The organism is Actibacterium sp. MT2.3-13A (assembly GCF_018139985.1).
Lineage (GTDB): Bacteria > Pseudomonadota > Alphaproteobacteria > Rhodobacterales > Rhodobacteraceae > JAGSOU01.
On record NZ_JAGSOU010000010.1, the window covers coordinates 56,546 to 111,198 of the forward strand.

The window sequence follows — 54,653 nt, forward strand, 5'->3', positions numbered from 1 at the left end:
GTCTCGTAGAGCTTCTCGGGCAGGGCTTCGCGCACCAGGCCGAAGAGGGCGTCGAGGCCGTCCTCCTCCTCCAGCAGGTCGAAGACGGTCTGCGCGATCACGCTGATGCGGTCGATGTCGTAATCGTGGAACACCGGCAAGTGGTTCACGATGCGCTGGATGGTCATCAGCTCGGACGTGCGGATGTTCTCGTCCGAGGCGGACACGGCCATCATCACCGCGACCAGGCTGTCCTGGGGGGTGAGCAGTTTCGACTGGGACAAATCGGCCTCCTGGGGCTGGGGACGGGGGCACAATATTGACGCGGAGGCGGGGGGGCAATAGGTAGCGGCGGTGCCGTGGCATGGGGCCGCGGTCTCAGTTTGAAAGCGTTTCAGTCATGTCCGATCTGCGCGATGCCGCGATGTCTTCGAAAGCCTGGCCCTTTGAAGAGGCGCGCAAGCTGCTGAAACGCTACGAAAAGGCGCCGCCGGAAAAGGGCTATGTCCTGTTCGAGACCGGCTACGGCCCGAGCGGTCTGCCGCATATCGGCACCTTCGGCGAGGTCGCCCGCACCACGATGATCCGCCGCGCCTTCGAGGCGATCAGCGACATCCCGACCCGTCTGATCTGTTTCTCGGACGACATGGACGGCATGCGCAAGGTGCCCGACAACGTGCCCAACACAGGGATGCTGCACGAGCATCTGCAAAAGCCGCTGACCTCGGTCCCCGACCCGTTCGGGGAATTCGACAGCTTCGGCGGGCACAACAACGCGATGCTGCGCCGGTTCCTCGACACCTTCGGGTTCGAATACGAGTTCTACTCGGCCACCGAATTCTACAAGTCGGGCCAGTTCGACGAGGTGTTGCTGCGCGCCGTCGAATGCTACGACGAGATCATGGCGGTGATGCTGAAGAGCCTGCGCGAGGAGCGCCGCCAGACCTATTCGATCTTCCTGCCGATCCACCCCGAGACCGGCCGGGTGCTTTATGTGCCGATGAAGGAGGTCAACGCCAAGGACGGCACCGTGACCTTCGACGACGAGGACGGGCGGGAATGGACGTTGCCGGTCACCGGCGGCAACGTGAAATTCCAGTGGAAGCCCGATTTCGGCGCGCGCTGGGCGGCGCTGGACGTCGATTTCGAGATGTATGGCAAGGACCATTCCACCAACACCCCGATCTACGATCGGATCTGCGAGATCCTCAGCGGCAGGAAGCCCGAGCATTTCGTCTATGAGCTGTTCCTCGATGAGAACGGCGAGAAGATCTCGAAATCCAAGGGCAACGGCATCTCGATCGACGAATGGCTGACCTATGCCTCGTCGGAAAGCCTGTCCTATTTCATGTTCCAGAAGCCGAAGACCGCCAAGCGGCTGTATTTCGACGTGATCCCCAAGGCGGTGGACGAATACCACCAGCAGCTGCGGGCCTATCGCGATCAGGACGTGGCGGCGCGGATCAACAACCCGGTCTGGCACATCCACAACGGCAACCCGCCGGAATCGAAGATGGTGGTGCCGTTTGCGATGCTGCTGAACCTGGCCTCGGTGGCCGGCGCGTCGGACAAGAGCGGGCTGTGGGGCTTCATCCAGCGCTACGCGCCTGAGGCGAGCCCCGAGACGCATCCCGATCTCGACCAGGCGGCGGAATTTGCGGTGCGCTATTTCCGCGATTTCGTGGCTCCCGAGCGCCAGTTCCGTCTGCCCACCGACCAGGAGCGCGCGGCGATGGAGGACCTCGTGGCGCGGCTGAAGGCCTGGGAGGGCGGGCTCGACGCCGAGGAGTTGCAGAGCCTCGTCTTCGCCGTCGGCAAGGAGCACGGGTTCGAACCGCTGCGCGACTGGTTCAAGGCACTTTACGAGGTGCTGCTGGGCGCGAGCCAGGGGCCGCGCTTCGGCGGGTTCATCGCGCTTTACGGCATCGACGAGAGCGTGACGCTGATCGAGAAGGGCCTCGCGGGCGAACTGGCGGGCTGAGCCGCAGGCGCCACTCCTTCCTTCCCATCCTGAATGCCGGGCGGGCGGTCCTCACGGGCGGCGCGCCCGGCCCTGTTGCGGTCTGAGGGTTAAGCCGCGCTTCACCTTTGCCTGTTAGCCCTGATGACCGGCCGGGCCCTTGCCCCGGTCTCTCCATGCAGAGTGGCTGACAATCGAGCGGAGCCGTGGCGCCCGCCCCACCGGGCTGCGCGCGGCGGCCCGGGCGCCGGGCGCGCATCAGGAAAGGGGTTTCGATGAACAAGGCAATTACCGACGGGATCGTCTTCATGCCGCCGGCATTCGGCGACGGGCTGAATCTGTGGTCGAGCGAGAACGGGACGCCGGGCTCGGCGACCTATGCGGGCGCGGCCAATGCCGCGATCGTGCCGGCGGACCCGGATTTCGGCGGCTGCCTTGAGCTTCTGAAAACGGATGCCACGCAGAAGCTGCGCGCGATGGGAGAGACGCCGATCCTGCCCGGATGCTACCTGCGGGTCACCGCCCGGGTGAAGGCGGTCAGCGGCAACCTGCCCGGCGTGCGCATCGCGGCCTACCCGGTGGACGGCAGCGGCGCACATGTGTCCGGGCTGGCCGAGACCGGGCCCGAGGTCACGCTGAGCGCCTATGGCGAGGTGGTGACGGTGAGCGCGATCCTCGGCACCGGGCTGCGCGGCGGCGTGGACATGGCCTGGAGCCCGGCGGTGGCCGGCGCCCATGTCGGCCTCAACCTGACCGGTGCGACCGGCGGCGTGGTGCGGATCGACGACATCGTGGTCGAGGACGCGACCGAGGTTTTCCACCGCAAGCTGATGGATTGGGTCGATGTGCGCGACTACGGCGCCAGGGGCGATGGCGTGACCGATGACAGCGCCGCCTTCGAGGCGGCCGACGCGGCGGCGAACGGGCGCGCGGTGCTGGTCTCTGCCGGCAGCTATCACCTGGCCGATCACGTCACCTTCGAGAGCCCGGTGCGCTTCGAGGGCACGGTCAGCATGCCGGCGGGCAGGCGGCTGACGCTGACCCGGAATTTCGACCTGCCGGCCTATATCGACGCCTTCGGCGACGAGCTGGAGGGGTTCAAGCGCGCGCTGGCGGCGCTGTTCAACTATTCCGACCATGACAGCCTGGACATGAAGGGCCGCCGCATCGACCTCGGCGCGCCGATCGACGTGCAGGCGGTGGTCGGCAACAAGACCACCCACGCCATCCGCCAGGTGATCCGCAACGGCCAGTTCAACGCGCTGGACAGCACCGGCTGGAACACCGACACGGTGAGTTCTCAGGCCAGCTATTCGACCGCCAACCCGACGCAGCTGACGGGGGTGGCGAATGTGGCCAACATCCCCGTGGGCGCGCTGGTCGAGGGGCTGGGGGTGGGCCGCGAGGTCTATGTCACCTCGAAGAACGTGGGCGCGGGGACGCTGACGCTGAGCCGCCCGCTGTTCGACGCGGTGGGCACCCAGACCTATACCTTCAAGCGGTTCAAATACATCCTCGATTTCAGCGGCTTCGCATCGCTCAGCAAATTCGTGCTGGCGGATGTGGAGTTCCAGTGCAACGGCCGCGCCAGCGGCGTGATGCTGGCCCCGGACGGCCTGATCTTTCACGCCCGCGACTGTTTCTTCACCAGCCCCAAGGATCGCGGGCTGAGCTCGCCCGGGCGCGGCTGCCAGGGGATGATGGTGGACCGCTGCCAGTTCCTGTCGAACGAGCAGGCGATGCGTTCGCAGGACCGCAGCACGATCGCGCTGAACTGCAACGCCAACGACGTCAAGCTGCGCGACAACCGGGTGGTGATGTTCGCGCATTTCGCGGTGCTGGGCGGCAGCGGCCATATCATCTCGTCCAACCACTGGTTCCAGGGCGACAGCGAAAGCAATGCGGTGCGCCAGGCGGGGCTGGTGCTGACCTCGACCAATGTCAAGACGACGGTCACCGGCAACTACATCGACAACAATTTCATCGAGTGGAGCAACGAGCACGACCCGGTCCCCGACCACGGCAACGAGCTGAGCTTCGGCGGGCTGACGATCACGTCGAACATCTTCATGGCCAGCGACGTGGCGAACTGGTTCCGCTGGATCGTGGTCAAGCCGGTGGGCGCGGGCCATTACATCCAGGGGATGAACATCTCGGGCAATGTGTTCAAATCCACGATCAGCAACATCCAGCGGGTGGATCGGGTGGACAGCACCTATGCCGGGCTCGACATGAGCCGGGCGCGCAATGTCGTCGTCGAGGGCAACAGCTTCAACGGGGTGGATCAGGTGATCAGCAACCCGGTGACGCGGCAGTTCGACATCAACACTGACAGCTCGGTTTGGAACTGTGATTTCGCGGGGTTCCTGCCCTTCGGCGGACAGGCCCGGATCGCCGCCGCCGTGGTGCCCGAGAACGGCATCCGCAACGGTGCGAACGCGCTGGTTCATGCCGCGCCCTACGCGGTGACCGGGCAGGGCGCGTCGAATACGGTAATCGCGCTGCACTGGCCCGAGGCGGTGCGCGGGCGGGTGCAGGTCACGGCGCGGATGGACAACCCGGTCTGAGGGGTTTTTCTTGCCCGTCCCGCCCTGCGGGGCGGGCCCGTTGCGGTCCCGTTACGCCAGCAGCTCCTCCGGGGTCAGCCGGAAGGCCCGGCCGAAGCCGCCGTTCAGATGGCCCGCCGTGACCGCGAAGCGCAGGAAGTGGAAATCCGCGAAATCGGCGTAGAGCTTCGCCTTGGGGTGCCCGGCCAGGTAATGCGCGCGCAGGGCGGCATGGCCGGGCGTGCCGCGCGCAACGAACGCAGCCCGGGCCTGAAGCGTCAGCCGCGGGTGGGTCAGCGGGTCGCCCTTCGGACCGGGGTCGCCGACCAGCAGCGAACAGGCCGGGTTCGCGCGCAGCGCGGCGGTATGCGCGGCGAGGTCGGAGACCAGGCTCACCGGCGCGCCGTCGGGCGCCAGCCCCAGCGCGATGCGGGTGACGAAGGGGGCGCCGGTGGCGGGCTCGATCACCGCCAGCGCGGCACTCTGCGCCCGCGTCAGCAGGGCGCGGGCCAGCGCGCGCGCGTCGTCATCGGTGGGGAGGATCGGTGATCGGCTTGGCATGGCGGGGCCCGGTCTTTGGGCCCATGATGGCGCGCGGGGCGGGATTTGCCCAGAGCGCCCTGCCGTCGAGGACATCTTCATGAGGACAAGGGCCAAGCGCGTTCCGCTCGCGGTGCGGGCGATTGCGTTTGTGTCCGGCACGGCCGGCGCCGATGAATTGGAGCTGAAGATCCCCAGGGGGCGGCCCACGGTCACGGTGCAGACCGGCGCTGGCCCGGCCGCGATCCGCCGCATCCTCGCCACCGGGGCGCCGGCAAATGGGCCCGCAGGCGCGCCCGGGCCCGCCCTTTTGTTTCCAGCCGATGCGCGCCGCGCCGGGTCTGACGACCATCGGCGAGCTGGAGCCGCCGGAAATGCTTGAGGTCCCGCGGGCCATCGTGCCGGACAGCCGCACCGCGGGCTGGTTCGTGAAGGGCGCGATCCCGGGGCGGTGAACAAGCCCCACTCCGAAGCCGCCGACGGGCCGGTCGAGCCGGGCTGCACGCCGGATTTCGACGGGTCTCTCCGCGGGGACGTGCCGCGGGTGGTGCCGTTCCGCAACGGCGCGCGGCGCGGCCATCCGCCCTCAGCCACCGGCCGGATGATCGAGACGGGCTTTCCGGCCGATTGCCTCTTTTGCCGCCGCCGCGGCAGGCAGGCGTGGCGCCCTAGCGGCGGAAGCGTTCCGCGATGCCGCAGTCGTAGGGCCGGCCCGAGGGCAGGTGGCAGAGCTGCGCGAAAAAGCCCTGGGGCAGTGTCTCATAGCCCGGCAGGCGCTTCTCCGCCTCCAGCCGGTCGAGGTGATCGGAGCAGCTGGAGATGTAATAGGCCTCGACGCGCCAGTCGTTCTGATACCATTGGTCGAAGGCCAGCGCCGTGGCGATGCCGATGTCGCCCTGCTCGGCCATGGCGTCGGCGAAGCGCCCGGTGATGTCCTCGTAATGCTCGATCCGGGTCAGCGCGTCCCAGGCCGAAGGGTCGCCCCGCTCGCGCAGCTGCCAGGCATAGAGCGTGGCAATCGCCTGGGCGTCGGCCTCCATGCCGAAGACCAGTCGCGCGGCCTCCTGCATGTCGAGGGCGGGCGTGGGGCAGAACCCGCGCGAGAGCTGTTCTACATGGCGCAGCTCGTGGATGAGGATGGCGAAGCGCGCGCCCTCGGGCAGATCCCGGCGCAGGACGATCCGGTTGCTCAGCGGCTCGAAGTAGCCGCGCGCCTCCATCGGCTCGTCGGACAGGCACAGCGCGGCGCCCGAGCCATGCCAGGCGGCGATCAGCAGGTCGGGCTGCGGCGCCAGATCCTCGATCCGGCCGAGCAGGGCCGCGAGGGCGGCGGCGTCGGGACTGGTGGCCGGCGCGCCGGGGCGCAGGCAGGAGGCGTCGGCGGGCGCCTCGTGCACGGTCGCGGCGTTCGGGGACAGCGTGGCGTGAAAGGGCGACGAGGCCCGGGCGAGGGGGGCCGGCAGGCACAGCAGCAGAAGGGCAACGGCGCGCGCGATCATGGCGCCAGCCTAGCCGAGGCGCCGCGCGCCGCCTAGGAAAAAAGCCCTGCCGCCGCGCTCAGAAACTGCGCCAGAGGCCGAGTTTCAGGCCCAGCGTCTCCTCCCCGGCCAGCCCGGCCTTCAGCCCGATTTCCAGGAACGGCCCGTCCCGTCCGAGGCGGCGCACATAGGCGGGCGAGAGGCGCAGATAGGGCGCCGCGCCGGGATAGTGGCCGGACTGGAGCTGCAGGATGAACAGGCGGTCCGCGCCGGGTTTCAGCCCCAGCGTCAGATCGGCCTTGAGCGCGGCCTCTCCCGCGCCCGGCACCCATACGATGAAACCGTCCAGATTGGCCCAGCCGGGCCCCCAGACGGTCTCCAGACCGCGGCCCCAGCTCAGGCCGGGGCGCAGCAGCGGCTGCGGCTCCTTGCCGGCGCCGCCCATGCCGCCGAGGCCCAGTTCGGCGGCGAAGCGGTGCCGGCCATGGCCGGCGTCCAGCGCGCGGCGCAGGAACAGCACCGCGGTCCAGTCGCCGCGGCCGTCGCCCCGCCCGGCATCGAGCCCCAGCGTCAACCCCGCGCCCAGCCCGTATTCTGCATAGAGCGTGCTGTAGCCCGAGACCGGGCGGCCGGGCTGGCCGCGATCCTCGGTCAGGCTGTGCGAAAGCGACAGGAATTCCGTGCCCGCCTCGCGCGGCCAGGGACCGGGCTGGGCGGGTCCCGCAGCCAGCGCCAGCGCGAGGCTCAGGGCCAGCGCCAGGCTCAGGGCCAGCGCCAGGCTCAGGGCCAGCGCCAGGCTCAGGGCCAGCGCCAGGCTCAGGGCAGGGGAGTGGTTTCGCATCCGGTCCCTCCTTTGCGCCCAGTTTTTCGGCAACAGGCTTAACAGGATGTTAACGCTGGCCGCGGGACGGATATCCGGCTGCATCGCCGGCGAATTTCGGCTATGCTGCATTGCAGCGAAACGAGACACGGGCGGAGGCGGCCATGACCGGAACCATCATCACCATTGCTCAGCAGAAGGGCGGCTCGGGCAAGACCACGCTGGCCGCCAACCTGGCCGTGGCCTTCGCGCGGGCGGGGCTGTCGGTGGCGCTGCTGGACACCGATCCGCAGGGCAGCCTCGGGCGCTGGTTCATGGCGCGGGCCGGGCGGCTGGGCGATCCCGGGCTGGAATTCTCCACCGCCTCGGCCTGGGGCGTGGGCTACGAGACGGGCAAGCTGGCGCGCGCCCATGACATCGTCCTGATCGACACCCCGCCCAAGGCCGACAGCGACCTGCGCCCGGCGCTGCGCGCGGCGCAGCTGGTGCTGGTGCCGGTGGCAAGCTCGCATGTCGATCTCTGGGCGACCGAGGGCGTGCTCGACCTCGCCCGCCGCGAAAGCCGCCCGGCGGCGCTGGTCCTCAACCGGACCCGCCCCGGCACGCGGCTGGGCATGGAGGTGGCCGAGGCCGCGGCCGGGATGGAGGCCCACCTCGCCGCCGCGACGCTGGCCAACCGGGTGACCTATGCCGAGACGCTGGGCCAGGGGCTGGGCGTGCTGGAAGCGGCGCGCAAGGGCCCGGCCTGCGCCGAGATCGAGGCCCTGGCGGCGGAGCTGCGGGGGCTGATCGCTTCCTGACCTGTGTCAAAGTCGCGCATCGCGGGCCGTGCCATCATCGCCCCGACAACAAGGAGGTTTGCCATGTACAAGAACATTCTCGTCCCCATCGCGCTGGACCACGGCCCCAAGAGTGGCGCGGCGCTGGCGGTGGCGCGCGCATTGCTGGACGAGGGGGGCAGGATCACCGCGATCACGGTGATGGAGGCCATCCCCCCCTATGTCTCGCAATACCTTCCCGCCGACCAGGAGGCCCGCGCCCGCGAAGAGGTGCACGCCGCGCTGCTGGCCGAGCTGGGCGGGGCCGGGGACGTGAAGGCCGACGTGGTGACCGGCCATGCCGGGCGCACCATCCTCGAATATGCCGAGGAAAAGGGGATGGACCTGATCGTCATCGCCTCGCACCGCCCCGGCCTGCAGGATTATTTCCTCGGCTCCACCGCCGCGCGCGTCGTCCGCCACGCGCCCTGCGCGGTGCATGTCGTCCGCTAGGCCCGGGGGCGCCCCGGCACGCGGGGCGCGCGCGACGGGCGCGGCCGGATTTCCGCCGCGCCCCACGGCCAGGCTGAAACCCAAGGAGGCCGCGATGCCGACCATCACCCAAGACGCCCAGCTTCAGACCGTCATCACCACCTTCGAGACCACGCCGGGCACCTGCCAGGACCTGCTGGAGGCGCTGCAGGACGCCTATGAGCAGTTCATCTCGAAACAGCCCGGATTCCTCGGCGCGGGGCTGCATGTCAACGACGCCCAGACCCGCATCGCCAACTACTCGCAATGGCGCCGGCGCGAGGATTTCCAGGCCATGCTGCGCAGCGACGAGATGCGCGCCCGCAACCGCCGGATCAATGACCTGTGCAAAAGCTTCGAGCCCGTCATGTATGACGTGGTCGCCAGTTTCGATTGAGGGCGCGGTCGTGGCGCTGGTCGATCCGCTGAGCGAAGAGCAGATGGAGCCTGAGCTGCGCGCGGCGGTTCAGTTCTTCAAGGGGCCCTTGGGGGTGATCCCCAACTCGGTGCGCACCATGGCCCACCGCCCCGACATCGCGCGCGCCTTCACCGATCTCAACATCGCGGTGATGGCCGATACCGGCACGGTGACGCCCGAGTTCAAGCGCCTGATCGGCTATGTCTCCAGCTTCGCTTCGCGCTGTCTCTATTGCCAGGCGCACATGATTCTCGCCTCCGAACGCTTCGGCGCCTCGCAGGCGCGGCTGAACGATGTCTTCGATTTCGAGGCCAGCGCGCATTTCACCGAGGCCGAGAAGGCCGCCCTGGCCTTCGCCCGCGCCGCGACCGAGGTGCCCAACGCCGTGACCCCCGAGATCGGCGCGCGGCTGCGCGACCACTGGCCGCCGGAAGCGATCGTCGAGATCATGGGGGTGGTGGCGCTGTTCGGCTATCTCAACCGCTGGAACGATTCCATGGGCTCGGCGCTGGAGGACCTGCCGCGCTCGAAGGGCGAGGAACGGCTAGCCGGCACGACCGGCTGGCATGTGGGAAAGCACGGCGCCGGCTGAGCCGCGCCAGGGCCCGGAGGGGGCGCATGAGAACGACAATAGCCGCTGCCGCCCTCTGTGTGCTGGGTCTGGGGCCGGGGCTGAGCACGGGCGCCTCGGCGCAGGAGTTGCTGGGCAGCTACATCGCCGATATCGGGCCGGCGGACCTGCGCAACTCGCAGGGCGTGCGCCTGTGGGCGCCGTGGCAGATCCTGCGCCAGGACCGCGCGAATTTCCACCGCTTCGGCCTGCGCGACGCGGGCGATGAATGGGACCCTTTCTTCGCCGATCCGGGCCGCCGCGCGACGATGGAGCGGATGATCCAGCGCGGCTGGATCGACCCCGAGGCCGCGCGCGCGATCGTGCGGGGCGGGGTGAGGGTCTATGTCGCGGTCTACAGCTACGGCGCGCAGGGCGAGATGGTGACGGTGGACGTCTGGCGCTGATGCGCGGTGCCCGCCCCTGGCGGGGCAGGCGCGGGGGGCTTTCAGAACAGGATGACGTTGCGTCGGGCGGCGCCGGATTTGGTGTCGGCGATGGCCTCGTTGATCTGGTCAAGCCGCCAGCGGCCCGAGATCAGCTCGTCGAGCTTCAGCCGGCCCTGTTGATAAAGGTCCACCATCCAGGGGATATCGCGCGCCAGCACCGTGTCGCCCATGAACGAGCCCAGGAAGGATTGACCGCTGATGGCGGTGATCACGGGCTCATAGCTGGATTTCTGCCCTGAATGTGGCATCCCCACCATTACCAGCCGGCCGCCCTTCGTCAGATAGCGCGCGGCGGTGTCATAGGCCGGGATCGCGCCCACGGTGACGAAGACCGCATCGGCGCCGCGCCCGGCGGTGATCTTGCGGGCGACCGACCAGGGCTTGGCCTCGGTGGCGAGGATGCCGTCGGTCGCGCCGAACTCGCGCGCCGCGGCCAGCTTCTCCTCGGTCATGTCCACGGCGATGATGCGCGCCGCACCCGCCAGCCGCGCGCCCTGGATCGCGTTCAGCCCGACGCCGCCGGCGCCGATCACCACCACGTTGTGGCCGGGCCGCACGCCGCCGGTGTTGACCGCCGCGCCGACGCCGGTGACGACGCCGCAGGACAGCAGGCAGGCGGCCTCCATCGGCATGTCGGCCGGGATGGGGGCGATCTGGCTGCGGTCGACCACGACCCTCTCGGCGAAGGCGCCGCAGTCCAGCCCCTGCGCCAGCGCGCCGCCGCCGGGCAGGCTGAGCGGGCCTTCTGCCGGGTCGTGCGAGGTGGCGCAAATCGCCGGGTGGCCGGTTGCGCAGGGCAGGCACTGGCCGCAGGCGCGCAGCAGCGTCACCAGCACCGTGTCGCCGACCGCGTAGCCGGCGACCCCCGCGCCGAGCGCGCTGATCCGCCCCGCCGCCTCGTGGCCGTAGACCGCCGGAAGGGGGCCGCCCCAGCCGCCCTCGGCATAGGAGATGTCGGAATGGCAGATCGCGCAGGCCTCCAGCGTGACCTCGACCTCGCCGTGCAGCGGTGCGCGCAGTTCCACCTCTTCGATCACCAGGGGTGCGTTGAATTCATGGGCCACGGCGGCGCGGATTCGTGTCATCTGTTCCTCCCTGTTCTGCGGCCAGTCTGGGCATGGCCGGAGGGCGGGGCAAGCCCCCTTGTGCTGCGGGCACAGGGCTCAGCGCGCGTCCTGCGCGGCGGGTTCGGCGGCGAAGACCACGGCGCAGACCAGCATCAGAAGGGCGGCCAGCAGGAACGGCGCGCCGGGCAGCTGCAGCGGCGCGCCCGGGGCGGTGAAGGCGCTGAAGGTGGCGGTCATCACCAGCGGCGACAGGATCGCCGCCAGCGCCTTGGTCGAGGTCACCGCGCCCTGCAGCGCGCCCTGCGCGTCGTCGCCCACCCGCTGCGACATCATCCCCTGCAGCGCCGGCGTCGCCATGAAGCCCAGCGCCGCCAGCGGGATCAGGCCGAGCGCCAGCGCGCCGTCCCCGATGCCGGAAAGGATGGCGAAGGCCAGCAGGCTGAAACCGAGTCCGGCCAGCACCGTCCGCCGCTCGCCGAAGGATGCGAGCACCGGGCGGATCAGCCAGCCCTGCACCGCCGCGCTGGACAGGCCGAAGGCGGCCAGAGACAGCCCCACCATCGCCGGCGCCCAGCCGAACCGCGCCTGGGTGAAGAATGCCCATGTCGCGGGATAGACGATGAAGGCGAAGTCGTAGAGGAAGACCAGCACGAACAGCCGCCCCAGTCCGGGCAGCGCGCGCATCTGGCGCAACGCGCCCAGCGGGTTGGCGCGGGACAGGCGGAAGCGGCGGCGGGTGCGGTCGTTCACCGTCTCCGGCAGAACGGCGAGGCCGAGCGCGAAATTCGCCCCCGCCAGCAAGGCCGCGGCGTAAAAGGGCGCGCGCGGGCCCAGTTGTCCCAGCAGCCCGCCCAGCGCCGGCCCCAGGACGAAGCCCAGGCCGAAGGCCGCGCCGACGAGGCCGAAACGCGCGGATTTCTCCGCGGGCGCCGAGATGTCGGCGACGAAGGCCGTGGCGGTGGATTGCGTGGCCGCGCTGATGCCGCCCACCACGCGCCCGGCCAGCAGCCACCAGATGGACCCGGCCAGTGCCATCACCAGGTAATCGGCCGCCATGACCGCCATCGAGATCAGCAGGACCGGCCGCCGCCCGTAGCGGTCCGACAGGTTGCCGGTCAGCGGCCCGAACAGGAACTGCATCACGGCGAAGGCGGTCGAAAGAACCCCGCCCCACAGCGCGGCATCGGCCAGCGTGCCGCCGGTGACGTCGCGGATCAGGCCGGGCAGGACCGGCACGATCAGTCCGATCCCCATCGCGTCGATCACCAGCGTCAGCAGGATGAATCCCATCGCGCCGGGGCCGGGCCCCGGTCTCACAGCTTGTCCAGTATCTCGGCCAGGGCCGCGGGCGCGGTGATCTGCGGCAGGTGCCCGCCGGGCAGGCTGAGCATCTGGTCGCAGGGCGTCTCGCTGGCCATCGTCCGTTGCAACTCGGGTGTGATGGTGCGGTCGTCCTCGCAGAGGATGTAGACGCGGGGGACCGTGCCGAAGCGCGCCGCGGTCAGCTGCACGGGGTCGGTCTGGGCCTTGTTCGATTGCGGCCCCAACCCCTGCTGGACCTGCCGCCTGGCCGCGCCGCTGGCGTTCTGACAGAGGTATTCCACCGCCAGTTCGGGGTCGAGAACGGTCGTCCCCTTCTCCGGGCCGGGGCGCACGGCCGCGCCGATGGTGGGCGCCTCGCGCTTTTTCAGCGACAGCAGGCTGTCGCCGTCGCGCGGCAGGAAGGCGCAGAGATAGACCAGCTTGCGGATGCGCTCGGGTGCCAGTTCGGCCGCGGCGGAGATCGCCATGCCGCCCATGGAATGGCCGACCAGCAGCGCGGGCGGGCCCTTTTCCAGCTCCGCGACGATGCGGGCGGCGTAATCGGCCAGCCGGACCGTCCCGGGCGGGGTGGGGTCGTCGCCGTGGCCGGGCAGGTCGATCGCCGCGACCTCATGGCCCCTGCGTTCGAGCAGGCGCGCGACGCCGCGCCAGCTGTCGGCCCGGCCCCAGGCGCCGTGGATCAGGAGGATGCGCGAAGGCTCAGACATGGCCGGTCTCCGTCAGGAAGGTGGTCAGCGCCGCGGCGAAGTCCCGCGGCCTGTCCACGCAGGGCAGGTGGCCCGCGCCGCGGATCAGGCAAAAGCGCGAGCCAGGGATTAGCCCGGCGGTTTCGCGCACCATGTCGGGCGGCGTCGAGCCGTCCTCGCTGCCCGCGATTGCCAGCGTCGGCAGGCGCAGCCGGGCGGTGCTTTCGTAAAGGTCGGTCTCGGCGATGGCGGCGCAACAGCCCAGATAGCCCTCGACCGGGGTGGACAGCAGCCGCGCCCGCGTCGCGGCAAAGGCCGGGTCGTCGTGGAAGCGCCTCGGGAACCAGCGCGCCAGCGTCGCCGCGCCGAGCGCCGCCATGCCGCCCGCCCGCAGCTGTTCCATACGGTCGCGCCAGATCTGCGAGGTGCCGATCTTGGTCGCGGTGTTCGACAGCACCAGCGCGCGCACCTGATCGAGACGTTCGGCCGCCAGCCCCTGTGCGATCATCCCGCCGAGAGAGACGCCCACCACCATCGCCTCGCGCACCTTCAGCCGGTCGAGCAAGGCGGCGACATCGCCCACCAGGTCGCCCATGTAATACTCGCCCGCCGGGCAGGGCGACCGCCCGTGCCCGCGCAGATCGACCCGGATCACCCGCAGGCCGGGCGGCAGCAGCGGCAGCACCGCGTCCCACAGGTGCAGATCGGTGCCGAGCGCATGCAGGAACAGCAGCGGCGCCCCCCCGGGATCGCCCTCGTCGAGGTAATGCAGCACGATGCCGCCGATGTCGCCGGGCATCCGCATGGCTCAGTCCCGCATCCGGATATGCGCCATCACCTGTCCGTGGTCCGAGGCCAGCTTGTTGTAGGGCGCCTCGGGGTGGGCGCCGTCGGTCAGGTGGTCGTTGAAGGCGCTGAAATATTCCATGTCCCCGATCCGCTTGTCGTAATCGGGGTGGAAATGCCGCGACAGCAGGATCTGGTCGAAGCTCTCGTAAGCCCCGCCATAGGCGGTGGTGTAGACCATGTCGCGCAGGCTCTTGCGGACGAAGAGTTGCTCGGCCGAATGCAGGCGCACGCGCTCGACGCTGTCGCGGATCTGCGCGGCCTCCTCCGCGGTGTAGCGGTCGTCGGGGGCGGTGGCGTTGTGGCGCTCCATCCAGGCGTAGTTGATGAAGGGCGCCTCGCCGGTGACGATCTCGGTCGAGACGGCGTTCTCGCCGTCGTTGATGTCGCCCAGAACGATGACGGGGCGGCCCTTGTCCAGTTCCTCGAGCACCAGCTTGCGCAGCACCCAGGCCTCTGCCATGCGCCGCAGCGCCGCGCGCAGGGCGCCCAGCATCCGGCCGGCGGAATCGTAGCGCAGCAGGTCGATCTCGCGCGCGAACGGCTCCCCCTCGGGGCGGATGAACTCGCCCATCTTCGATTTCAGGTGGCAGTTGAACACGGTGATCAGCCGCTTGCCCGCCGGCACCCGCACCTTGAGGATGGGGCGCGACAGGCGGGTGAGGGTGAAATGCCCCGCGTCGCCGCCGCCGAATTCGGCGAAGGGGATCCGCAGCGGCGCGTCCAGCACCTGCACCACTTCGGGGTCCTCGGCAAAGCCCCGGCGCGACAGGATGGCGAGGCCGGGGCGGCGCTGCCCCGGCGGCCCGTCGGCGATGTTGGGGGCGAAGGCGAGATCGGCCTCGGAATAGGGCTCATAGGCGAGTTTGCGGAAGATCACCTTGCGGCGGTAGGGCTTGCCCCTGCCGGGCTGGGTGGCGGAGTTCGACGCCAGGCCGCGCGCGTCGGCCTCCTTGATCACCTCCAAGAGCGGCTTTTCCTCGAACACCTCCTGAAAGCCCACGATATCGGCGTCCATCGTCACCAGCTGGTCGGCCAGCCAGTCCTGCTTCCAGGCGTATTCCTCGGGGGTGTATTGCTCAAAGCGGTAGAATTCCTGATCCGGGCCGATCAGGTTCTTGGCGTTGAAGGTGGCGATGGTGAAGGCCGTCATGCCGTCTCCCCGAACCGTTCCAGCGCGGCGCGGTAGACGCCGGCATCGACATTGCCGCCCGAGGCGATAACCACCACCGCGTCGCCGCTGACCGCCTCGGGGCGGAACAGCGCCGCGGCCAGCGCCACCGCGCCGCCCGGCTCCAGCACGATCTTGAGCCGGTTGAAGGCCGCCGCCATGGCGCGCTGCGCCTCCTCGTCGGTGACGACGAGGCCGGGGCCGCAGAGGCGCGACATGATCGGAAAAGTGATATTTCCGGGTTGCGGCGTCAGGATTGCATCGCAGAGGGAGCCCGATGTCCGTTCGTTTCGTGCTATCCGTCCCTGGGCCAGCGACCGCGCGGTGTCGTCGAAACCCTCCGGCTCGACGGTGCGCGGGCGCAGCCCCGGGGCGCGTGCCTCCAGCGCCAGCGCTATGCCCGAGGTCAGCCCGCCGCCGCCGCAGCAGATCAGCACGTCGCCCCCGGTCACGCCTTCCGCGGCGGCCTGTTCGGCGATCTCCAGCCCGATCGTGCCCTGGCCGGCGATCACCAGCGGCTCGTCATAGGGCTTGATCAGGGTCAGGCCGCGCTCTTGCGCCAGTTTTGTGCCGATCGCCTCGCGGTCCTCGCCGGCCACGCGATCGTAAAGCACCACCTCGGCGCCCATGGCGCGGGTGTTGGCGATCTTCAGCTTGGGTGCGTCGGCGGGCATGACGATGACGGCGGGGATGCCGTGGCGCTGGGCGGCGCGGGCCACGCCCTGCGCGTGGTTGCCGGTGGAAAAGGCGATCACGCCGCGCGCGCGACGATCCTCGGGCAGGGCCGAGACCGCCGACCACGCGCCGCGAAACTTGAACGAGCCGGTGTGCTGCAGGCATTCGGGCTTCACCAGGACCCGCCGCCCGGCGATCTCGTCGAGGAAGGGCGAGGACAGCAGCGGCGTGCGACGCGCGTTCCCCGCAAGCCGTTCGGCGGCGGCCTCGATCATCTCGATATTCACGGCTTCGGTCATGGCAGTCTCTCCAGGAAGGCGCGGATGGCGGCGAGGCTTTCCACCTCGTCGAGGAAGGGGATATGCGCGCGGCCGGGCACCTCGGCAAAGATCATGTCGGGGCGGCGGCGGCGCATCTCGGCGGCGGTCTCGGGCGACAGCAGGTCGGAATTGGCGCCGCGGATCAGCGCCACGGGCTTGCCCGCCAGCGCGTCGAAACACGGCCACATGTCGGGCGCCTCGGCGTCATAGGCGGCGAGGAAGGCGTCGCGCAGCGCCGGGTCGTAGGTGATTTCCAACCCCTCGGCGGTCTGGACGTAATGCTTCGCGGCCTCTTCGCGCCAGCGGTTGGCGGGCACGTTGGCGAAGCCCTCCATGACTTGGGGCATGGCCGCGGCGGCCTGCTCCAGCGTCCGGGCGCGCGGGTTGCGGCCGACATAGTCGGCGATGCGCTCCAGCCCCGCGCGCTCCACCACCGGGCCGACATCGTTCAGGCAGAGCCCGGTCAGCCGCTCCGGGGCCGTGGCCGCGATCAGCATCCCGATCAGCCCCCCGCGCGAGGTGCCCAGGATCGGCGCCGCCCCGATCCCGAGGTGATCGAGCAGTTCCAGCGCGTCCCGAGCCTCGCGCGGCACGGTATAGGTTTCGGCCCCCGTCCACTGGCTCGCCCCCCGGCCGCGGCTGTCGAGGCAGATCATCCGCGCCTCCTCCAGATGCGGCGCGAGATAGTCGAAATCGGCCATGGTCCGGGTCAGGCCAGACAGGCAGAGCAGCGCCGGTCCCTCGCCACGGATGCGATAGGCCAGCCGCGCGCCGTCGGAGGCGGTGAAAAACCGCATCACAGCCCCTCTGCCAGCGCGGGGATGCCGGTGAGGTCGCTCAGCACATGGGCCGGCCGCCAGGGCAGCCGGTCTACAGGCTGTCCCGCGCGGTTGACCCAGGCGGTGGTGAAGCCGTAGCCCGCCGCGCAGCCCGCATCCCAGCCGTTCGACGACACGAACAGGACCTCTGCCTTGTCGCAGCCGAAGCGCGCCCTCACCAGGTCGTAGACCGACGGGTGCGGCTTGAATACGCCCACGCTTTCCACCGACAGCACGTCGTCCAGCAGATCGCCGATCCCGGCGGAGCTGACCGCGCCCTCCAGCATCTCGGGTGAGCCGTTGGACAGGATCGCGGTGTTCATCCCCGCCGCCTTCAGCCGGGTCAGCATGGCGGGCACCTCGGGATAGGCGGCCAGTTCCCAGTAAAGCGCCAGCAGCCGCGCGCGCAGCCCCGCGTCGTTCAGACCCGCGGCCTCCATCGCCCAGTCGAGCCCGTCCTGCGTGACGGTCCAGAAATCGGCATGCGCGCCCGTCACCGCCCGCATCCAGCTGTATTCCAGCTGTTTCGCCCGCCAGTCGGCGGCAAGCCTCGGCCAGGCCTCGGCCAAGGCCTCGGAGCCGGGCTCCTGCGCGGCTTGGCGCGCCGCGGCGCTGACGTCGAAAAGCGTGCCATAGGCGTCGAAAACGCAGGTTGTGATGGTCATCCTGTCCTCCCCTTTTGGGGCAGAGTGGCACAGCCCCCGCCGCCGCGAAAGGGGTGAGATCGGCCCGGTTGTGCATCCGGCGCGGGGCCGGTAGACTAGCCCCACGCCAAGAGCACCTGCGCCACGCGCGCGGCCTCTGCAAACCCATCCCCCGCACATGAAAGAGAGACACGCGATGGCGCAAGTCAAATCGGGCGACACGGTCCGCATCCATTACACCGGCACGCTGACGGACGGCACGGTTTTCGACAGCTCCGAAGGGCGCGAGCCGCTGGAATTCACCGTCGGTTCCGGCCAGATCATTCCCGGCCTCGACAAGGCCCTGCCGGGCATGGCCGTCGGCGAGAAGAAAACCGTGGTCGCCGTCGCCGACGAGGCCTATGGCCAGCCTGACCCGAACGCGCGCCAGGCGATCCCGCGCGACCAGATCCCGGCGGACATCCCGCTTGAGGTCGGCCTGATGCTGGAGATGCGCACGCCGCAGGGCCAGTCGATGCCTGTCACCGTGGCCGAGCTGACCGATGACAGCGTGACGCTGGACGCCAACCACCGGCTGGCCGGCCACGACCTGACCTTCGCGATAGAGCTGGTCGAGATCGTCTGACCCTTCGGCATGGCCCTTTGCCGCGGCATGTGCTGAAATGCGCCGATGCCGGGGAGGGCCATGCCATGCCGCCAGCGATGGAACGCCTGCTGGGCCGCATCCGCGAGTTGCAGGAGGCGGTTCAGGAGGAGATCGAGGAACGCCGCGCCGAGTTCCGCTATCGCGTCGAACGCGGGCGCGTGGTGTTCGAGGACGACATGCGGCGGCGCCACCGCGAACTGCGCGAGGGCTGGCTGAGCTTTCTCAAGCGCACGCGGCCGATGGTGGTGCTGACCGCGCCGGTGATCTATTCGCTGATCCTGCCGCTGGCTCTGCTCGACCTGTTCGTGAGCCTCTACCAAGCCATCTGTTTCCCGGTTCACGGCATCGAGAAGGTCCGGCGCGGCGACTACATCGCCATCGACCGCCACCAGCTGGGCTATCTCAACGGGCTGCAAAAGCTGAACTGCGTCTATTGCGGTTATGCCAACGGGCTGATCGGCTATGCCCGCGAGATCGCCTCGCGCACCGAGGAATACTGGTGCCCGATCAAGCATGCCCGCCGCATCGAGGAGCCGCATGCCCGCTATGGCAGCTTTGTCGAGTTCGGCGATGGCGAGGGGTTCCGCGAGAACCTGTCGCGCCGCCTGCGCGAACAGGCGGACCGGCGGCGGGGCGGGGGCTGAGCCTCCGCATGCCAGAGGTGCCACGGCCCGGCGCGGCCTCTCGCCGGGCGGGCCCGCTTGTCCGAAGCCCCGCCCACCGCGGGCGGACGCTGCCCGCCTTGCGCCGCCGCCGTCCCCGGAAAAGAAGACGGCGCGCCGACTGGGTGGCGCGCCGTCTGCAGCATTCCCGACAGCTGGCCTGCGGGGGCTGAGCCGCCCCGGCCTTACAGGTTCTCCGGCTGCGGCATGCCTAGGACGTGGTAGCCGCCATCGACCCGGATGATCTCGCCGGTGGTGCAGTTGCCGTGGTCCGAGGCCAGGTAGACCGCGGTGCCGCCGATCGCCTCGAGCGTCGCGTTGTGGCGCAGCGGCGCGTTGGCCTCGGTCTGGCGGAAGGTCTTGCGCGCGCCACCGATGGCCGCGCCGGCCAGTGTCTTCATCGGGCCGGGCGAGATCGCGTTCACGCGGATGCCCTGCGGCCCGAGGTCGTTGGCCAGATAGCGCACCGCCGATTCCAGCGCCGCCTTGGCCACGCCCATCACGTTGTAGAAGGGCGTCACCCGGTTGGAGCCCTGGTAGGTCAGGGTGATGATCGAGCCGCCCTGCGGCATCAAGGGCACGGCCCGCTTGGCCACGTCGATCAGCGAGTAGCAGGAGATCGTCAGCGAGTTGCGGAAATTCTCGCGGGTGGTGTCGACGAAGCGGCCGGTGAGCTCGTTCTTGTCGGAATAGGCGATGGCGTGGACCACGAAGTCGATCGTGCCCCATTCCGCCTTCAGCCGGTCGAACGCGGCGTCCAGCGAGGCGTCGTCCGTGACGTCCACATCGACCAGGATGTTCGAGCCCAGCGACTGGGCCAGCGGCAGGACGCGCTTGCCGAAAGCCTCCCCCTGGTAGCTGAAGGCCAGCTCGGCCCCCTCGGCATGCAGTGCCTTTGCAATCCCCCATGCGATGGACCGGTCGTTGGCGACGCCCATGACCAGGCCGCGCTTCCCCTTCATGAGATCAGGCATCATGTCCTATCCGTGATATTTGCTCAGAGCGATCGAGCCGTTGGTGCCGCCGAAGCCGAAGGAGTTGGACATCACCGTGTCCAGACCGGCGTTTTCGACCAGCGTCGTGGCGACCTCGCCCGGCTGGATCGCCGGGTCCAGCGTTTCGACATTGATCGAGGGGGCGATGAAATCATGTTCCAGCATCAGCAGGCTGAACACCGCCTCCAGCGCGCCGGCGGCGCCCTGGGCGTGGCCGGTCAGCGACTTGGTGGAGCTGATCGGCGGGGTGTTGCACTCGCCGAAGACCCGGCGCACGGCCAGCACCTCGCCCACGTCGCCCACTGGCGTCGAGGTGCCATGCGCGTTGATATAGCCGACCTTGCGGTCCGCGGGCAGGGTCTGCAGCGCCAGCCGCATCGCGCGCTCGCCGCCCTCGCCCGAGGGGGCCACCATGTCGTGCCCGTCCGAGGTTGCGGCGAAGCCGGTAACCTCGGCGTAGATCCTGGCGCCGCGGGCGCGGGCGTGCTCCAGCTCCTCCAGAACGAGGATGCCGCCGCCGCCCGAGATGACGAAACCGTCGCGGTCGGCGTCGAAGGCGCGCGAGGCTTGCTGCGGCGTGTCGTTGAACTTGCTCGACATCGCGCCCATCGCGTCGAACAGGCACGACAGGGTCCAGTCCAGTTCCTCGCCGCCGCCGGCGAACATCACGTCCTGCTTGCCCATCATGATCTGCTCGGCGGCATTGCCGATGCAATGCAGCGAGGTCGAGCAGGCCGAGGTGATGGAATAGTTGATGCCCTTGATGCGGAAGGCCGTCGCCAGGTTGGCCGAGATCGTCGAGCTCATGCATTTGGGCACCGCGAAGGGGCCTATCCGCTTGGTCGCGCCGGTCTGGAGCACGGTCTGATGCGCGGCGAACATGGCGCTGGTCGAGGGCCCGCCGGAACCGGCCACAAGCCCGGTGCGCGGGTTCACGATGTCGCTTTCCTCAAGCCCGGAATCCGCGATCGCCTGTTGCATCGCGATATGGGCATAGGCCGCGCCCGGCCCCATGAAGCGCAGCGCGCGCTTGTCGATATGTTCGGCCGGGTCGATGTCGATCGCCCCCGCGACCCGGCTGCGGAAGCCGTGTTCGGCCATCGCCTCGTTGGCGGTGATGCCTGACCGGCCGGCCTTCAGCGCGGCGGTCACCTCCTCGGCATTGTTCCCGATGGACGAGACAATCCCCAGCCCTGTTACGACCACGCGACGCATGGCGCACTCCTCTCGTTTTGGATCAGTTCTCGGACAGAGCGACCTTCATGTCCTTGACCTGATAGATCACTTCGCCATCGGCCTCGACCCGGCCATCGGCCACGCCCATGGTCAGGCGGCGGGTCTGAATGGCCTTGGTGAAATCGACGTAATAGGTCAGCATCTTGCGGTCGGGGCGGACCATGCCGGTGAGCTTCACCTCGCCCACGCCCAGCGCGTAGCCGCGCCCCTGCCAGCCGCGCCAGCCCAGGTTGAAGCCGGTCAGCTGCCACAGCCCGTCCAGTCCGAGGCAGCCGGGCATGATCGGGTTGCCGGGGAAATGGCATTCGAAGAACCACAGGTCGGGGTGGATGTCGAACTCGGCCACCACATGGCCCTTGCCATGCGCGCCGCCATCGGCGCTGATCTCGGTGATCCGGTCCATCATCAGCATGGGCGGCGCGGGCAGCTGCGCGTTGCCGGGGCCGAACAGCTCACCCCGCGCGCATTTCAGTAGATCGTCCTTGTCGAAACTCGTCGGATAGTCGGCCATCCAGCCCCGCCCCTTCACGCTGTGCTTGTATGTCAGCCCCCCGTGTAGCACCGGGCCGGAAGGGCATGCAATAGCGCCTCGGCCCGGCGGGGGGGGATGTCCCGGCGCGAAAATGAATTGAAACGGGCCCGAGTTGCCCTGTATATGCAGCCTTATGGACAAGAAAAACGCCATCCCCACGGGCCCCGAGGCGGCCGAACGCGGCGCGGCCTGGCTGGCCGGCGCCGGTCTGCGGCCGACGCGCCAGCGCGTGGCGCTGGCGGCGCTGCTGGTCGGGGACGGGCAGGATTGCCATGTGACCGCCGAGAGTCTTTTTTCCGCGGTGAGCGCGGCCGGCGAGAAAGTGTCGCTGGCCACCGTCTACAACACGCTGCGCGCCTTCTGCGACGCCGGGCTGATGCAGGAGGTGATGGTCGACGGCACCAAGTGCTATTTCGACACCCGCACCGACGATCACCCGCATTTCTTCTGGGAAGACGAGGGGCGGCTCAGCGATGCGCCGGTCGAGCAGCTCGAGATCACCCGCCTTCCGCAGGCCCCCGACGGCGCGAGGATCTCAAAGGTCGACGTCGTGATCCGGCTGCGCCGCAGCTGAGCCGGCGCGGGCGCGCCGCGGCCCGGCCTCTCCCGATTTCAGCAGCGCCAGGCGGGTCAGCACCGGCCCGGCCAGTTCGAACACCACGGTGGTGGCCACGGTGACGGTGAGCAGCGGCGCCGCATATGCCGGCATTGCATGCGCGGCGACCAGCGCCATGCCCAGCGCCACGCCCGCCTGCGGCGTCAGCGCCAGCCCTACCAGCCGCGCCTCGCGCCGCGCCATGCCGCCCAGCCGGGCCCCGATCCAGCCGCCCGCCATCCGGCCCAGCACCCGCAGCGCCACGAAGGCCAGCGCCAGCCAGCCCGCGCCGCCCAGCCCCGACAGGTCCACCGTCGCCCCGGCCAGCACGAAGAACACGATCACGAAGGGCCAGCTGGCCTGTTCGATGGCGCGGAAGGGGCGTTCGTGGTGCCGGGCGAGGTTCACGATCACGGCGCCGGCGGTCATGCCCACCAGCAGGAGCGACACCTCCAGCCACAGCGAGACCCCGGCGCAGAGCAGCACCAGCCCCAGCGCCTCGGCGAGCGTCGGCTCGCCGGGGCGGATGCGCCCGGTCAGATAGGCCGCGGGCAGGCCGATGGCCAGGCCCGCCAGCGCGGCCCGGCCGACCTCGGCCAGCCCCTGCGCCAGCCCGCCGGCCGCGCCGCCCGCGCTGGTGGCGACCAGCCCCAGCAGCACCGAGAACACGATCACCCCCCAGGCGTCGTCGATCGCGACCACGCCCAGCAGCGTCTTGCTCAGTGGGCCGTCGGCGCGCATCTCGGTGATTACCTCGCGGGTGGCGGCCGGGTCGGTGGCGAGCCCCACGCCGCCCAGCAGCAGCGCCAGCGCCAGCGGCGCGCCCAGCAGCCACAGCCCGCCCGCGATCAGCGCCAGCGAGACCACCGTCACGGCGATCGACACGCTCAGGATCGCCCGCCCGCGCGCCGCCAGCGCTGCCCGGGACAGCTCTCCGCCCAGCAGGAAGGCGATCATGGTCAGGGTCAGCTGCGCGGTGATCGCCTGCCACTCCGCGGCATCGATCGGCAGCAGGTCCACCCCCGACGGCCCGATCCCCAGTCCGAACAGCACCAGCAGGGTGATATGCGGCAGCCGCGTCAGCCGCCCCAGCGCGTCCAGCCCCAGGCTGATCAGCAGCAGCAGGCCGAGGGTGATCAGCAGCAGGCTCAGGTCCATGCCGCGCTCACACCCATTGCCCCGGTTCCATCAGCCCGAGATCCAGCAATTGCCGCGAGGTCCAGTCGAACTCGACCGAATTGTGCCACCTGAAGCTGGGGATGTCGAAGGTCGAGCCGGGGTTCAGCTTCAGCGCCTTGGCGGTGCGGAACGAGCACACCGCCGCCGTCAGGTTGTGGTGCCAGGGGCAGGCGTAGGTGTTGTATTCCTCGTCGTTGAAGGTGTGGTTGGGGCGCAGCCGGAGCCCCGGCCTGGCGCGGAACAGGGAGATCCGGTCGATCTTGCGCCGGTCCTCGGGGACGTGCTCCTCAAAGCGCCAGCGCAGGCCGCCGAAGAAGTCCAGCTGCCGCTCCTTCGGGTGGTCGTGGTTGTCGGGGTCGGGCCGGGCCAGCGCGTAATAGCCCGACCTGTCCAGAAGGGCGGTTTCCAGCGACACCGCATTGGGAAAGGTGCCGAGGTCGCTGGCATAGAGGTCGATGACATAGGTCAGCATCGCGTCGCGCCGTTCCTCGGCATGAAAGGCCAGCATCTCGCCCACGGTGCGGCTCTCGCAGAACGGGTAGAACAGGTATTCGGCGTTGTAGCAGTAATAGAGCCACTGGCCCGGCGCGGCGTCGATCACCCGGTTGACCGCCTGCACCAGCACGCCCTCGCGGTGCACGTCCATGTTCACCCGCTCCACCCGCGCGGCCAGGTCGTCGGTCAGCTCCAGCTCGGCCGGGGCGAGCAGCACCAAAGTCCTGAACCCGATATTGAGGTGATGGCGGATCGTGGTGTCGACCTCGACCAGATCCTCGGCCATGATGACGGCGACCGGGCCGTTGGCCAGGGCCGCCTTGCCCCTGTCCAGAAATGCCTCCAGCCCTTCATAGGTCATGTTCTGCCCCGCCGCTCTGGCCGTTTTGCGGCAAAACTCCGCCAAATCGGGGGGCATTGCAAGCGTTGCGGGCGGGGCGCGCTTTGTGTAGAGGGGCGGCTTGAGACCGGGAAGGCATGTCATGACCCAAGCGAAGAAGCTCTACATCAAGACCTATGGCTGTCAGATGAACGTCTACGACAGCGAACGCATGGCCGAGGCGCTGGGCGGGCAGGGCTATGTGGAGACCTCCTCGCCGGAGGATGCGGACATGATCCTGCTCAACACCTGCCACATCCGCGAGAAGGCCGCCGAGAAGGTGTATTCCGAACTGGGGCGGTTCAAGGGGCTGAAGGCCGCGAAACCCGAACTGAAGATCGGCGTGGCGGGCTGCGTCGCCCAGGCCGAGGGCGAAGAGATCATGCGCCGCCAGCCGATGGTCGATCTCGTGGTCGGCCCGCAGAGCTATCACCGCCTGCCCGAGCTGGAGGCCAGGGCCGGGGCCGGGCAAAAGGCGCTCGACACCGATTTCCCCGTCGAGGACAAGTTCGACCACCTCAGCGACCGGCCCAAGGCCAAACGCGGCCCCACGGCCTTTCTCACCGTGCAGGAGGGCTGCGACAAGTTCTGCGCCTTCTGCGTGGTGCCCTACACCCGCGGCGCGGAGGTCAGCCGCCCCGCCGCGCGCGTGCTGGCGGAGGCGCGCGACCTGGTGGAGCGCGGGGTGCGCGAGATCACGCTGCTGGGCCAGAACGTCAACGCCTATCACGGCGCGGGACCGGACGGCGACTGGGGCCTCGCCCGGCTGATCCGCGAGCTGGCGAAGATCGACGGCCTGGAACGCATCCGCTACACCACCTCGCACCCGAACGACATGGGCGACGACCTGATCGCGGCGCATGGCGAGGTGGCGGAGCTGATGCCCTATCTGCACCTGCCGGTGCAGTCGGGCAGCGACCGCATCCTCAAGCGGATGAACCGCAGCCACACCGCCGAACAATACCTGCGCCTGATCGAGCGCATCCGCGCCGCCCGCCCCGACATCCTGCTGTCCGGCGATTTCATCGTCGGCTTCCCCGAGGAAACGGAGGCGGATTTCCAGGCCACCCTCGCCCTGGTCGAGGCGGTGCGCTACGGCCAGTGCTATTCCTTCAAATACTCGCCGCGCCCCGGCACCCCCGCGGCCGAGCGCGCGCTGGTGGACGAGGCCGAGGCCTCGGAGCGGCTGCAGCGGCTGCAGGCGCTGCTGAGCCGCCAGCAGGCCGAGATCCAGGCCGCCATGGTGGGCCGCGAGGTGGGGGTGCTGTTCGAGAAGCCCGGCCGCCTCGACGGGCAGCTGGTGGGCAAGTCCGACCACCTGCACGCGGTCCATGCCCAGGCGCCCGAGGCCCTGCTGGGCCGCATCGCGCGGGTCAAGATCGTGGACAGCGCGCCGAACTCGCTGGCCGGGGTCGTGCTGGACGCCTGAGGTCGCCGCAAAATTGCCGATATTGCCGGTGAAAACGGGCGATTGTTCTGGCAATCGCCCGACAATACCGTCGTTTCTTTGTGAATGTTGCGAAAACAGCCACAATATGTGGTAAAACTTTCTTCACATGAATACGAAATTTGCTACTCTCCCGCGCATTATGCGGTGGGGTCTTCAGGAGCGGATGTTCCCGTCCTTCCGCTGCACAACAGGCAGAGGATGGAAGCTGTGGGTAAGGGTATTTTCACGACATTTCACGTGGCGCTCGCCGCGGGGGCGCTGGCCCTGGCCGCGACCTCCGCGCAGGCCGGGCAGGCGGGCGAACGCTACGTTCCCACCATCTGGGTCGATCCCGACGGGTGCGAGCACTGGGTGATGGATGACGGGGCGGAGGGCTTCATGTCGCCGCATGTCAACCGCCAGGGCATCCCGGTCTGCCGCCGCGGCAATGTCTGCGGGGTGATGAACTCCGACCAGCTGTTCGCCACCGACAAGTCCTATATCAGCCCCGCCGGGCAAGAGCGCCTGCGCAAGTTCTTCAAGGAGGCCACGGCGAGCGCATTCGTGATCGCCGGTCATACCGACAGCCGCGCCTCGGACGAATACAACATGGCCCTGTCCATGCGCCGCGCCAATGCCGTGGCCCAGGTGGCCAATGGCGTGGGCGCGAATGTCGTCGATGTGCGCGGCTACGGCGAGCGGATGCCGCGCGCCACGAACTCCACCGCCGCCGGGATGCAGCAGAACCGCCGCGTCGAGATCATTTGCATCAAGTGAGGAGAGCAGACCGATGAACATCACCAAGGGACTCGCCCTGCTCGCCGCCGCCGCGACGCTGGCCGCCTGCGACATCACCCCCGCCGACAAGTCGGTCGACCGCCACCTCGGCGGCAGCCAGGATCTGAGCCATCTCAAGGCCGGGATCTGGGTCGATCCCAACGGCTGCGACCACTGGATCATCGACGACGGGGTCGAGGGCTACCTGTCGCAGCGGCTCGACAAATACGGCAAGCCGGTCTGTTCGGGCGTGGCCGAGCCGAACACCGCCGTCGGCCCCTTCAAGGAGGGCGGCGAGATCGCCGACACGCTGTAGCCGCGCGGAACCGATGCGCCACGGGCCGCCCCGGCAGAGGGGGGCGGCCCTTTTTCTTGCCGAAAACGCCCCTCCGGGCAGCGCGCGCTTGCGGAGAGGCGCCGGGGTTGGCACCATGAGCGTGCAAGCTCTAGCCAACGGAGTCGTATTTGGGCATCAGCGCTCTGACCCCCCCGACCAACGCCGGAGACGTTCACGAAACGCTTCTGGAATTCCCTGACAACCGCCTTCTCATCGACCTGTGCGGCGAATTCGACCGCAACCTCGCACAGATCGAGCACAAGCTGGACGTGCATATCCTGCGCCGGGGCAACCAGCTGGCCGTGGTGGGCGAGGGCGACGCGCGCGGCCGCGCCGTGGTCGTCCTGCAGGAGCTTTACGGCAAGCTGGAGGCGGGCCGGGGCATCGACGCCGGCGATATCGACGGCACGATTCGGCTGGGCGATTCCGGCAAGGGCACCGGCATCCGCGATGGCGACCAGATGGAGCTGTTCAAGGGCGGCCGGGTCGAGATCAACACCCGCAAGAAACTGGTTGAGCCGCGCACCGAGGCGCAGAAGACCTATGTCCAGGCGCTCTACCGCAACGAACTGGCCTTCGGTATCGGCCCCGCGGGCACCGGCAAGACCTATCTCGCGGTGGCGGTGGCGGTGAACATGTTCATCGGTGGCCATGTCGACAAGATCATCCTCTCCCGCCCCGCGGTCGAGGCCGGCGAGCGGCTGGGCTTCCTGCCCGGCGACATGAAGGAAAAGGTCGATCCCTACATGCAGCCGCTCTACGACGCGCTGCACGATTTCCTGCCGGGCAAGCAATTGGCCCGGCTGATCGAGGAAAAGCAGATCGAGATCGCGCCGCTGGCCTTCATGCGGGGGCGGACGCTGGCCAATGCCTTCGTGGTGCTGGACGAGGCGCAGAACGCCACCACCATGCAGATGAAGATGTTCCTGACCCGGCTGGGCGAGGGCTCGCGCATGGTGATCACCGGCGACCGTTCCCAGGTGGACCTGCCGCGCGGCGTGGCCTCGGGGCTGGCCGACGCCGAGGCGCTGTTGAAGGGGATCGACAACATCGCCTTCAACTATTTCACGTCCAAGGACGTGGTGCGTCACCCGCTTGTGGCCAGGATCATCGAGGCCTATGACAAGGCCGATGCAAAGGCGTGAACGGCCCCCGCCGGACGCTAGGAATCTTCGGAAGATTTTTGGCGCAGTATTTTCGGAAAATCCTGCGCGCGGCCTGCGGTCGCAGGGCGGGTCTCCGTCGCGGGCGGGATAGGGCAGCAGGACATGCATGTTGAGACCATCATCGAAGACGACCGCTGGACCGGCGCGGCCTTGTCCGAGGCCGCGCAGTCGGCCTGCGCGGCGACCCTGTCCCATCTCGGGCTGGAGGGCGATTACGAGATCAGCCTGCTGGGCTGCGACGACGCGCGCATCGCCGTTCTGAACGCCGATTTCCGCGACAAGCCGACCCCCACCAACGTGCTGAGCTGGCCCTCGGAGGAGCGCGGCGCCGAGGGCGACGGCGACATGCCCGAGCCGCCGGGCGCAGGCCTGACCGGCATGCCCGAGGAGCTGGGCGACATCGCCGTCGCCTACGAGACCTGCGCGCGCGAGGCCGAGGAGCTGGGCAAGCCGCTGGCCGATCATGTCACGCATCTGCTGGTGCATGGCTGCCTGCACCTGTTGGGTTTTGATCACATCCGCCCGGGCGACGCTGCGCTGATGGAGCGGCTTGAGGTGGAAATACTTGCAACCCTTGGGGTCGCTGACCCATATGAATGATACGGGCGCAGCCCGGTCAGTGATTTGGAAAGGAAAGATGGGCGAAGACGACGGGTCTTCTATGGCGGCGCAACGCGCGCCGGACACAGAAACAGAAGAGACTCCCGGCCTCCTGGGCCGCTTGTTCGGGGCGCTGCGCGCGCCCTCGGAAAATGAAACGGCCTATTCCCCCGAGGCCGCGCCCGCCTATGGCGCGGCCGTGTCGTTGGGCATGGGCAACCTGCGCCGGCTGCGGGTCGAGGACGTGGCCATCCCCAAGGTGGAAATCGTGGCGGTGCCCGTCGAGATCGGTCTCGACGAGCTGGTCCAGCAATTCCGTGAATCCGGCCTGACCCGGCTGCCCGTCTATGACGGCACGCTGGATACGCCGGTGGGGCTGGTGCATCTCAAGGACGTGGCGCTGCGGCACGGGTTCAACGGCGTCTCCGCGCCCTTCGATCTGCGCGAGATGGTGCGCCCGCTGCTTTTCGTGCCGCCCTCGATGCCGATCGGGGTGCTGCTGCAGAAGATGCAGAGCGAGCGGATGCACATGGCACTGGTGATCGACGAATATGGCGGTGTCGACGGGCTGGTCACGATCGAGGACCTGATCGAGCAGGTCGTGGGCGAGATCGAGGACGAGCACGACATCGACGAAGGCGAGATGTGGCTGCTGGAAAAGCCCGGCTGCTATCTGGTGCAGGCCCGTGCGCCGCTGGACGAGTTCGAGGCCGAGATCGGGCTCAAGCTGGTCGATGCGGAGGACGAAGAGGAAATCGACACCCTTGGCGGACTGGTCTTCATGATGACCGGCCGCGTGCCCGCGCGCGGCGAGGTGCTGCCGCATGACAGCGGCGCGCAGTTCGAGGTGGTCGACGCCGATCCGCGTCGGATCAAGCGGCTGCGCGTGCGCCTGCCGCAGGCGGTCGAGGCCTAGGCGCCTTGCCCCCGGCGCTGCTCGAACGGGCCGCGCGCCGGCCGGGGCTGCTCGCCTTCGGCGCCGGCGCGGTCGCGGCGGCGGGGCAGGCGCCGCTGGGCCTGTGGCCGCTGGCGCTGGCGGGCTTTGCCGGGCTGTTCGCTCTGGTCCTGCGCGCGCCCGGCCCGCTTCAGGGCGCGAAGCGCGCCTGGCTGTTCGGCGGCGGATATTTCGCCGCCGCGCTGTCCTGGATCGTCGAGCCGTTCCTGGTGGATGTCGCCCGGCATGGCTGGATGGCGCCCTTCGCGCTGCTGTTCATGAGTTTCGGGTTGGCGCTGTTCTGGGCCGCCGCCGGATGGGCGGCGGCGCGGGCGGGGACGGGGGCGCGCCGGGCGTTCGCGCTGGCCGTGGCGCTGGGCCTGGCGGAACTGGCGCGCGCCCATGTTCTCACCGGATTTCCCTGGGCGCTGATCGGGCATCTTTGGATCGGCACGCCGGTGATGCAGATGGCGGCCTTCGCCGGCGCGCATGGCCTGACGGCGCTGGCGCTGCTGGCGCTGGCGCTACCCTTCGCCTGGGGCGCGCGCGGCGCGGCGCTGGCGCTGGCGCTGGTCGGCGCGGGCTGGGGCGGGGGCGTCTGGCGCCTGGCCCGGCCGGAGCCGCAGGTCGCCGATCCGGTGCATGTGCGCCTGATCCAGCCCAATGCCGCGCAGCGCCTGAAATGGCGCCCGGACATGGTGCCGGTGTTTTTCGAGCGTCAGCTCGACTACACCGCCGCGCCCTCCGAAACGGCGCCCGACCTGATCGTCTGGCCGGAAACCGCGGTGCCCTACTTGCTGGAACGCGCCGGCGGCGCGCTGGAGCGGATCGCCGACGCCGCGGCCGGGACGCCCGTCGTCTTCGGCGTGCAGCGCCGCGATTCGGGCGGGGTCTACAACAGCCTCGCCGTTCTGGGCGGGCAGGGGGCGTTGACCCATGTCTACGACAAGCACCACCTCGTGCCCTTCGGTGAATACATCCCGCTGCGCGCGGTCGCCGCGCGGCTGGGTCTCAGCGGGCTGGCGGCGGAGTTCCTCTATGGCTACACCCCCGGGCCCGGGCCGCAGGTGCTGGACCTTGGCGCCGCGGGACGGGCGCTGCCGCTGATCTGCTACGAGGCGATCTTTCCGCAGGACCTGCGCGCCGCCACCCGGCCCGGCTGGATCCTGCAGATCACCAATGACGCCTGGTTCGGCGCGGTCTCCGGCCCATACCAGCATCTGGCGCAGGCGCGGCTCAGAGCGGTGGAGCAGGGCCTGCCGGTGCTGCGTTCGGCCAACACGGGCGTCACGGCGGTGATCGACGCCAGGGGCCGCGTGCTCGACAGCCTGCCGCTGAACACCGCCGGGCAGCTGACCGCGCCGCTGCCGCGCGCGCTGACCGCGACGCCCTATGCGCGCACCGGCGACTGGCCGTGGCTGGCGCTGTACCTCCTCGTGGCGGCGATCGCCCTCGTTCCCGCCCTGCGCAAAAGGCGTTGACGCGCGCGCGCAGGCAGCGTAAGCGGGCTTTTTGCACGAACCGCCACAACGGCTTCCTGGCGTGGCGGGGATCATCATAATGGAGCACTTCCCATGAGCCGGCAGAACTACATCTTCACCTCGGAATCCGTGTCCGAAGGTCATCCCGACAAGGTTTGCGACCGCATCTCGGACGCCATTCTCGACGCCTTCCTCGCCGAGGAGCCGCTGGCGCGCGTCGCCTGTGAGACCTTCGTGACCAGCGGCATGGTCGTGATCGGCGGCGAGGTGGGCCTGTCGGATCAGGATCGGCTGAAACGCATGATGGGCAGCATCGGCCAGATCGCCCGCGACTGCATCCGCGATATCGGCTACGAGCAGGAGAAGTTCCACTGGAACACCTGCCATGTGCTGAACTTCCTGCACGAGCAATCCGCCCATATCGCCCAGGGCGTGGACCGCGACGGCGCGGGCGACCAGGGCATCATGTTCGGCTATGCCGTGAACGAGACGCCCGAGCTGATGCCGGCGCCGATCCAGTATGCCCACGCCATCCTGCGCCGGCTGGCCGAGGCGCGCAAATCGGGGGCCGAGCCGACGCTGCGTCCGGACGCCAAATCGCAGCTTTCGGTGCGCTACGAGAACGGCAAGCCGGTGGGGGTGAGCTCGATCGTGCTCTCGACCCAGCACGCCAGCGAGGACCAGACCTCGGACGACATCCGCGCCATCGTTGAGCCCTATATCCGCGAGGTCCTGCCCGAGGGCTGGATCACCGACGAGACCGAGTGGTGGGTCAACCCCACGGGCACCTTCGTGATCGGCGGGCCCGACGGCGACGCGGGCCTCACCGGGCGCAAGATCATCGTCGACACCTACGGCGGCGCGGCCCCGCATGGCGGCGGCGCGTTCTCGGGCAAGGACCCGACCAAGGTCGACCGCTCGGCCGCCTATGCCGCGCGCTATCTCGCCAAGAACGTGGTCGCCGCGGGGCTGGCCGACCGCTGCACGCTGCAGCTGAGCTACGCCATCGGCGTGGCCAAGCCGTTGTCGATCTATATCGACACCCACGGCACCGGCATCGTGCCCGAGGCCGAGATCGAGCGCGCCGTGGGCCAAGTCATGGACCTCAGCCCGCGCGGCATCCGGGACCATCTGGACCTGTGCAAGCCGATTTACCAGCGCACCGCCGCCTACGGTCATTTCGGCCGTGAACCCGACGCCGACGGCGGCTTCAGCTGGGAGCGCACCGATCTGGTCGAGGCGCTGAAAAAGGCGATCTGAGCCTCCCGGGCTTGACCCCGCGCGCCTGCAACGCGAAAAAGCGGCCCCGGAGGCGATCCGGGGCCCTTCTCTTGATGGACGACGCATGACCGACGGCAAACACCCCTCTGGCGCGCCCTGGCGCAATTTCTACGGCCGGCTCAAGGGCAAGGGGCTGCGCAAGTCGCAGGAGGCCTTTCTCGACGAGGATCTGGCCAGGCTCTCGCCCGGGGCGGTGGACTGGGAGGCGAACCCCGAGCGCAGGCCGCTCGATCTCCAGGCGCTGTTCGGCGGGCGCGAGGTGTGGCTCGAGGTCGGTTTCGGCGGCGGCGAGCACATGGTGCATCAGGCCGCGCGGCACCCCGAGGCCGGGATCATCGGCTGCGAGCCCTTCATCAACGGTGTCGCGATGCTGTTGGGCAAGATCCGCGAGGCCGGGGTGGAGAACGTGGCGGTGCATCCCGGCGATGTGCGTGACCTCTTCGATGTGCTGCCCGATGCCTCGATCTCGCGCGCCTTCCTGCTCTATCCCGACCCCTGGCCGAAGAAGAAGCATCACCGCCGCCGCTTCGTCATGCCGGAATACCTGGAGCCGCTGGCCCGGGTGCTGAAACCCGGCGCGGCGTTCCGCGTGGCGACCGACATCCCGGACTATGTGCGCCAGACGCTGGAGCAGGTGCCGCGCCAGGGCTTCGAGTGGCTGGCCGAGCGCCCCGCAGACTGGCGCGAGCCCTGGGACGATTGGATTTCCACCCGCTACGAGCAGAAGGCGCTGCGCGAGGGCCGGGTGCCGCATTACCTGACGTTTCGCAGGCGGTGAGGGCGGGACGCCTCCGGCGGGAGTATTTTTGCCAAGAAGAAAGGGGCGCGGCGCATGGACGGGTGGGCCGCGCTGCGCTATCAGACGGCTGAGCCACAGGAGAGGTAGACATGTCCGGCCACGGTGACCCCATTCCCATGACCTCGCGCAGATCCGGCCCGCTGACCGGCGAGGCGCATGTGCCGGGCGACAAGTCGATCAGCCACCGCTCGCTGATCCTGGGCGCGCTGGCGGTGGGCGAGACCCATATCACCGGCCTGCTCGAAGGGCAGGACGTGCTGGACACGGCACGCGCGATGCGTGCCTTCGGCGCCGAGCTGACCCATCACGGCACCGGCGCGTGGACGGTCGGCGGCGTCGGCGTCGGCGGCTTTGCCGAGCCTTCGGACGTGATCGATTGCGGCAATTCGGGCACCGGCGTGCGGCTGATCATGGGGGCGATGGCGACCTCGCCCATCACCGCCACCTTCACCGGCGACGCCTCGCTGCGCGGCCGGCCGATGGGGCGGGTGACCGATCCGCTGGCGCTGTTCGGCGCGCGCGCCTATGGCCGCAGCGGCGGGCGGCTGCCGATGACCGTGGTCGGGGCGGCCGAGCCGGTGCCGGTGCGCTATACCGTGCCCGTGCCCTCGGCGCAGGTGAAATCGGCGGTTCTGCTGGCCGGGCTGAACGCGCCGGGCGAGACCGTCGTGATCGAGAAGGAGGCCACGCGCGATCACACCGAGCGGATGCTGACGGGATTCGGCGCCCAGTGCCGGGTCGAGGACAGCGAGGAGGGCCGGGTGATCACGCTGACCGGCCAGCCGGAGCTGCTGCCGCAGACCATCGTCGTGCCGCGCGATCCCAGCTCCGCCGCCTTCCCGGTCTGCGCCGCGCTGATCGTCGAGGGCTCGGACGCGCTGGTGCCCAATATCGGGCTGAACCCGACGCGGGCGGGGCTGTTCACCACGCTGCAGGAGATGGGTGCGGACCTGACCTTCGAAAACATGCGCGAGGAAGGCGGCGAGCCGGTGGCCGATCTGCGCGCGAGGTTCTCGCCGAACATGAAGGGCATCGAGGTGCCGCCCGAGCGCGCGCCTTCGATGATTGACGAATATCCGATCCTGTCGGTGGTGGCCTGTTTCGCCGAGGGCGCGACCGTGATGAAGGGCGTCAAGGAACTGCGGGTCAAGGAAAGCGACCGCATCGACGCCATGGCGCGCGGACTGGAAGCCTGCGGCGCCACCGTCGAGGAGGACGAGGACACGCTGATCGTGCACGGGATGGGGCCGGGCGGCCTGCCGGGCGGGGCGACCTGCGCCGCAAGGCTTGATCACCGGATCGCGATGTCCTTCCTCTGCGCCGGCATGGCGGCGCAGCAGCCGGTGACGGTGGATGACGCCGGGCCGATCGCCACCTCCTTCCCGGTCTTCGAGCCGCTGATGGAGAAGCTGGGCGCGCAGTTCGTTCGGGCGGGCGAATGAGCTTCACCATCGCCATCGACGGGCCTGCGGCGGCGGGCAAGGGCACGCTATCGAAGGCGGTGGCGGCGCATTTCGGCTTCGCCCATCTCGACACCGGACTGCTCTACCGCGCCACCGGGCGGCGGGTGCTGGACGGGCTCGACCCGGTGGCGGCGGCCGAAAGCCTGCGCCCCGAGGATCTGGACCGCGACGACCTGCGCACGCCCGAGGTGGCCGACGCCGCCAGCAAGGTGGCCGCGATCGCGGAGGTGCGCGCGGCGCTGGTGGATTTCCAGCGCGCCTTTGCCCGGCGCTCGGGCGGCGCGGTGCTGGACGGGCGCGACATCGGCACCGTGATTTGCCCCGAGGCGGAGGTGAAGCTCTTCGTCACGGCCAGCGCCGAGGTTCGCGCCGAGCGCCGCTATCTGGAGCTGACCGGCCAGGGGCATGCCGTGACCCGCGCGCAGGTGCTGGCCGATGTGCAGGCGCGCGACGCCCGCGACAGCGAACGCGCCACGGCGCCGCTGAAGCCGGCCGCGGACGCGGTGGTGCTGGACACCTCGGAACTGTCGATCGAGGCGGCGGTCGCCAGGGCGATCGCGGTGATCGAGGCTGCGCGCCGTTAGGGGCCTTTTTTCCAAGGGCCTTGCTCCCTCCCCGGCAACAGGGTATAGACGCCCCGTCGACAAGGCGGGAACAGCCGGATGACGCGGGCAGGGTCGGGGATAACCACCGGCCCTTCGTGTTTTTGGCGTGACCGTGCAGTGACCAACCCAAAGACCGGCGGAGACAACCGCGCGGCCAGCTAAAGCGTTAGTAAAGGAAACCGAGACCAGATGGCTCAAAACGCATCGATGGAGGAATTCGAAGCCCTCCTGCAAGAAAGCTTCGAGATCGACACGCCGCAAGAAGGCAGCGTTGTCAAAGGCCGCGTGATCGCCGTCGAGGCAGGTCAGGCCATCATCGACGTCGGCTACAAGATGGAAGGCCGCGTTGATCTGAAAGAATTCGCAAATCCCGGCGAAGCGCCGGAAATCGCCGTCGGCGACGAGGTGGAGGTGTTCCTCGACCGCGTGGAGAACGCCCGTGGCGAGGCTGTCATCAGCCGTGACAAGGCCCGCCGCGAGGAAGCCTGGGACCGCCTGGAAAAAGCCTATGCCGACGAGCTGCGCGTCGAAGGCGCGATCTTCGGCCGCGTCAAGGGTGGCTTCACCGTCGATCTGGGCGGTGCCGTGGCCTTCCTGCCCGGCTCCCAGGTTGACGTGCGCCCCGTGCGCGACGCCGGCCCGCTGATGGGTCTGAAGCAGCCCTTCCAGATCCTGAAGATGGATCGCCGCCGCGGCAACATCGTTGTCTCGCGCCGCGCCATCCTGGAAGAATCGCGTGCCGAGCAGCGCGCCGAGGTCATCGCCAAGCTCTCCGAAGGCGATGCGGTTGACGGCGTGGTCAAGAACATCACCGAATACGGTGCCTTCGTGGACCTGGGCGGTGTGGACGGCCTGCTGCACGTCACCGACATGGCCTGGCGCCGCGTCAACCACCCCTCCGAGATCCTGTCGATCGGTGAGACCGTCAAGGTCCAGGTCATCAAGATCAACAAGGACACCCACCGTATCAGCCTGGGCATGAAGCAGCTGCAGGCCGACCCGTGGGATTCGGTGGAAGCCAAGTTCCCGCTGGGCTCGGTCCACAAGGGCCGCGTCACCAACATCACCGACTACGGTGCGTTCGTTGAGCTGGAGCCCGGCGTCGAGGGCCTGGTGCACGTCTCGGAAATGTCCTGGACCAAGAAGAACGTGCATCCCGGCAAGATCGTCTCGACCTCGCAGGAGGTGGACGTCATGGTGCTGGAGATCGACACCGCCAAGCGCCGCGTGTCGCTGGGTCTCAAGCAGTGCATGCGCAACCCGTGGGAAGTCTTCGCCGAATCCCACCCCGTGGGCACCGAGGTCGAGGGCGAGGTCAAGAACATCACCGAATTCGGTCTGTTCATCGGTCTCGACGACGACATCGACGGCATGGTGCACCTCTCCGACCTGAGCTGGGATCAGCGCGGCGAAGAGGCCATCCAGAACTACCACAAGGGCGACGTGGTCAAGGCCGTGGTCACCGAGGTGGACACCGACAAGGAGCGCATCTCGCTCTCCGTCAAGGCGCTGGAAGGCGATCCGTTCGCCGAGGCCGTTGGCGGCGTGAAGCGCGGCTCGGTCATCACCGTCGAGGTCACCGCGATCGAGGATGGCGGCATCGAGGTGGAATACGAGGGCATGAAGTCCTTCATCCGCCGCTCCGACCTGTCGCGTGACCGCGCCGAGCAGCGCCCCGAGCGCTTTCAGGTCGGCGACAAGGTCGATGTCCGCGTCACCAACATCGACAGCAAGACCCGCCGTCTGGGCCTGTCGATCAAGGCGCGCGAGATCGCCGAAGAGAAAGAGGCCGTCGAACAGTATGGCTCGTCCGACTCGGGCGCCTCGCTGGGCGACATCCTGGGCGCGGCCCTGAAGGGCAACGAGTAAGCCCAAGGGCTTACCTGACCGCCTGTGAACTGGAACGGCCCCGCGATCCGCGGGGCCGTTTTCTTTTGGTCGCGCCGCGAAACCGCCCCTCGGCGCCAAACCGGACGGGCGCGGCCTCCGAATCATGCGCGTGGCTGTCCCCGCCGCGCGCGGGTGAACGCCGCGCGATTGGCCCGCGGTAGGCGTCATGCCCGGCGGCTGGCCTCGGAAATCGCGTCGAAGGCAGCAGTTTTCCCCCGCATTTCAATGGTTTCTGTTTCTCTGTCGGGAAAACGCGCATATAGTCGCAACGACGAGACACTCAACCGGCGCAGCACCAGGCGCCATCCGCGGGGGAGGCGCCCATGATCCGTTCCGAGTTGATCCAGAAAATCGCCGAGGAGAACCCGCATCTCTACCAACGGGATGTCGAGCGGATCGTGAACACCATCTTCGAAGAGATCATCTCGGCCATGGCCCGCGGCGACCGGGTCGAGCTGCGCGGCTTCGGCGCCTTCTCGGTGAAGAAGCGCGAGGCCCGCATCGGCCGGAACCCGCGCACCGGCGAGGCGGTGGAGGTTGAAGAGAAATACGTTCCGTTCTTTAAGACGGGCAAGCTGCTGCGCGAACGCCTGAACGACGAGAAATAGACGGACATCCGATGCGATACCTGCGCTACCTGTTCCTTGCGGTGCTGGCGATCTGCCTGATCACCGTGGCCCTGGCCAACCGTCAGATCGTGACCCTGCGCCTGCTGCCCGAGGAAATGGCGGCGTTCTCCGGGATCTCCTGGCAACTGCACCTGCCGCTTTTCCTGGTGGTGTTCCTGGGCATCGTGGCGGGGCTTCTGATCGGCTTCGTCTGGGAATGGCTGCGCGAGGCGAGGCTGCGCGCCGAGGCCGGCCGCGCCCGGCGCGAGGCCGCCACGCTGGAGCGCGAGGTCAAGCGCCTGAAGCACAGCCAGGCCGAGAGCGAGGGTAAGGACGAGGTCCTGGCCCTGCTCGAGGACGGCGGCGGCAAGGCGGGGCGAGCGGGCGCGTGACCGCCGATATCCGGGTCAAGATCTGCGGCCTGCGCGACGCGGCCTCGATCGCGGCTGCGGTGGCGGCGGGGGCGGCCTATGTCGGATTTGTCTTCTTCCCGAAATCGCCGCGCGCCGTGACCCCCGACGAGGCGCGCGCGCTGGCCGCCGAGGTGCCGCCCGGCGTCGCCAAGGTGGCGCTGGTGGTCGATGCCGACGACGCCACTCTGGACGGGATCGTGGGCGAGGTGCCGCTCGACATGCTCCAGCTGCACGGCTCGGAGACGCCGGCGCGCGTGGCCGAGATCCGGGCGCGCTACGGGTTGCCGGTGATGAAGGCGGTGGGGATCGCCGAAGAGGCGGATCTGCCCAAGCTGGCCGAATTCGGACGGGTGGCCGATCAGATCCTGGTGGACGCCAAGCCGCCGAAAGGGGCCGCGCTGCCCGGCGGCAATGCGATCGCCTTCGACTGGCGGCTGATCGCGAACCGGCGCTGGCCGGTGCCGTGGATGCTGGCCGGCGGCCTGACGCCGGAAAACGTGGCGCTGGCCATCCGCATGACCGGGGCGAAACAGGTCGATGTCTCCTCTGGCGTGGAAAGCGCGCCGGGGGTGAAGGACGCGGACCTGATCCGCGCCTTCATCGCGGCTGCCCGGCGGGCCTGAGCGCCGCCAGGCCCGCCGGCGCGGCGATTTTCTCATGGTCAATCCCGGCCCTTCGCCCTAAACACGACAGGCAGAGAGCGGGGAGTTCAACCATGTCCGACGACCTTATCAACAGCTTCATGACCGGCCCCGACGAGAAGGGCCGCTTCGGTATCTTTGGCGGCCGTTTCGTCAGCGAAACCCTGATGCCGCTGATCCTCAGCCTTGAGGAGGAATACGAAAAGGCCAAGACCGACCAGAGCTTCTGGGACGAGATGAACGACCTGTGGACCCACTATGTCGGCCGCCCCAGCCCGCTCTATTTCGCCAGCCGCCTGACCGAGCATCTGGGCGGCGCCAAGGTCTACATGAAGCGCGATGAGCTGAACCACACCGGCGCGCACAAGATCAACAACGTGCTGGGGCAGATCATCCTCGCGCGCCGCATGGGCAAGACCCGCATCATCGCCGAGACCGGCGCCGGCCAGCACGGCGTGGCCACCGCCACCGTCTGCGCCAAGTTCGGGCTGAAATGCGTGGTCTACATGGGCGCCCATGACGTGCAGCGCCAGGCGCCCAACGTGTTCCGCATGCGTCTGCTGGGCGCCGAGGTGGTTCCCGTCACCTCCGGCCGCGGCACGCTGAAGGACGCGATGAACGACGCGCTGCGCGACTGGGTGACCAATGTGCGCGACACCTTCTACTGCATCGGCACGGTGGCGGGGCCGCATCCCTATCCGGCTATGGTGCGCGATTTCCAGTCGATCATCGGCAAGGAAGCCAAGGAGCAGATGCAGCGGGCCGAGGGCCGGCTGCCCGACACCCTGGTCGCGGCGATCGGCGGCGGGTCGAACGCGATGGGGCTGTTCTACCCCTTCCTCGACGACACCGATGTCCGCATCATCGGCGTGGAGGCCGGCGGCAAGGGCGTGAACGAGAAGATGGAGCATTGCGCCTCGCTCACCGGCGGGCGGCCGGGGGTGCTGCACGGCAACCGCACCTATCTGCTGCAGGATGACGATGGTCAGATCCTCGAGGGCCACTCGATCTCGGCCGGTCTCGACTATCCCGGCATCGGGCCCGAGCACAGCTGGCTGCACGACACCGGCCGCGCCGAATATGTCGCCATCACCGATACGGAGGCGCTGGAGGCGTTCCAGCTGTGCTGCCAGACCGAGGGGATCATCCCCGCGCTGGAGCCCTCGCACGCGCTGGCGCATGTGATGAAGATCGCCCCCGATCTGCCGCGGGACCACATCATCTGCATGAACATGTGCGGCCGCGGCGACAAGGACATCTTCACCGTGGCCCGGCACCTCGGTTTCGACATGGGCGTGACGGCCTGAAATGGCCGGCGCCGGTCGTAAACTCAGGTTTATGCCGGTCTGAGCGGGGTTTATGCCCCGCCAATTAAACCCCAGGTCGATGGAGGAGGCCGCCCGGGCGTGCTTTCCGTTCTCTCGCAGCGCCGCACGGGGTGTGTGGCCGCGAACCGGAAAGGAATGTGAAGATGAAGATCAAGAAATTCATTGCCATCTCGGCCGCCACCGCCCTGATGTCGGGAACCGCCATCGCCCAGCAGCAGAATGATCCGGTGATCGACGGTATCGTCTCGGAACTGGCCGCCGACGGCTACGCCAGGATCGAGATCCGCCGCACCCTGACGGGCCGTATCAAGGTCGAGGCCCGCAACGAACTGCGGGAGACCGAGCGGGTCTATGACCGCGACGGCAACCTGCTGCAGGAAGAGGGCCGCGGCCAGGGCCAGGAGGTCTCGCGCAGCTACGATGCCCAGGGCAACGTCCTGAGCGAGGAGGTCAAATCGTCGGATGACGGTGCCACCGAAGACGAATCGAGTGATGACGACAGCACCGACGATGACGAGTCGGACGATGACAGCGCCGACGACGACAGCTCGGACGATGACGGTTCCGACGACGACTCGGGCGATGACGATTCGGGCGACGGCTCCGATGACGACAGCTCGGACGACGACTCGGGCGACGACGGCGACGACGATCACGGCGGCAACAGCGGCAGCGGCGGCGGCGACCAAGGCGGTCAGGACGACGACTCCTCCGACGACGACGGCCAGGACGATGATGACTCCTCGGATGATGATGACCAGGATGACGATCAGGAAGACGACTCTTCGGACGACGACGGTGAAGATGATGACTCCGGCGACGAAGACGGCGATGATGACGGCAAATAAGGACCGGCGCGCATACTGAGCGCGGGTCAGGCCCGGCGTCCCGGCCGATTTCGGTTTGCGGGGCGTCGGCGTGGTTGGAAAAGGTGACATGATGCAGCGCAGGCAGTTTCTCGTGCAGCTTCTGGCGGCTTCGGCCCTCGCCACGGCCGTGGCCGCGGGCCCGGCTGCCGCGGCCAGCCTGGAAGATCGCGTGGTGGCCCAGCTCCGGGAGCAGGGCTTCACCTCGATCCGGGTGTCGCGCACCCTGCTGGGCCGGATGCGGATCGTCGCGCACGGGGGCGGGTATGAACGCGAGATCATCCTCAACCCCCGCACGGGCGAGATCCTCCGTGATTTCTGGGAAGGCCAGGAGCCCGGCGGCGGGCTGATCGCTCCGGACCGGAGCGGCGATCGTTCCGGCCCGGGCGGCAGGGACGGCGATGACGATGGCAAGGACGACGACGGCAGCGACGACGACGGCAAGGACGACGATAGCGGCAGCGACGACAGCGGCGGCGACGACGACAGCGGCGGCGACGACAACAGCGACGACAGCGGCGAGGATGACGACGGTGGCGACGACGACGGCGGGGAAGATGACGACAGCGGGGATGACAAGGATGACAGATGAACCGCGACCCGCACCCTGCGGCCGGCCCCGGTAGGCGGCGCGGGCGCAAGGCGATGACGGACAGGATCTTCATAGCGGCCGTGTGGCTCGTTCAGGCGCTCTGCGCCGTGTTTTTCGTCTCGGATATCTTCCTGACGGTGGTGGGCGCGCGCAGCACGCCGCTCAGCTGGCAGACCCGCGAACTGCTGGAGATCGGCGCCGCATTGGGGTTGATCCTCGGGCTGGTGCTGGGGGCCATGGCGTTGCGGCGCACCATGCAGCGCAGCGCCCGCGCCCATGAGCAGCTGCGCTTGGCGCGCGGCGCCTTCCTGGACGTCATCGAGGAACGGTTCACGGCCTGGGCGCTGACCCCGGCCGAACGCGACGTGGCGCTGTTCTCGATCAAGGGGCTGAGCACGGCCGAGATCGCGGCGCTGCGCAACACCTCCGAGGGCACGGTGAAGGCCCAGACCAACGCGATCTACCGCAAGGCAGGGGTCAGCGGCCGCCCGCAGCTTCTGAGCCTGTTCATCGACGACCTGATGGACGATGCGCTGCCCCCCGGAAAAGGCTAGCCGCTGCGCCCCGCCGCATGCGCCTTCAGCACCGCCAGCGGCACGATCTCCAAGGCCGCCTCATGGGTGGCCTCCAGCCGCACCTCGGGCGCGCAGCCCTCGTCATGGGCCTGCAGGAAACGGCCGGCGCACAGGCACCAGCGATCACCCGGTTTCAGCCCGGCAAAGCCGAATTCGGGGCGCGGCGTGCTGAGATCGTTACCGACATATTTGGAATAGGCCAGGAACTCGGCAGTCATGACCGCGCAGACCGTGTGGCTGCCGCGGTCCGCGGGCCCGGTGTCGCAGCAGCCATTGCGGAAGAACCCGGTCAGCGGCGCGTTCGAGCAGGGCGCCAGAACGCCCCCCAGGACATTGCGCGAAGGCAGCATGTCGACGGGCATTGCGATCTCCTTGCCGTTTCCGGTCATCCTGTCCCGCGGCGCGGCGCCGTCCGGCCTGCCGCGCGCGGGGTCATCTGAACTTGTCGGCCAACCTCTGCAGCGGGCTGCGGCTGTCGGTTTCGGGCTCGGTTTCCGGCGCGGGGGCGGGGCGGCCGTTGTGCTCCTCCGGGGCCGGTTTCGACGATCGCGGCGGCGCCACCCGCAGTGCAACCGCGTTCATGAAGCGGCCGGTGTCGCCCTCGGCCAGCGCGACGGCACCGTCCGAGATGCCGCGCAGCAGGTCGTCCAGCCAATCCTGATCGGCCTTGGCGAAATCGTTCAGCACATAGGCTGCCACCTTGTCCTTGTGGCCAGGATGGCCGATTCCCAGCCGCACCCGCCCGTAGTCCGCGCCGATATGGGCGTGAAGGGAGCGCAGCCCGTTATGGCCGGCATGCCCGCCGCCCTGCTTGACCCGCGCCTTGCCCGGCGCGAGGTCGAGCTCGTCGTGGAACACCACCACGTCCGAGGGCTCCAGCTTGAAGAAGCGCAGCGCCTCTCCCACCGCCTGACCCGAGCGGTTCATGAAGGTCCCGGGCTTGAGCAGCACCACCTTCTCGCGTCCCAGACGGCCCTCGCAGATCTCGCCCTGAAATTTCGTCCGCCAGGGCGAGAAGCCGTGATCCTCGGCAATCCGGTCCACGGCCATGAAGCCGATATTGTGCCGGTTGCCCGCATATTTCGCGCCGGGATTGCCCAGCCCAACGAACAGCCGCATTGCCCCGCCTCCTTCTGCCGCGATCCCGGACCCTACCTAAGGGTCCGCTTGCGCCGCCGCAAACAAAAACGCGAGGGCAATGGCCCTCGCGTTTCCAGTCTCGTCCTGCGGGGAGGACTTACGCCTCGCCGCCCTCTTCGGCCTCTTCGCCGGCTTCGTCCTCGGCGGAACGCAGGCCCGACGGAGCCGAGATGTTGGCGATCACGAAGTCGCGGTCGGTGATCATCGGCCGGGTGCCCTCGGGCAGCGCGATGTCCGAGATATGCACGATATCGCCGATGTTCAGGCCGGTCAGGTCAACGGTGATCTTCTCGGGGATGTCGCCGGCGGTCACCTTCAGCTCCACCTCCGGGCGCACCACGGTCAGCACGCCGCCCTTCTTGAGGCCGGGCGCGGCTTCCTCGTTGATGAACTCGACGGGGATGTAGAGGTTGATGCGCGAGGTGCGGCGCAGGCGCATCAGGTCCAGGTGGACCGGAAGGTCCTTGACCACGTCGCGCTGCACGTTGCGGCAGATCACGCGCACGTCTTCCTGGCCCTCGACCTTGAGGTTGAAGAGCGTGGACAGGAAGCGGCCCGCCTTCAGGCGCTTGAACAGCTCGTTGTACTTGACGTTGATCGGCTGCGGGTCTTCGCCGCCGCCGTAAACGATGCCCGGTACCAGGTTCTCGCGACGAGCTTGACGAGCGGCCCCCTTGCCCGTCCCCGTCCGAACCGTGGCGTGAAGATCAGGAATCTGACCAGCCATGATATATCTCCTAGGTTATGGGCATCCTCCAAGGGTGTATGCCCGATGAAGCCGCGCGTATAGACGAGACTCGGCCGGAGGAAAAGAGAAAAAACCGTCGCGATTCAAAGGAGGCGCCTGCGGCGCCGCGCCCTTTGGCCCTTCGGGCGGCTGGTGGCCTCATCCGCGGCGCGGCCCGCCCGGGGCCGGTCGCTTGCGGCGCCGGCGGACTGAGTATTTTTGGCCAAGAAGAAGGCTGCACGTCCTTTCTTCTTGGCTCAAATACTCCCGCCGGAGGCGCGCGGCGCCCGGAGGGCGGCGCAATACAAGCTGTGCGCCGAAGGCGCGCGATCTTACTGCCAGTCGCCCTCGAAGCCCTTGGGCACCATCAGGATGCTGCGGTCGAGCTCGGTGACCTTGCGCTTGCCGCAGAGCGCCATCGAGATGTCGAGCTCCTTCTGGATGATTTCCAGCGCCTTGGTCACGCCGGCTTCGCCCATTGCGCCGAGGCCATAGACGAAGGAGCGGCCGATATAGGTGCCCTTGGCCCCCAGCGCCAGCGCCTTGAGCACGTCCTGGCCCGAGCGGATGCCGCTGTCGAGATGGACCTCGATCTTGTCGCCCACCGCGTCCATGATCGCGGGCAGGGCGCGGATCGCCGAGAGCGCGCCGTCGAGCTGCCGGCCGCCGTGGTTCGACACCACGATCGCGTCGGCGCCGATATTGACCGCCTGCTTGGCGTCCTCGGGGTCGATGATGCCCTTGATGATCACCTTGCCGCCCCACATCTTGCGGAACTGCGCGATGCGCTCCCAGTTCAGCGAGGGGTCGAAGGATTCGGCGGTCCAGGCCGACAGCGACGAGGGGTCCGAGACGCCCTTGGCATGGCCCACGATATTGCCGAAGAAGCGGCGCTTGGTGCCGAGCATCCCGATGCCCCAGCCAACCTTGGTCATCATGTTGGCGATGGATTTCGGGGTCAGTTTCGGCGGCGCCGACAGGCCGTTTTTCAGATCCTTGTGGCGCTGGCCCAGCACCTGCAGGTCGACGGTGATCACCACGGCCGAGCAGTTCGCCGCGCGGGCGCGGTCGAACAGGCGCTGCATGAAGTCGTCGTCCTTCAGCGTGTAGACCTGGAACCAGAAGGGTTTCGAGGTGTGCTCGGCCACGTCCTCGATCGAGCAGATCGACATGGTGGACAGCGTGAAGGGGACGCCGAATTTCTCGGCGGCGCGGGCGGCCTTGATCTCGCCGTCGGCGGCCTGCATTCCGGTCAGCCCGACCGGGGCGAGGGCCACCGGCATCGCCACGTCCTCGCCGATCATCTGCGACGCGGTAGAGCGCCCGGCCATGTCCACCGCCACGCGCTGGCGCAGCAGGATATCCTGGAAATCGGTGGTGTTGTTGCGGAACGTCTGTTCGCTGTAGCTGCCGGATTCGGCGTAATCATAGAACATGCGCGGGACGCGGCGTTCGTAGAGACGGCGCAGGTCTTCGATATTGGTGATGACGGGCATGGCGAAACCTCTCGCTTTGGTCAATTCCGCTTACCAATGCATGCGGAGTCTGGCAATCCTGTTCCGCCGCGGCGGTCCTGCCGGGCAACGCGGTTGCCGCCCGGCGGCGTCTCGCGCAGGATCGGCGCATGAGTATCGTGACCTGGGGCCTCTTGGCGAGTCTGGCGGCCGGACTGATGACCGGGGTCGGCGCCGTGCCGGTGCTGTTGGGCCGGGCCGTGCCCGCGCGCCGCAACGACGCGATGCTGGGCTTTGCCGCGGGCGTTATGCTGTCGGCATCGTTCTTCTCGCTGATCCTGCCCGGGCTCGAGGCGGCGCAGCGGCAATATGGCGGGGTGCCGGCCGCGGCCCTGATCGTGGGGGCGGGCATCGGGCTGGGCGCGCTGGCGGTGGCCGCGATGAACGAGGCGCTTCCGCACGAGCATTTCATCGCCGGACCCGAGGGCGCGGATCCCGGCGCGCTGGCCCGGATCTGGCTCTTCGTCATCGCCATCACCATCCACAATTTTCCCGAGGGGCTGGCCGTGGGCGTGGGCTTTGGCGGGGGCGACGTGGGCAACGGGCTGTCGCTGGCCACCGGCATCGGGCTGCAGAACGCGCCCGAGGGGCTGGCCGTGGGGCTGGCGCTGCGCGCGCAGGGCTACGGCCGTCTCTATGCGTTCCTGGTGGCCACCGCGACCGGGCTGATCGAGCCGCTGGGCGGGGTCCTGGGCGCCGCGGCGGTCAGCGCCTCGGCGCTGGTGCTGCCCTGGGGGCTGGCCTTTGCCGCGGGCGCGATGATCTATATCATCAGCCACGAGATCATCCCCGAGACCCACCGTCGCGGGCATCAGAACGCGGCCACCGCCGGGCTGGTGGTTGGGCTGATCCTGATGATGGTGCTGGACGTGACCCTGGGCTGAGGCGCGGGACACGCGAATTTCTTGCTGGAAATCCTGTTCGCGGTCAGGCGCTGTGCGCGCCGTCGGCCAGGCCCTTCACATAGGCGAGGATCTCGGCCACGGGGCGGTTTTCCTCGATCTGCTTGACGATGGCCGAGCCCACGACAGCGCCGTCGGCCACCGCCGCGATGTCGCGCGCGTTGTCGGGCGTCTTGATGCCGAAGCCCACGATCACCGGCAGGTCGGTCTTCGCCTTGATCCGGGCCACCTCGGGGCCGACATCGCCGGCCTGTGCCTCGGCCGCGCCGGTGATCCCGGTGATCGAGACGTAATAGACGAAGCCGGAGGTGTTCTGCAGCACCTTCGGCAGGCGCTTGTCGTCTGTGGTGGGGGTGGCGAGGCGGATGAAGTTCAGCCCGGCCTTTTGCGCCGGGATGCAGAGTTCCTCGTCCTCTTCCGGGGGCAGGTCCACCACGATCAGCCCGTCCACACCCGCCGCCTTGGCGTCCACCAGGAACTTGTCCACGCCGCGGTTATAGATCGGGTTGTAGTAGCCCATCATCACGATCGGGGTCTCGTCGTCGCCCTTGCGGAACTCGGCCGCCATATCCAGCGTCTTCTGCAGGGTCTGGCCCGCCTCCAGCGCGCGCTGGCCCGCCAGCTGGATGGTCGGGCCGTCGGCCATCGGGTCGGTGAAGGGGATGCCCATCTCGATGATGTCCACGCCGGCGCCCGGCAGGCCCTTCACGATCTCCAGCGAGGTGTCGTAATCGGGGTCGCCCGCCATGACATAGGCGACGAAGGCTTTCTTGCCCTCGGCGTTCAGGGCGGCGAATTTGCGGTCGATGCGGGTCATGGGCGTCCTCTGGTCTGGTTCCCTGCGGTTTGCGGCATCGCGCCCCGAAAATCAATGCCCCGCTTGACCTCTGCCCGCCGCAGCCCCTACATGCGCCCGACCCTTTTCGAGGAGACACAGGCGATGGGCTTCAAAACCGGGATCGTGGGGCTGCCGAATGTCGGCAAGTCGACGCTGTTCAATGCGCTGACCAGGACGGCCGCGGCGCAGGCCGCCAACTTCCCCTTCTGCACGATCGAGCCCAACGTGGGCGAGGTGGCGGTGCCCGATGCGCGCCTCGACACGCTGGCCCGGATCGCCGGGTCGAAAGCGATCATCCCCGCGCGCATGACCTTCGTCGACATCGCCGGGCTGGTGAAGGGCGCCTCCAAGGGCGAGGGGCTGGGCAACCAGTTCCTGGCCAATATCCGCGAATGCGACGCCATCGCCCACGTCCTGCGCTGCTTCGAGGATGACGACGTGACCCATGTCGAGGGCCGCGTGAACCCCGTCGAGGATGCCGCCACCATCGAGACCGAGCTGATGATCGCCGACATGGAGTCGATCGAGAAGCGGCTGCAGAACCTCACCCGCAAGGTGCGCGGCGGCGACAAGGAGGCGGTCCAGCAGGAGCGCCTGCTGAAGGCCGCGCTGGCCGCGCTGGAGGAGGGCAGACCCGCCCGCACCGTCGAGGTGGACGACGAGGACCGCAAGGCCTGGGACATGCTGCAACTGCTGACCAGCAAGCCGATCCTCTGTGTCTGCAACGTCTCCGAGGAGGAGGCCGCCACCGGCAATGACCATTCTCGCGCGGTCGAGAAGATGGCGGCCGAGCAGGGCGCGGCCGCGGTGGTGATCTCGGCCAAGATCGAGGAGGAGATCAGCCAGCTCGACCGCGAGGAGGCCGAGGTCTTCCTCGAGGAACTGGGGCTGAAGGAGGCCGGTCTCGACCGCATGATCCGCGCGGGCTACGAGCTGCTGGGGCTGCAGACCTATTTCACCATCGGCCCCAAGGAGGCGCGCGCCTGGACCATCGCCAAGGGCACGCTGGCGCCGCAGGCGGCGGGCGTCATCCACGGCGATTTCGAGCGCGGCTTCATCCGGGCCGAGACCATCGGCTACGAGGATTTCGTGGCCTGCGGCGGCGAGCAGGGCGCCAAGGACGCGGGCAAGATGCGCGCCGAGGGCAAGGGTTACGCGGTGAAGGACGGCGACGTGCTGCACTTCCTCTTCAACGCCTGATCCGGCAGCGCCCGGAAATTTCCGCGAACGCCCCATGCGCCCCGCCGCGCATGGGGCGTTCGTCGTTTCTGCGGGGTCTTTACGCGCCGCCCGCGGGCCGGGCGCGCCTGGCGCGAAGGGGCTAGGCGGCGGGCTGTTCTGCCCCTAGACATATTCGCGACATTCAATATGAGGTATTCCATGCCGATTTGGTCCAAAGCATTTTTCCGCATGCTTGCCTTCGCCGCGCCGGTCGCGCTCGGCGGGCTGAGCGTGGCCTATTCCGACGCCCTGAAACAGCCGCCTGCCGGCAAGGAGCGCAGCCAGCCGCCCACCCCGGTGCGCGTGCTGACTATGGCCCCGGTCGAGATGGTGCCGCGCATCACCGGCTACGGCACGGTGGCGCCGACGCGCGAATGGCGCGCGATCGCGCGGGTCGAGGGCGAGGTGATCGAGACCGCGCCGCAGCTCGCCAGCGGCGAGATCGTGCCGGCGGGCACGACGCTGGTGCGGCTCGACGACACCGACCTGCGGCTGTCCTTGGCGCAGATGGACGCGCAGCTCGCGGCGCAGGCGGTGAAGGACGAGACGCTGACCGCCAGCCTGCAGATCGCGCGCTCGGACCTCGCGCTCGCGCTGGGCGATCTGAACCGCCAGCAGGAGTTGGCCGATCAGGGCGTCGCCACCCAGGCCAAGCGCGACACCGCGCGCCGGGCCGAACTGTCGTCGCGTGCCAGGGTCACCGAGATCGAGAACCAGCTGGCCCTGAACGCGGCCGAGCGCGAGGTGCTTAAGGCGCAGCGCGCCACCGCCGCGCGGGCGCTGGAATTCACCGCGATCAAGGCGCCCTACGACATGCGGATCGGCAGCGTCGACGCCGAGATCGGGCAGGTGGTCAACCGCGGCCAGACGCTCCTGACCGCCGAGGGCATCGACGCGGTCGAGATCGCGGCGCAGTTCGCCATCGGCCGGGTCGGGCCGCTGGTGCGCGCCATGGGCGACGGCGCCAATGTGCTGGGGCTGAAGGCCCGGGTGCGGCTGCCCGCGCCCGGCCATTCGGTGATCTGGGAGGCGACGGTGGACCGCGTGGGCGAGGCCATCGACGCCCGCACCCAGAGCAGTACCATCGTGGTGCGGGTCGATCAGCCAGTGGCGCAGGCCCAGGCCGGGCAGCGCCCGCCGCTCAGGCGCAACATGTTCGTCGAGGTCATCCTCAGCGCGCCGAAGCGGCCGGTGCTGGCGGCGCCGCTGGACGCGGTGCGCGGCGGCAAGGCGCTGGTGGTCAGCGCCGAGGGCACGCTTGAGCGGCGCGAGGTGACGGTGGGCTACACCATCGGCGACATCGCCGTGGTCACCGAGGGGCTGGCGGAGGGCGACAAGCTGGTCGTCACCGATCCGGCGATCGCGGTGCCGGGCATGGCGGTCAAGCCGGTCGAGGACAAGGCGGTCAAGGCGCAGATCGCGGCCGCCGGCGGCGGTCAGGGCAGGGGCCAGGGCAAGGGGCAGGACCAATGATCCGTCTCTTTGCCGTTCACCCGACGGCGGCGAATATCTTGATGCTGGCGCTTCTGGCGCTGGGGATCGCCGCCCTGCCCACGCTTCAGCGTGATACCTTTCCGCTGGTGCCCCCTTCGGATGTCGAGGTGCGGATCGCCTATCCCGGCGCCTCGCCCGCCGAGGTGGAAACCGGCATCTGCCAGGTGGCCGAGGACCCTCTGCGCGCCGTCGACAACCTGGCCGAGCTGCGCTGTCTTGCGCGCGACAACATGGCTGTGATCGCCGCCGAGATCGTCGAGGGCGCGGACATGACGCGCTTTCACAACGACATCAAGGCGGCGGTGGACGGCATCGGCCGCTTCCCGGACAAGGCCGACGACCCGGTGACCCGCGTGGTCGAGCGCGTGGCCTCGGTCGCCTCGATCGCCGTGACGGGCCCGGACGACCCGCTGGTGCTGCTGGCCTATGCCGACGACCTGGCCGAGCGGCTGAAGGCCGACCCGGCGATCTCGCAGGTCACGGTTTCTGGCTTTTCCGGCCGCGAGATCGCGATCGAGTTCGAGGCCGCGGCGCTGCAGCGCTATGGCCTGAGCATCGCGGATATCGGCGCGGTCCTGGCGCGCAACAGCCTCGACATGCCCGCTGGCACGCTGGAGGGGCGGCAGGGCGAGGCGGCGATCCGTTTCCTCGGCGAGAAGCGCAGCGTGGGAGAACTGGCCGGGATTCCGCTGACCGGCACCGCCACGGGCGGCGAGGTGCTGCTGGGCGACGTCGCGAAGATCACGCTCGGCTTCAGCGACCCGGCGCAGGCGGCCTATTACAACGGCCAGCGCGCGGCCATCGTCTCGGTCAACAAGACCGCCACACAGGACGCGCTGAAGGTCAAGGCGGCGCTCGACGGCCTGCTGGAGCGCGCCCAGGCCGAGGCGCCGGGCAACATCGCGCTGGCGATCTCGCAGGATTCGACCTCCAACATCCGCGACCGCCTGCGGATCATCGCCGAGAACGGCGTGCAGGGCCTTATCCTGGTGCTGGCGGTGATGTGGCTGTTCTTCGGCTTCCGCTTCTCGTTCTGGGTTGCGATGGGGCTGCCGGTCTCGTTCCTGGGCACGATCTTCGCCATGCAGCTGTTCGGGCTGACCATCAACATGATGACCATGGTGGCGCTGCTGGTGGCCATCGGCCTGCTGATGGACGACGCCATCGTGATCTCGGAGAACATCGTGCGCCGCCGCCAGGCCGGTGAAGCCGCGATGGAGGCCGCGGTGAACGGCGCGCGGCAGGTCGGGCCGGGGGTGGTATCCTCGTTCCTGACCACGGTGATGATCGTGGGGCCGCTGGGCTACATGTCGGGCAACATCGGGGCGGTGCTGAAATACATCCCCATCGTGCTGGTGATCACCCTGATCGTCAGCCTGGTCGAGGCCTTCCTGATCCTGCCCAACCACGTGCACCATTCGCTGAAGGGCGATCTCGCGCCGAACCGGGTCAGCCGGGCGGTGAACGGCGGTTTCGACTGGGTGCGCGACCGGATCGTGGTGCCGCTGTCGGGGATCAGCCTTCGCTACCGCTATTTCACCCTGGGGCTGGCGGGGTTCCTGCTGCTGTTCTCGGCCGCGCCCTACACCGGCGGGTTCATCAAGTATCAGAGCTTTCCGCAGCTCGAAAGCGACACGGTCGAGGCGCGGCTCCTGCTGGTGCAGGGCGCGCCGCTGGAACGCACCGAGCAGCGCGTGGCGAAGGTCGTCAAGGCGCTGGAGCAGATGAACGCCGAGTGGACGCCGCAGCAGCCCGCCGGCCAGCCGCTGGTGAAGAGTTACACCATCACCTACAGCGCCAATGCCGACACGCCCGAGACCGGCCCGCACATGGCCACCGTCAGCGCCAAGCTGCTGCCGGCGGGCGTGCGCAGGACCGAGGTGACGGATATCGTCGACTACTGGAAGAAGCTGACCGGCCCGATGCCCGACATGGCCGCGCTGCGCTTCACCGACAAGGAGCGGGGGGCGGGCGGCAAGCCGATCGACATCCGCCTGCAGGGCGACGATCTGGACGCGCTGCGCGCCACGGCCAGGGAGATGCGGAAGTTCTTCCGCGAATTCCAGGGCGTGCGCGACGTGACCTTCGATCTGCAGCCCGGTCGGTCGGAATACATCATCACCCTGCGCCCGGCGGCGGCCTCGGCGCTGGGGGTCACGGCGCAGGGGATCGCCACGCAGCTGCGCGCGGGCTTCCGCGGGGATACCGCGCTGGAGGTGCAGGACGGGCTGGGCAGCCTCGATATCGTGGCGCGGCTGGACGCCGGCGACCGGATGACGCTGTCCGATATCCTTGAGTTGCGGATCACCGGGCCGGGCGGCACGCTGGTGCCGCTGTCGGCGGTGGCGGATGTGAAGCAGGGCCGCGGCTACGCCAGCATCAACCGCGTCAACGGCCAGCGCACGGTCACCGTGCAGGGCGCGATCAACCCCGCCATCGCCAATGCACGCGAACTGATGGCCGCGCTCAAGGCCGAGTTCCTGCCGGGCCTGGCCGAGAAGCACCCCGGCGTCTCCGTCACCATCATGGGCGAGGCCGAGGACACCGCCACCACCGGCGCCTCGCTGGGGCGCAACATGGTGATCGGGCTGATCGGGGTCTACCTGATCCTGTCCTTCCAGTTCCGCAGCTTCCTGCAGCCGGTGGTGGTGGTCGCGGCGATCCCGCTGGGCGCGGTGGGGGTGGTCTGGGGCCACATGGCGCTGGGGTTGCAGATCTCGTTGCCCAGCCTCGTGGGGCTGGCCACGCTGGCCGGCGTGGTGGTGAACGACTCGATCCTGCTGGTGGCCTTCATGAAGGAGCGCTTTGCCGAGGGCGCGGATCTGCCGGAGGCCGCGCAGGAGGCGGTGCGCGACAGGTTCCGGGCGATATTCCTGACCTCGCTGACCACGGTGGTGGGTCTGGGGCCACTTCTGTTCGAGCAGAGCACCCAGGCCCAGTTCCTGCGCCCGATCGTGGCCAGCCTGGCCTTCGGGCTGACCGGGGCGACGCTGCTGGCGCTGTTCGTCACGCCCGCCATGTTCGCGGTGCTGCACGACCTGCGGTTGGTCCGGCGCGAGGCGGCCGGCAAGGGTTGAAGACCCGCGTGCCGTCACGGCCTCCGCCCCGTTTCCCGGCCGGGGAACGGGCGGAGGCCCTGCGCCGGTGATCTCCCCATGCCGGCCGGCCGAAGGCCCGGCGGCGCGCTGCATGCGACAAGAACCGGAAACTGTGTTAGTCTGACCTCGCGTAACGGGAAACGCGCGATTTCGGAAAAGTTCAGTTTGCGACGGGAGGTCATTACCGATGAAACCTTTCTTTTCCGCCGTCCTGGCGGCGAGCCTTTGCACAGTCGTCCCTGCCTCCGGCGCCCATGCGGCGGGCATGACGGTGGGCGAGTTCGAGTACACCAACAGCTGCGCCTCCTGCCACGGCGCCAAGGGGGACGGCGACGGGCCGCTGGCCTCGTTCTTTGCGGCCGGCGGGGTGCCGCAGCTTTCGCTTCTGAAAAAGAACAACGGCGGGGTGTTCCCGGTATCGCGCGTCTACGAGATGGTCGAGGGCACCGCCGATGTGCGCGCGCATGGCGGCCGCGCCATGCCTGTGTGGGGGGACCGCTACCGGGCGCGCGCGGACCCGTCGCTCGATCCCGATTTCGGCCCCGCGGATGTCGAGTCCTATGTGACCTTCCGCATTCTCGCCCTGATCGAGTATCTGTCGACCCTTCAGGCGGAATAGGCGCGGGCCGGCATCGTTCCAGGCCGCGCAGGCCGACATCGGCCTGCGCGCGGAGGGCGGTTTTATGGTGAACGGGACGTCATCGGGAAAGCGGTCGCAGGCCTTGAGACCGGGGCATCGCCGCGCCGCGCGTCGGCGGCGCCCGGGCGGGGTTCAAGCGGTGTCGGGAATAGCGGAATTCGGTGGTGCGGTCCGGGCCAACTCGACCGTCCAGGCGGGGCGCTGAGGTCGATTGGCCTTAAATCTCGGGCGATCGCCGTCTGATGGGCTTTTCGATCCTCGAAATCCAGCCCCGTATCGTCCATGATCGGCGCGGTGGAGCCCATTATCGGCACCAAGCCGATCGGCCGCCGCCTCTGCGACATCCCCGACGTGGGCAGGGGCGGACCGCTGATCCGCGGCGGCCCGGCGCGCGAGGCGGCTGCGGCGGAAGAATATGCCGCCTTGGCCCGCGCCCGACCGCGGGGGTGAAGGATCCGCCTTCCGAGGGGGTGATCGGAGCGAACGGCGCGCCGCAGATGCCGAATCCGACGGCCCCCCGCGCCACCCGGATCGTGTCGGAAAAGCCGATGTTTTCAGCTCCGCGATGCGGTTTTCGCGGCAAGGGAAGCGAAACGGATGTTGCCCCAGACCAGCGCGTCCCGGTGCCTTTTCATGCCATTTCAAGGGTTTGGGGCCTTGATCCGCGACTTTCGAAAACCGGACAATTTCGCCTTGTAAATCCTATGCTTGCACGGCTATACGGGTCGGCGGAGACGTGGCCGAGTGGTCGAAGGCGCTCCCCTGCTAAGGGAGTAGACGGGAAACCGTCTCGTGGGTTCGAATCCCATCGTCTCCGCCATAACCATATGATAATAATAGATAATTTATTTTCGCTGCGGCGCAGAAATTTGTGTCTCTTTGCACGGTCAAATTCACCGAAATTCACCGAAATTCCGCCAATTTTGACAGAATCTG

At 68.7% G+C, this 54,653-nt stretch carries 57 protein-coding genes, 1 tRNA gene and 1 riboswitch (1 of these 59 cut by a window edge); of the genes, 36 read left to right on the plus strand and 22 right to left on the minus strand.

Going from position 1 to position 54,653, the window contains the following annotated elements; genetic code table 11:
• A protein-coding gene (locus KCI33_RS10590; protein WP_212524759.1) for a tellurite resistance TerB family protein crosses the window boundary here: on the minus strand, positions 1 to 263 show its 5' portion. The gene continues 157 nt to the left of window position 1, outside the view; only the first 263 of its 420 coding nucleotides appear in the window; the start codon lies at positions 261 to 263; its stop codon lies beyond the left edge, outside the window.
• A gap of 116 nt (positions 264 to 379) precedes the next feature.
• On the opposite strand from KCI33_RS10590, the gene KCI33_RS10595 reads away from it, so the two are divergent.
• A complete protein-coding gene (locus KCI33_RS10595; protein ID WP_212524760.1) occupies positions 380 to 1,960 on the plus strand; it encodes a lysine--tRNA ligase in 1,581 nt (526 codons plus the stop codon).
• A 254-nt stretch (positions 1,961 to 2,214) separates the two neighbouring features.
• Positions 2,215 to 4,506: a glycosyl hydrolase family 28-related protein gene (locus KCI33_RS10600; RefSeq protein ID WP_212524761.1), complete on the plus strand. Its 2,292-nt coding sequence runs from the start codon at positions 2,215 to 2,217 to the stop codon at positions 4,504 to 4,506.
• Between the two features lie 51 nt (positions 4,507 to 4,557).
• Here KCI33_RS10600 and KCI33_RS10605 read toward each other — a convergent pair whose 3' ends face one another.
• Complete coding sequence (locus tag KCI33_RS10605; protein ID WP_212524762.1) at positions 4,558 to 5,046, minus strand: pyridoxamine 5'-phosphate oxidase family protein; 489 nt, start codon at positions 5,044 to 5,046, stop codon at positions 4,558 to 4,560.
• A 257-nt stretch (positions 5,047 to 5,303) separates the two neighbouring features.
• On the opposite strand from KCI33_RS10605, the gene KCI33_RS10610 reads away from it, so the two are divergent.
• Positions 5,304 to 5,480, plus strand: coding sequence for a hypothetical protein (locus tag KCI33_RS10610; RefSeq protein ID WP_212524763.1), 177 nt, complete (start codon positions 5,304 to 5,306; stop codon positions 5,478 to 5,480).
• A 213-nt stretch (positions 5,481 to 5,693) separates the two neighbouring features.
• On the opposite strand, the gene KCI33_RS10615 is transcribed toward KCI33_RS10610, so the two are convergent.
• Together KCI33_RS10615 and KCI33_RS10620 are read right to left on the minus strand one after the other, a co-directional pair.
• Complete coding sequence (locus KCI33_RS10615) at positions 5,694 to 6,524, minus strand: DUF6782 family putative metallopeptidase (protein WP_212524764.1); 831 nt, start codon at positions 6,522 to 6,524, stop codon at positions 5,694 to 5,696.
• A 58-nt stretch (positions 6,525 to 6,582) separates the two neighbouring features.
• Positions 6,583 to 7,344 (minus strand): hypothetical protein, encoded by a 762-nt coding sequence (locus tag KCI33_RS10620; protein ID WP_212524765.1) that lies wholly within the window; start codon positions 7,342 to 7,344, stop codon positions 6,583 to 6,585.
• Between the two features lie 143 nt (positions 7,345 to 7,487).
• On the opposite strand from KCI33_RS10620, the gene parA reads away from it, so the two are divergent.
• From parA to KCI33_RS10645, 5 genes are all read left to right on the plus strand, one after another.
• The gene (gene parA, locus KCI33_RS10625) at positions 7,488 to 8,123 is read left to right on the plus strand and encodes a ParA family partition ATPase (RefSeq protein ID WP_212524766.1); all 636 of its coding nucleotides are present in this window, start codon (positions 7,488 to 7,490) and stop codon (positions 8,121 to 8,123) included.
• A 63-nt stretch (positions 8,124 to 8,186) separates the two neighbouring features.
• Positions 8,187 to 8,594 carry a universal stress protein gene (locus KCI33_RS10630; protein WP_212524767.1) on the plus strand — a complete coding sequence of 136 codons (408 nt, stop codon included), beginning with the start codon at positions 8,187 to 8,189 and terminating at the stop codon, positions 8,592 to 8,594.
• 94 nt (positions 8,595 to 8,688) lie between these two features.
• On the plus strand, positions 8,689 to 9,009 hold the full coding sequence (locus KCI33_RS10635) for an antibiotic biosynthesis monooxygenase family protein (RefSeq protein WP_212524768.1): 321 nt from the start codon (positions 8,689 to 8,691) through the stop codon (positions 9,007 to 9,009).
• Positions 9,010 to 9,019: 10 nt separating this feature from the next.
• Positions 9,020 to 9,622, plus strand: coding sequence for a carboxymuconolactone decarboxylase family protein (locus KCI33_RS10640; protein WP_212524769.1), 603 nt, complete (start codon positions 9,020 to 9,022; stop codon positions 9,620 to 9,622).
• A 26-nt stretch (positions 9,623 to 9,648) separates the two neighbouring features.
• Positions 9,649 to 10,047 carry a hypothetical protein gene (locus tag KCI33_RS10645; RefSeq protein ID WP_249139021.1) on the plus strand — a complete coding sequence of 133 codons (399 nt, stop codon included), beginning with the start codon at positions 9,649 to 9,651 and terminating at the stop codon, positions 10,045 to 10,047.
• Positions 10,048 to 10,088: 41 nt separating this feature from the next.
• Here the strand turns inward: KCI33_RS10645 and KCI33_RS10650 are convergent, their stop codons facing one another.
• The 8 genes from KCI33_RS10650 to KCI33_RS10685 all read right to left on the minus strand — a co-directional run bounded on the left by KCI33_RS10650 (position 10,089) and on the right by KCI33_RS10685 (position 17,660).
• The gene (locus tag KCI33_RS10650; protein ID WP_212524770.1) at positions 10,089 to 11,174 is read right to left on the minus strand and encodes a Zn-dependent alcohol dehydrogenase; all 1,086 of its coding nucleotides are present in this window, start codon (positions 11,172 to 11,174) and stop codon (positions 10,089 to 10,091) included.
• A 78-nt stretch (positions 11,175 to 11,252) separates the two neighbouring features.
• Complete coding sequence (locus tag KCI33_RS10655) at positions 11,253 to 12,446, minus strand: MFS transporter (RefSeq protein WP_212524845.1); 1,194 nt, start codon at positions 12,444 to 12,446, stop codon at positions 11,253 to 11,255.
• A 23-nt stretch (positions 12,447 to 12,469) separates the two neighbouring features.
• Entirely contained in the window at positions 12,470 to 13,186 is a 717-nt protein-coding gene (locus tag KCI33_RS10660) for an alpha/beta hydrolase (RefSeq protein ID WP_212524771.1), read from the minus strand.
• Complete coding sequence (pcaD, locus tag KCI33_RS10665) at positions 13,179 to 13,970, minus strand: 3-oxoadipate enol-lactonase (protein ID WP_212524772.1); 792 nt, start codon at positions 13,968 to 13,970, stop codon at positions 13,179 to 13,181. The genes KCI33_RS10660 and pcaD overlap by 8 nt, the downstream gene beginning before the upstream one ends.
• A 3-nt stretch (positions 13,971 to 13,973) precedes the next feature.
• Positions 13,974 to 15,164: an endonuclease/exonuclease/phosphatase family protein gene (locus tag KCI33_RS10670; protein ID WP_212524773.1), complete on the minus strand. Its 1,191-nt coding sequence runs from the start codon at positions 15,162 to 15,164 to the stop codon at positions 13,974 to 13,976.
• Positions 15,161 to 16,156, minus strand: a complete 996-nt coding sequence (locus KCI33_RS10675; protein ID WP_212524774.1) for a threonine/serine dehydratase — start codon at positions 16,154 to 16,156, stop codon at positions 15,161 to 15,163. Before KCI33_RS10675 ends, KCI33_RS10670 begins: the two co-directional genes overlap by 4 nt.
• Entirely contained in the window at positions 16,153 to 16,977 is an 825-nt protein-coding gene (locus KCI33_RS10680) for an alpha/beta hydrolase (protein ID WP_212524775.1), read from the minus strand. Before KCI33_RS10680 ends, KCI33_RS10675 begins: the two co-directional genes overlap by 4 nt.
• Complete coding sequence (locus tag KCI33_RS10685; RefSeq protein ID WP_212524776.1) at positions 16,974 to 17,660, minus strand: haloacid dehalogenase type II; 687 nt, start codon at positions 17,658 to 17,660, stop codon at positions 16,974 to 16,976. Before KCI33_RS10685 ends, KCI33_RS10680 begins: the two co-directional genes overlap by 4 nt.
• A 175-nt stretch (positions 17,661 to 17,835) precedes the next feature.
• Between KCI33_RS10685 and KCI33_RS10690 the strand changes: the two genes are divergently transcribed.
• Both KCI33_RS10690 and KCI33_RS10695 read left to right on the plus strand, forming a co-directional pair.
• A complete protein-coding gene (locus KCI33_RS10690) occupies positions 17,836 to 18,264 on the plus strand; it encodes a peptidylprolyl isomerase (RefSeq protein ID WP_212524777.1) in 429 nt (142 codons plus the stop codon).
• Positions 18,265 to 18,329: 65 nt separating this feature from the next.
• A complete protein-coding gene (locus tag KCI33_RS10695; RefSeq protein WP_212524778.1) occupies positions 18,330 to 18,929 on the plus strand; it encodes a hypothetical protein in 600 nt (199 codons plus the stop codon).
• Between the two features lie 203 nt (positions 18,930 to 19,132).
• On the opposite strand, the gene KCI33_RS10700 is transcribed toward KCI33_RS10695, so the two are convergent.
• From KCI33_RS10700 to fabA, 3 genes are read right to left on the minus strand one after another with little or no spacing between them, the layout of a single operon-like run.
• Positions 19,133 to 19,921: an SDR family oxidoreductase gene (locus KCI33_RS10700; protein WP_212524846.1), complete on the minus strand. Its 789-nt coding sequence runs from the start codon at positions 19,919 to 19,921 to the stop codon at positions 19,133 to 19,135.
• A gap of 6 nt (positions 19,922 to 19,927) precedes the next feature.
• The gene (gene fabB, locus KCI33_RS10705; protein ID WP_212524779.1) at positions 19,928 to 21,157 is read right to left on the minus strand and encodes a beta-ketoacyl-ACP synthase I; all 1,230 of its coding nucleotides are present in this window, start codon (positions 21,155 to 21,157) and stop codon (positions 19,928 to 19,930) included.
• Between the two features lie 22 nt (positions 21,158 to 21,179).
• Positions 21,180 to 21,689, minus strand: a complete 510-nt coding sequence (gene fabA / locus KCI33_RS10710; RefSeq protein ID WP_212524780.1) for a bifunctional 3-hydroxydecanoyl-ACP dehydratase/trans-2-decenoyl-ACP isomerase — start codon at positions 21,687 to 21,689, stop codon at positions 21,180 to 21,182.
• Positions 21,690 to 21,843: 154 nt separating this feature from the next.
• Between fabA and irrA the strand changes: the two genes are divergently transcribed.
• A complete protein-coding gene (irrA, locus tag KCI33_RS10715) occupies positions 21,844 to 22,284 on the plus strand; it encodes an iron response transcriptional regulator IrrA (RefSeq protein ID WP_212524781.1) in 441 nt (146 codons plus the stop codon).
• Here the strand turns inward: irrA and KCI33_RS10720 are convergent.
• Together KCI33_RS10720 and KCI33_RS10725 are read right to left on the minus strand one after the other, a co-directional pair.
• Positions 22,246 to 23,463, minus strand: a complete 1,218-nt coding sequence (locus KCI33_RS10720) for a cation:proton antiporter (RefSeq protein ID WP_212524782.1) — start codon at positions 23,461 to 23,463, stop codon at positions 22,246 to 22,248. The genes irrA and KCI33_RS10720 overlap by 39 nt on opposite strands.
• Before the next feature lie 7 nt (positions 23,464 to 23,470).
• Complete coding sequence (locus tag KCI33_RS10725; RefSeq protein WP_212524783.1) at positions 23,471 to 24,340, minus strand: glycosyltransferase family 2 protein; 870 nt, start codon at positions 24,338 to 24,340, stop codon at positions 23,471 to 23,473.
• 121 nt (positions 24,341 to 24,461) lie between these two features.
• On the opposite strand from KCI33_RS10725, the gene miaB reads away from it, so the two are divergent.
• The 19 genes from miaB to KCI33_RS10820 all read left to right on the plus strand — a co-directional run bounded on the left by miaB (position 24,462) and on the right by KCI33_RS10820 (position 42,122).
• Positions 24,462 to 25,787: a tRNA (N6-isopentenyl adenosine(37)-C2)-methylthiotransferase MiaB gene (gene miaB, locus KCI33_RS10730; RefSeq protein WP_212524784.1), complete on the plus strand. Its 1,326-nt coding sequence runs from the start codon at positions 24,462 to 24,464 to the stop codon at positions 25,785 to 25,787.
• A 279-nt stretch (positions 25,788 to 26,066) separates the two neighbouring features.
• Positions 26,067 to 26,564, plus strand: coding sequence for an OmpA family protein (locus KCI33_RS10735; protein ID WP_249139029.1), 498 nt, complete (start codon positions 26,067 to 26,069; stop codon positions 26,562 to 26,564).
• A gap of 13 nt (positions 26,565 to 26,577) precedes the next feature.
• Positions 26,578 to 26,880 (plus strand): hypothetical protein, encoded by a 303-nt coding sequence (locus tag KCI33_RS10740; RefSeq protein WP_212524786.1) that lies wholly within the window; start codon positions 26,578 to 26,580, stop codon positions 26,878 to 26,880.
• 149 nt (positions 26,881 to 27,029) lie between these two features.
• Entirely contained in the window at positions 27,030 to 28,046 is a 1,017-nt protein-coding gene (locus KCI33_RS10745) for a PhoH family protein (RefSeq protein ID WP_212524787.1), read from the plus strand.
• Between the two features lie 123 nt (positions 28,047 to 28,169).
• Positions 28,170 to 28,667 (plus strand): rRNA maturation RNase YbeY, encoded by a 498-nt coding sequence (ybeY, locus tag KCI33_RS10750; protein WP_212524788.1) that lies wholly within the window; start codon positions 28,170 to 28,172, stop codon positions 28,665 to 28,667.
• Between the two features lie 37 nt (positions 28,668 to 28,704).
• Positions 28,705 to 29,583: a hemolysin family protein gene (locus tag KCI33_RS10755; RefSeq protein WP_212524789.1), complete on the plus strand. Its 879-nt coding sequence runs from the start codon at positions 28,705 to 28,707 to the stop codon at positions 29,581 to 29,583.
• A 5-nt stretch (positions 29,584 to 29,588) separates the two neighbouring features.
• On the plus strand, positions 29,589 to 31,082 hold the full coding sequence (lnt, locus tag KCI33_RS10760; protein WP_212524790.1) for an apolipoprotein N-acyltransferase: 1,494 nt from the start codon (positions 29,589 to 29,591) through the stop codon (positions 31,080 to 31,082).
• Positions 31,083 to 31,119: 37 nt separating this feature from the next.
• Positions 31,120 to 31,169, plus strand: a riboswitch (SAM-SAH riboswitch).
• A 6-nt stretch (positions 31,170 to 31,175) separates the two neighbouring features.
• On the plus strand, positions 31,176 to 32,342 hold the full coding sequence (gene metK, locus KCI33_RS10765) for a methionine adenosyltransferase (RefSeq protein WP_212524791.1): 1,167 nt from the start codon (positions 31,176 to 31,178) through the stop codon (positions 32,340 to 32,342).
• An 85-nt stretch (positions 32,343 to 32,427) separates the two neighbouring features.
• Complete coding sequence (locus tag KCI33_RS10770) at positions 32,428 to 33,141, plus strand: tRNA (guanine(46)-N(7))-methyltransferase TrmB (protein ID WP_212524792.1); 714 nt, start codon at positions 32,428 to 32,430, stop codon at positions 33,139 to 33,141.
• Between the two features lie 110 nt (positions 33,142 to 33,251).
• A complete protein-coding gene (gene aroA, locus KCI33_RS10775; RefSeq protein WP_212524793.1) occupies positions 33,252 to 34,604 on the plus strand; it encodes a 3-phosphoshikimate 1-carboxyvinyltransferase in 1,353 nt (450 codons plus the stop codon).
• Positions 34,601 to 35,209, plus strand: a complete 609-nt coding sequence (gene cmk / locus KCI33_RS10780) for a (d)CMP kinase (protein WP_212524794.1) — start codon at positions 34,601 to 34,603, stop codon at positions 35,207 to 35,209. The genes aroA and cmk overlap by 4 nt, the downstream gene beginning before the upstream one ends.
• Positions 35,210 to 35,419: 210 nt before the next feature.
• Complete coding sequence (gene rpsA, locus KCI33_RS10785; RefSeq protein ID WP_212524795.1) at positions 35,420 to 37,099, plus strand: 30S ribosomal protein S1; 1,680 nt, start codon at positions 35,420 to 35,422, stop codon at positions 37,097 to 37,099.
• A 344-nt stretch (positions 37,100 to 37,443) separates the two neighbouring features.
• Positions 37,444 to 37,728 (plus strand): integration host factor subunit beta, encoded by a 285-nt coding sequence (gene ihfB, locus KCI33_RS10790; protein ID WP_212524796.1) that lies wholly within the window; start codon positions 37,444 to 37,446, stop codon positions 37,726 to 37,728.
• Between the two features lie 11 nt (positions 37,729 to 37,739).
• Positions 37,740 to 38,120, plus strand: a complete 381-nt coding sequence (locus KCI33_RS10795; RefSeq protein WP_212524797.1) for a LapA family protein — start codon at positions 37,740 to 37,742, stop codon at positions 38,118 to 38,120.
• Entirely contained in the window at positions 38,117 to 38,764 is a 648-nt protein-coding gene (locus tag KCI33_RS10800) for a phosphoribosylanthranilate isomerase (RefSeq protein ID WP_212524798.1), read from the plus strand. Before KCI33_RS10795 ends, KCI33_RS10800 begins: the two co-directional genes overlap by 4 nt.
• Positions 38,765 to 38,856: 92 nt before the next feature.
• Entirely contained in the window at positions 38,857 to 40,089 is a 1,233-nt protein-coding gene (gene trpB / locus KCI33_RS10805) for a tryptophan synthase subunit beta (RefSeq protein ID WP_212524799.1), read from the plus strand.
• 164 nt (positions 40,090 to 40,253) lie between these two features.
• Entirely contained in the window at positions 40,254 to 40,958 is a 705-nt protein-coding gene (locus KCI33_RS10810; protein ID WP_212524800.1) for a hypothetical protein, read from the plus strand.
• A gap of 88 nt (positions 40,959 to 41,046) precedes the next feature.
• Positions 41,047 to 41,568, plus strand: coding sequence for a hypothetical protein (locus tag KCI33_RS10815; RefSeq protein WP_212524801.1), 522 nt, complete (start codon positions 41,047 to 41,049; stop codon positions 41,566 to 41,568).
• Between the two features lie 53 nt (positions 41,569 to 41,621).
• Positions 41,622 to 42,122 carry a LuxR C-terminal-related transcriptional regulator gene (locus tag KCI33_RS10820; RefSeq protein ID WP_212524802.1) on the plus strand — a complete coding sequence of 167 codons (501 nt, stop codon included), beginning with the start codon at positions 41,622 to 41,624 and terminating at the stop codon, positions 42,120 to 42,122.
• On the opposite strand, the gene KCI33_RS10825 is transcribed toward KCI33_RS10820, so the two are convergent.
• The 4 genes from KCI33_RS10825 to KCI33_RS10840 all read right to left on the minus strand — a co-directional run bounded on the left by KCI33_RS10825 (position 42,119) and on the right by KCI33_RS10840 (position 45,506).
• Entirely contained in the window at positions 42,119 to 42,505 is a 387-nt protein-coding gene (locus tag KCI33_RS10825) for a DUF2237 domain-containing protein (RefSeq protein ID WP_212524803.1), read from the minus strand. The two genes, KCI33_RS10820 and KCI33_RS10825, sit on opposite strands and share 4 nt — an antisense overlap.
• A gap of 70 nt (positions 42,506 to 42,575) precedes the next feature.
• Complete coding sequence (gene pth / locus KCI33_RS10830) at positions 42,576 to 43,262, minus strand: aminoacyl-tRNA hydrolase (protein ID WP_212524804.1); 687 nt, start codon at positions 43,260 to 43,262, stop codon at positions 42,576 to 42,578.
• Positions 43,263 to 43,380: 118 nt separating this feature from the next.
• Positions 43,381 to 44,010 carry a 50S ribosomal protein L25/general stress protein Ctc gene (locus KCI33_RS10835; protein ID WP_212524805.1) on the minus strand — a complete coding sequence of 210 codons (630 nt, stop codon included), beginning with the start codon at positions 44,008 to 44,010 and terminating at the stop codon, positions 43,381 to 43,383.
• Positions 44,011 to 44,342: 332 nt separating this feature from the next.
• Positions 44,343 to 45,506, minus strand: a complete 1,164-nt coding sequence (locus KCI33_RS10840) for an alpha-hydroxy acid oxidase (protein WP_212524806.1) — start codon at positions 45,504 to 45,506, stop codon at positions 44,343 to 44,345.
• Between the two features lie 128 nt (positions 45,507 to 45,634).
• Here KCI33_RS10840 and KCI33_RS10845 point away from each other — a divergent pair, with 128 nt between their 5' ends.
• The gene (locus KCI33_RS10845; protein WP_249139023.1) at positions 45,635 to 46,408 is read left to right on the plus strand and encodes a ZIP family metal transporter; all 774 of its coding nucleotides are present in this window, start codon (positions 45,635 to 45,637) and stop codon (positions 46,406 to 46,408) included.
• Positions 46,409 to 46,451: 43 nt separating this feature from the next.
• On the opposite strand, the gene trpA is transcribed toward KCI33_RS10845, so the two are convergent.
• A complete protein-coding gene (trpA, locus tag KCI33_RS10850) occupies positions 46,452 to 47,243 on the minus strand; it encodes a tryptophan synthase subunit alpha (RefSeq protein WP_212524807.1) in 792 nt (263 codons plus the stop codon).
• A gap of 123 nt (positions 47,244 to 47,366) precedes the next feature.
• On the opposite strand from trpA, the gene ychF reads away from it, so the two are divergent.
• The 5 genes from ychF (at position 47,367) to KCI33_RS10875 (ending at position 54,537) form a co-directional block, all read left to right on the plus strand.
• The gene (ychF, locus tag KCI33_RS10855; RefSeq protein ID WP_212524808.1) at positions 47,367 to 48,464 is read left to right on the plus strand and encodes a redox-regulated ATPase YchF; all 1,098 of its coding nucleotides are present in this window, start codon (positions 47,367 to 47,369) and stop codon (positions 48,462 to 48,464) included.
• Positions 48,465 to 48,644: 180 nt separating this feature from the next.
• Complete coding sequence (locus tag KCI33_RS10860) at positions 48,645 to 49,958, plus strand: efflux RND transporter periplasmic adaptor subunit (RefSeq protein WP_212524809.1); 1,314 nt, start codon at positions 48,645 to 48,647, stop codon at positions 49,956 to 49,958.
• Positions 49,955 to 53,056, plus strand: a complete 3,102-nt coding sequence (locus KCI33_RS10865) for an efflux RND transporter permease subunit (RefSeq protein ID WP_212524810.1) — start codon at positions 49,955 to 49,957, stop codon at positions 53,054 to 53,056. Before KCI33_RS10860 ends, KCI33_RS10865 begins: the two co-directional genes overlap by 4 nt.
• Before the next feature lie 208 nt (positions 53,057 to 53,264).
• Positions 53,265 to 53,696: a c-type cytochrome gene (locus KCI33_RS10870; protein ID WP_212524811.1), complete on the plus strand. Its 432-nt coding sequence runs from the start codon at positions 53,265 to 53,267 to the stop codon at positions 53,694 to 53,696.
• Positions 53,697 to 54,447: 751 nt separating this feature from the next.
• Positions 54,448 to 54,537, plus strand: a tRNA-Ser gene (locus tag KCI33_RS10875).
• Positions 54,538 to 54,653 lie beyond the last annotated feature (116 nt).

Coding starts and splice junctions, on each gene's coding strand:
- KCI33_RS10595 (WP_212524760.1), top strand. CDS start 380: ATGTCCGATCTGCGCGATGCCGCGATGTCTTCGAAAGCCTGGCCCTTT.
- KCI33_RS10600 (WP_212524761.1), top strand. CDS start 2,215: ATGAACAAGGCAATTACCGACGGGATCGTCTTCATGCCGCCGGCATTC.
- KCI33_RS10605 (WP_212524762.1), bottom strand. CDS start 5,046: ATGCCAAGCCGATCACCGATCCTCCCCACCGATGACGACGCGCGCGCG.
- KCI33_RS10610 (WP_212524763.1), top strand. CDS start 5,304: ATGGGCCCGCAGGCGCGCCCGGGCCCGCCCTTTTGTTTCCAGCCGATG.
- KCI33_RS10615 (WP_212524764.1), bottom strand. CDS start 6,524: ATGATCGCGCGCGCCGTTGCCCTTCTGCTGCTGTGCCTGCCGGCCCCC.
- KCI33_RS10620 (WP_212524765.1), bottom strand. CDS start 7,344: ATGCGAAACCACTCCCCTGCCCTGAGCCTGGCGCTGGCCCTGAGCCTG.
- parA (WP_212524766.1), top strand. CDS start 7,488: ATGACCGGAACCATCATCACCATTGCTCAGCAGAAGGGCGGCTCGGGC.
- KCI33_RS10630 (WP_212524767.1), top strand. CDS start 8,187: ATGTACAAGAACATTCTCGTCCCCATCGCGCTGGACCACGGCCCCAAG.
- KCI33_RS10635 (WP_212524768.1), top strand. CDS start 8,689: ATGCCGACCATCACCCAAGACGCCCAGCTTCAGACCGTCATCACCACC.
- KCI33_RS10645 (WP_249139021.1), top strand. CDS start 9,649: ATGAGAACGACAATAGCCGCTGCCGCCCTCTGTGTGCTGGGTCTGGGG.
- KCI33_RS10650 (WP_212524770.1), bottom strand. CDS start 11,174: ATGACACGAATCCGCGCCGCCGTGGCCCATGAATTCAACGCACCCCTG.
- KCI33_RS10655 (WP_212524845.1), bottom strand. CDS start 12,446: ATGGGATTCATCCTGCTGACGCTGGTGATCGACGCGATGGGGATCGGA.
- KCI33_RS10660 (WP_212524771.1), bottom strand. CDS start 13,186: ATGTCTGAGCCTTCGCGCATCCTCCTGATCCACGGCGCCTGGGGCCGG.
- pcaD (WP_212524772.1), bottom strand. CDS start 13,970: ATGCGGATGCCCGGCGACATCGGCGGCATCGTGCTGCATTACCTCGAC.
- KCI33_RS10670 (WP_212524773.1), bottom strand. CDS start 15,164: ATGACGGCCTTCACCATCGCCACCTTCAACGCCAAGAACCTGATCGGC.
- KCI33_RS10675 (WP_212524774.1), bottom strand. CDS start 16,156: ATGACCGAAGCCGTGAATATCGAGATGATCGAGGCCGCCGCCGAACGG.
- KCI33_RS10685 (WP_212524776.1), bottom strand. CDS start 17,660: ATGACCATCACAACCTGCGTTTTCGACGCCTATGGCACGCTTTTCGAC.
- KCI33_RS10690 (WP_212524777.1), top strand. CDS start 17,836: ATGGCGCAAGTCAAATCGGGCGACACGGTCCGCATCCATTACACCGGC.
- KCI33_RS10695 (WP_212524778.1), top strand. CDS start 18,330: ATGCCGCCAGCGATGGAACGCCTGCTGGGCCGCATCCGCGAGTTGCAG.
- KCI33_RS10700 (WP_212524846.1), bottom strand. CDS start 19,921: ATGCCTGATCTCATGAAGGGGAAGCGCGGCCTGGTCATGGGCGTCGCC.
- fabB (WP_212524779.1), bottom strand. CDS start 21,157: ATGCGTCGCGTGGTCGTAACAGGGCTGGGGATTGTCTCGTCCATCGGG.
- fabA (WP_212524780.1), bottom strand. CDS start 21,689: ATGGCCGACTATCCGACGAGTTTCGACAAGGACGATCTACTGAAATGC.
- irrA (WP_212524781.1), top strand. CDS start 21,844: ATGGACAAGAAAAACGCCATCCCCACGGGCCCCGAGGCGGCCGAACGC.
- KCI33_RS10720 (WP_212524782.1), bottom strand. CDS start 23,463: ATGGACCTGAGCCTGCTGCTGATCACCCTCGGCCTGCTGCTGCTGATC.
- KCI33_RS10725 (WP_212524783.1), bottom strand. CDS start 24,340: ATGACCTATGAAGGGCTGGAGGCATTTCTGGACAGGGGCAAGGCGGCC.
- miaB (WP_212524784.1), top strand. CDS start 24,462: ATGACCCAAGCGAAGAAGCTCTACATCAAGACCTATGGCTGTCAGATG.
- KCI33_RS10740 (WP_212524786.1), top strand. CDS start 26,578: ATGAACATCACCAAGGGACTCGCCCTGCTCGCCGCCGCCGCGACGCTG.
- ybeY (WP_212524788.1), top strand. CDS start 28,170: ATGCATGTTGAGACCATCATCGAAGACGACCGCTGGACCGGCGCGGCC.
- KCI33_RS10755 (WP_212524789.1), top strand. CDS start 28,705: ATGGGCGAAGACGACGGGTCTTCTATGGCGGCGCAACGCGCGCCGGAC.
- metK (WP_212524791.1), top strand. CDS start 31,176: ATGAGCCGGCAGAACTACATCTTCACCTCGGAATCCGTGTCCGAAGGT.
- KCI33_RS10770 (WP_212524792.1), top strand. CDS start 32,428: ATGACCGACGGCAAACACCCCTCTGGCGCGCCCTGGCGCAATTTCTAC.
- aroA (WP_212524793.1), top strand. CDS start 33,252: ATGTCCGGCCACGGTGACCCCATTCCCATGACCTCGCGCAGATCCGGC.
- cmk (WP_212524794.1), top strand. CDS start 34,601: ATGAGCTTCACCATCGCCATCGACGGGCCTGCGGCGGCGGGCAAGGGC.
- rpsA (WP_212524795.1), top strand. CDS start 35,420: ATGGCTCAAAACGCATCGATGGAGGAATTCGAAGCCCTCCTGCAAGAA.
- ihfB (WP_212524796.1), top strand. CDS start 37,444: ATGATCCGTTCCGAGTTGATCCAGAAAATCGCCGAGGAGAACCCGCAT.
- KCI33_RS10795 (WP_212524797.1), top strand. CDS start 37,740: ATGCGATACCTGCGCTACCTGTTCCTTGCGGTGCTGGCGATCTGCCTG.
- trpB (WP_212524799.1), top strand. CDS start 38,857: ATGTCCGACGACCTTATCAACAGCTTCATGACCGGCCCCGACGAGAAG.
- KCI33_RS10810 (WP_212524800.1), top strand. CDS start 40,254: ATGAAGATCAAGAAATTCATTGCCATCTCGGCCGCCACCGCCCTGATG.
- KCI33_RS10815 (WP_212524801.1), top strand. CDS start 41,047: ATGATGCAGCGCAGGCAGTTTCTCGTGCAGCTTCTGGCGGCTTCGGCC.
- KCI33_RS10820 (WP_212524802.1), top strand. CDS start 41,622: ATGACGGACAGGATCTTCATAGCGGCCGTGTGGCTCGTTCAGGCGCTC.
- KCI33_RS10825 (WP_212524803.1), bottom strand. CDS start 42,505: ATGCCCGTCGACATGCTGCCTTCGCGCAATGTCCTGGGGGGCGTTCTG.
- pth (WP_212524804.1), bottom strand. CDS start 43,262: ATGCGGCTGTTCGTTGGGCTGGGCAATCCCGGCGCGAAATATGCGGGC.
- KCI33_RS10835 (WP_212524805.1), bottom strand. CDS start 44,010: ATGGCTGGTCAGATTCCTGATCTTCACGCCACGGTTCGGACGGGGACG.
- KCI33_RS10840 (WP_212524806.1), bottom strand. CDS start 45,506: ATGCCCGTCATCACCAATATCGAAGACCTGCGCCGTCTCTACGAACGC.
- KCI33_RS10845 (WP_249139023.1), top strand. CDS start 45,635: ATGAGTATCGTGACCTGGGGCCTCTTGGCGAGTCTGGCGGCCGGACTG.
- trpA (WP_212524807.1), bottom strand. CDS start 47,243: ATGACCCGCATCGACCGCAAATTCGCCGCCCTGAACGCCGAGGGCAAG.
- ychF (WP_212524808.1), top strand. CDS start 47,367: ATGGGCTTCAAAACCGGGATCGTGGGGCTGCCGAATGTCGGCAAGTCG.
- KCI33_RS10860 (WP_212524809.1), top strand. CDS start 48,645: ATGCCGATTTGGTCCAAAGCATTTTTCCGCATGCTTGCCTTCGCCGCG.
- KCI33_RS10865 (WP_212524810.1), top strand. CDS start 49,955: ATGATCCGTCTCTTTGCCGTTCACCCGACGGCGGCGAATATCTTGATG.
- KCI33_RS10870 (WP_212524811.1), top strand. CDS start 53,265: ATGAAACCTTTCTTTTCCGCCGTCCTGGCGGCGAGCCTTTGCACAGTC.